General features: G+C 67.1%; 50 protein-coding genes and 1 pseudogene (1 of these 51 only partly in view). 35 read left to right on the plus strand and 16 right to left on the minus strand.

Annotated elements, in window-relative coordinates:
* Both AC1DNG_RS17270 and AC1DNG_RS17275 read right to left on the minus strand, forming a co-directional pair.
* Positions 1-496, minus strand: the start of a protein-coding gene (locus tag AC1DNG_RS17270) for a polyprenyl synthetase family protein (protein ID WP_028275891.1). The gene continues 599 nt to the left of window position 1, outside the view; 496 of the gene's 1,095 nt are visible here — the first part of the coding sequence; its start codon is at positions 494-496; its stop codon lies beyond the left edge, outside the window.
* Complete coding sequence (locus tag AC1DNG_RS17275) at positions 493-1,020, minus strand: RodZ family helix-turn-helix domain-containing protein (RefSeq protein ID WP_028275890.1); 528 nt, start codon at positions 1,018-1,020, stop codon at positions 493-495. The genes AC1DNG_RS17270 and AC1DNG_RS17275 overlap by 4 nt, the downstream gene beginning before the upstream one ends.
* Positions 1,021-1,135: 115 nt before the next feature.
* Between AC1DNG_RS17275 and dinB the strand changes: the two genes are divergently transcribed.
* The 23 genes from dinB to dnaE all read left to right on the plus strand — a co-directional run bounded on the left by dinB (position 1,136) and on the right by dnaE (position 29,372).
* Complete coding sequence (dinB, locus tag AC1DNG_RS17280) at positions 1,136-2,392, plus strand: DNA polymerase IV (RefSeq protein ID WP_476870569.1); 1,257 nt, start codon at positions 1,136-1,138, stop codon at positions 2,390-2,392.
* Positions 2,393-2,686: 294 nt separating this feature from the next.
* Complete coding sequence (locus tag AC1DNG_RS17285) at positions 2,687-3,058, plus strand: DUF3040 domain-containing protein (RefSeq protein WP_028275888.1); 372 nt, start codon at positions 2,687-2,689, stop codon at positions 3,056-3,058.
* 435 nt (positions 3,059-3,493) lie between these two features.
* Positions 3,494-3,922 carry a division/cell wall cluster transcriptional repressor MraZ gene (gene mraZ / locus AC1DNG_RS17290; RefSeq protein ID WP_028275887.1) on the plus strand — a complete coding sequence of 143 codons (429 nt, stop codon included), beginning with the start codon at positions 3,494-3,496 and terminating at the stop codon, positions 3,920-3,922.
* Between the two features lie 225 nt (positions 3,923-4,147).
* Positions 4,148-5,146, plus strand: a complete 999-nt coding sequence (rsmH, locus tag AC1DNG_RS17295; protein WP_018772338.1) for a 16S rRNA (cytosine(1402)-N(4))-methyltransferase RsmH — start codon at positions 4,148-4,150, stop codon at positions 5,144-5,146.
* On the plus strand, positions 5,143-5,829 hold the full coding sequence (gene ftsL / locus AC1DNG_RS17300) for a cell division protein FtsL (RefSeq protein ID WP_476850414.1): 687 nt from the start codon (positions 5,143-5,145) through the stop codon (positions 5,827-5,829). Before rsmH ends, ftsL begins: the two co-directional genes overlap by 4 nt.
* 41 nt (positions 5,830-5,870) lie before the next feature.
* Positions 5,871-7,673: a peptidoglycan D,D-transpeptidase FtsI family protein gene (locus AC1DNG_RS17305; protein ID WP_476887855.1), complete on the plus strand. Its 1,803-nt coding sequence runs from the start codon at positions 5,871-5,873 to the stop codon at positions 7,671-7,673.
* A gap of 196 nt (positions 7,674-7,869) precedes the next feature.
* Positions 7,870-9,543, plus strand: coding sequence for a UDP-N-acetylmuramoyl-L-alanyl-D-glutamate--2,6-diaminopimelate ligase (locus tag AC1DNG_RS17310; protein WP_476887856.1), 1,674 nt, complete (start codon positions 7,870-7,872; stop codon positions 9,541-9,543).
* A gap of 6 nt (positions 9,544-9,549) precedes the next feature.
* On the plus strand, positions 9,550-11,127 hold the full coding sequence (locus tag AC1DNG_RS17315) for a UDP-N-acetylmuramoyl-tripeptide--D-alanyl-D-alanine ligase (RefSeq protein ID WP_476887857.1): 1,578 nt from the start codon (positions 9,550-9,552) through the stop codon (positions 11,125-11,127).
* Positions 11,124-12,233, plus strand: coding sequence for a phospho-N-acetylmuramoyl-pentapeptide-transferase (gene mraY, locus AC1DNG_RS17320; protein WP_028275881.1), 1,110 nt, complete (start codon positions 11,124-11,126; stop codon positions 12,231-12,233). Before AC1DNG_RS17315 ends, mraY begins: the two co-directional genes overlap by 4 nt.
* The gene (gene murD / locus AC1DNG_RS17325; RefSeq protein ID WP_476887858.1) at positions 12,215-13,816 is read left to right on the plus strand and encodes a UDP-N-acetylmuramoyl-L-alanine--D-glutamate ligase; all 1,602 of its coding nucleotides are present in this window, start codon (positions 12,215-12,217) and stop codon (positions 13,814-13,816) included. Before mraY ends, murD begins: the two co-directional genes overlap by 19 nt.
* Before the next feature lie 2 nt (positions 13,817-13,818).
* Complete coding sequence (gene ftsW, locus AC1DNG_RS17330) at positions 13,819-15,363, plus strand: putative lipid II flippase FtsW (protein ID WP_476887859.1); 1,545 nt, start codon at positions 13,819-13,821, stop codon at positions 15,361-15,363.
* 10 nt (positions 15,364-15,373) lie between these two features.
* Positions 15,374-16,561: a UDP-N-acetylglucosamine--N-acetylmuramyl-(pentapeptide) pyrophosphoryl-undecaprenol N-acetylglucosamine transferase gene (locus tag AC1DNG_RS17335; protein WP_476887860.1), complete on the plus strand. Its 1,188-nt coding sequence runs from the start codon at positions 15,374-15,376 to the stop codon at positions 16,559-16,561.
* 4 nt (positions 16,562-16,565) lie between these two features.
* Complete coding sequence (gene murC / locus AC1DNG_RS17340; protein WP_476887861.1) at positions 16,566-17,966, plus strand: UDP-N-acetylmuramate--L-alanine ligase; 1,401 nt, start codon at positions 16,566-16,568, stop codon at positions 17,964-17,966.
* Positions 17,959-18,873, plus strand: a complete 915-nt coding sequence (locus AC1DNG_RS17345; RefSeq protein ID WP_476887862.1) for a cell division protein FtsQ/DivIB — start codon at positions 17,959-17,961, stop codon at positions 18,871-18,873. The genes murC and AC1DNG_RS17345 overlap by 8 nt, the downstream gene beginning before the upstream one ends.
* Positions 18,874-19,127: 254 nt before the next feature.
* Positions 19,128-20,345 (plus strand): cell division protein FtsZ, encoded by a 1,218-nt coding sequence (gene ftsZ / locus AC1DNG_RS17350; protein WP_476857734.1) that lies wholly within the window; start codon positions 19,128-19,130, stop codon positions 20,343-20,345.
* 114 nt (positions 20,346-20,459) lie between these two features.
* Complete coding sequence (locus AC1DNG_RS17355) at positions 20,460-21,236, plus strand: purine nucleoside phosphorylase YfiH/LACC1 family protein (RefSeq protein ID WP_230008812.1); 777 nt, start codon at positions 20,460-20,462, stop codon at positions 21,234-21,236.
* Positions 21,229-22,047 carry a YggS family pyridoxal phosphate-dependent enzyme gene (locus AC1DNG_RS17360; RefSeq protein WP_476887863.1) on the plus strand — a complete coding sequence of 273 codons (819 nt, stop codon included), beginning with the start codon at positions 21,229-21,231 and terminating at the stop codon, positions 22,045-22,047. Before AC1DNG_RS17355 ends, AC1DNG_RS17360 begins: the two co-directional genes overlap by 8 nt.
* 87 nt (positions 22,048-22,134) lie before the next feature.
* Positions 22,135-22,665 (plus strand): cell division protein SepF, encoded by a 531-nt coding sequence (locus tag AC1DNG_RS17365; protein ID WP_230008814.1) that lies wholly within the window; start codon positions 22,135-22,137, stop codon positions 22,663-22,665.
* 137 nt (positions 22,666-22,802) lie between these two features.
* On the plus strand, positions 22,803-23,111 hold the full coding sequence (locus AC1DNG_RS17370; RefSeq protein WP_230008815.1) for a YggT family protein: 309 nt from the start codon (positions 22,803-22,805) through the stop codon (positions 23,109-23,111).
* A 164-nt stretch (positions 23,112-23,275) separates the two neighbouring features.
* On the plus strand, positions 23,276-23,971 hold the full coding sequence (locus AC1DNG_RS17375; protein ID WP_028275874.1) for a DivIVA domain-containing protein: 696 nt from the start codon (positions 23,276-23,278) through the stop codon (positions 23,969-23,971).
* Between the two features lie 152 nt (positions 23,972-24,123).
* On the plus strand, positions 24,124-24,702 hold the full coding sequence (gene lspA / locus AC1DNG_RS17380; RefSeq protein ID WP_223916639.1) for a signal peptidase II: 579 nt from the start codon (positions 24,124-24,126) through the stop codon (positions 24,700-24,702).
* A 25-nt stretch (positions 24,703-24,727) separates the two neighbouring features.
* Positions 24,728-25,696 carry an RluA family pseudouridine synthase gene (locus AC1DNG_RS17385; protein ID WP_028275872.1) on the plus strand — a complete coding sequence of 323 codons (969 nt, stop codon included), beginning with the start codon at positions 24,728-24,730 and terminating at the stop codon, positions 25,694-25,696.
* 118 nt (positions 25,697-25,814) lie between these two features.
* Positions 25,815-29,372, plus strand: coding sequence for a DNA polymerase III subunit alpha (gene dnaE / locus AC1DNG_RS17390; RefSeq protein ID WP_476850425.1), 3,558 nt, complete (start codon positions 25,815-25,817; stop codon positions 29,370-29,372).
* 95 nt (positions 29,373-29,467) lie between these two features.
* Here dnaE and AC1DNG_RS17395 read toward each other — a convergent pair whose 3' ends face one another.
* The 4 genes from AC1DNG_RS17395 to AC1DNG_RS17410 form a co-directional block, all read right to left on the minus strand.
* Complete coding sequence (locus AC1DNG_RS17395; protein ID WP_476887864.1) at positions 29,468-30,325, minus strand: anti-sigma factor; 858 nt, start codon at positions 30,323-30,325, stop codon at positions 29,468-29,470.
* The gene (locus AC1DNG_RS17400) at positions 30,312-30,884 is read right to left on the minus strand and encodes an RNA polymerase sigma factor (RefSeq protein ID WP_476859848.1); all 573 of its coding nucleotides are present in this window, start codon (positions 30,882-30,884) and stop codon (positions 30,312-30,314) included. Before AC1DNG_RS17400 ends, AC1DNG_RS17395 begins: the two co-directional genes overlap by 14 nt.
* A 182-nt stretch (positions 30,885-31,066) precedes the next feature.
* The gene (locus tag AC1DNG_RS17405; protein ID WP_476859847.1) at positions 31,067-31,783 is read right to left on the minus strand and encodes a DUF4397 domain-containing protein; all 717 of its coding nucleotides are present in this window, start codon (positions 31,781-31,783) and stop codon (positions 31,067-31,069) included.
* Between the two features lie 140 nt (positions 31,784-31,923).
* Entirely contained in the window at positions 31,924-32,382 is a 459-nt protein-coding gene (locus AC1DNG_RS17410; protein ID WP_018772361.1) for a flavin reductase family protein, read from the minus strand.
* A gap of 195 nt (positions 32,383-32,577) precedes the next feature.
* Here AC1DNG_RS17410 and AC1DNG_RS17415 point away from each other — a divergent pair, with 195 nt between their 5' ends.
* The 3 genes from AC1DNG_RS17415 (at position 32,578) to nrdR (ending at position 35,145) form a co-directional block, all read left to right on the plus strand.
* Positions 32,578-33,156 (plus strand): hypothetical protein, encoded by a 579-nt coding sequence (locus AC1DNG_RS17415; protein WP_476887865.1) that lies wholly within the window; start codon positions 32,578-32,580, stop codon positions 33,154-33,156.
* Positions 33,157-33,185: 29 nt separating this feature from the next.
* Complete coding sequence (gene hisD, locus AC1DNG_RS17420) at positions 33,186-34,538, plus strand: histidinol dehydrogenase (protein ID WP_374208246.1); 1,353 nt, start codon at positions 33,186-33,188, stop codon at positions 34,536-34,538.
* A gap of 103 nt (positions 34,539-34,641) precedes the next feature.
* Positions 34,642-35,145, plus strand: a complete 504-nt coding sequence (nrdR, locus tag AC1DNG_RS17425) for a transcriptional regulator NrdR (RefSeq protein ID WP_028275865.1) — start codon at positions 34,642-34,644, stop codon at positions 35,143-35,145.
* Positions 35,146-35,341: 196 nt separating this feature from the next.
* Here nrdR and ppgK read toward each other — a convergent pair whose 3' ends face one another.
* Positions 35,342-36,145, minus strand: a complete 804-nt coding sequence (ppgK, locus tag AC1DNG_RS17430) for a polyphosphate--glucose phosphotransferase (protein WP_223916650.1) — start codon at positions 36,143-36,145, stop codon at positions 35,342-35,344.
* Positions 36,146-36,243: 98 nt separating this feature from the next.
* Positions 36,244-37,122: a type I methionyl aminopeptidase gene (gene map, locus AC1DNG_RS17435; RefSeq protein ID WP_028275863.1), complete on the minus strand. Its 879-nt coding sequence runs from the start codon at positions 37,120-37,122 to the stop codon at positions 36,244-36,246.
* Positions 37,123-37,239: 117 nt separating this feature from the next.
* On the opposite strand from map, the gene AC1DNG_RS17440 reads away from it, so the two are divergent.
* Together AC1DNG_RS17440 and AC1DNG_RS17445 are read left to right on the plus strand one after the other, a co-directional pair.
* Positions 37,240-37,404 (plus strand): SPOR domain-containing protein, encoded by a 165-nt coding sequence (locus AC1DNG_RS17440; protein ID WP_018772367.1) that lies wholly within the window; start codon positions 37,240-37,242, stop codon positions 37,402-37,404.
* A 145-nt stretch (positions 37,405-37,549) separates the two neighbouring features.
* Positions 37,550-39,595 carry a phage holin family protein gene (locus AC1DNG_RS17445; RefSeq protein WP_476873070.1) on the plus strand — a complete coding sequence of 682 codons (2,046 nt, stop codon included), beginning with the start codon at positions 37,550-37,552 and terminating at the stop codon, positions 39,593-39,595.
* Between the two features lie 51 nt (positions 39,596-39,646).
* Here the strand turns inward: AC1DNG_RS17445 and AC1DNG_RS17450 are convergent, their stop codons facing one another.
* The 3 genes from AC1DNG_RS17450 to panB form a co-directional block, all read right to left on the minus strand.
* Positions 39,647-40,405 (minus strand): MBL fold metallo-hydrolase, encoded by a 759-nt coding sequence (locus AC1DNG_RS17450; protein ID WP_476887866.1) that lies wholly within the window; start codon positions 40,403-40,405, stop codon positions 39,647-39,649.
* A gap of 23 nt (positions 40,406-40,428) precedes the next feature.
* Entirely contained in the window at positions 40,429-40,818 is a 390-nt protein-coding gene (locus AC1DNG_RS17455) for an SHOCT domain-containing protein (RefSeq protein WP_028275861.1), read from the minus strand.
* A gap of 205 nt (positions 40,819-41,023) precedes the next feature.
* On the minus strand, positions 41,024-41,989 hold the full coding sequence (gene panB / locus AC1DNG_RS17460) for a 3-methyl-2-oxobutanoate hydroxymethyltransferase (protein WP_476850432.1): 966 nt from the start codon (positions 41,987-41,989) through the stop codon (positions 41,024-41,026).
* Between the two features lie 262 nt (positions 41,990-42,251).
* On the opposite strand from panB, the gene glnA (AC1DNG_RS17465) reads away from it, so the two are divergent.
* The 6 genes from glnA (AC1DNG_RS17465) to AC1DNG_RS17490 all read left to right on the plus strand — a co-directional run bounded on the left by glnA (AC1DNG_RS17465) (position 42,252) and on the right by AC1DNG_RS17490 (position 48,628).
* Positions 42,252-43,592, plus strand: coding sequence for a type I glutamate--ammonia ligase (gene glnA / locus AC1DNG_RS17465; RefSeq protein WP_028275859.1), 1,341 nt, complete (start codon positions 42,252-42,254; stop codon positions 43,590-43,592).
* 9 nt (positions 43,593-43,601) lie between these two features.
* On the plus strand, positions 43,602-46,613 hold the full coding sequence (locus AC1DNG_RS17470) for a bifunctional [glutamine synthetase] adenylyltransferase/[glutamine synthetase]-adenylyl-L-tyrosine phosphorylase (RefSeq protein WP_476887867.1): 3,012 nt from the start codon (positions 43,602-43,604) through the stop codon (positions 46,611-46,613).
* A gap of 72 nt (positions 46,614-46,685) precedes the next feature.
* Positions 46,686-47,102, plus strand: a complete 417-nt coding sequence (locus AC1DNG_RS17475) for a VOC family protein (protein WP_026266248.1) — start codon at positions 46,686-46,688, stop codon at positions 47,100-47,102.
* Positions 47,103-47,150: 48 nt separating this feature from the next.
* On the plus strand, positions 47,151-47,666 hold the full coding sequence (locus AC1DNG_RS17480; protein WP_243179480.1) for a GNAT family N-acetyltransferase: 516 nt from the start codon (positions 47,151-47,153) through the stop codon (positions 47,664-47,666).
* Between the two features lie 25 nt (positions 47,667-47,691).
* The gene (locus AC1DNG_RS17485) at positions 47,692-48,384 is read left to right on the plus strand and encodes an MBL fold metallo-hydrolase (RefSeq protein WP_476887868.1); all 693 of its coding nucleotides are present in this window, start codon (positions 47,692-47,694) and stop codon (positions 48,382-48,384) included.
* 43 nt (positions 48,385-48,427) lie between these two features.
* On the plus strand, positions 48,428-48,628 hold the full coding sequence (locus AC1DNG_RS17490; RefSeq protein ID WP_079553982.1) for a transcriptional regulator: 201 nt from the start codon (positions 48,428-48,430) through the stop codon (positions 48,626-48,628).
* Positions 48,629-48,699: 71 nt separating this feature from the next.
* On the opposite strand, the gene AC1DNG_RS17495 is transcribed toward AC1DNG_RS17490, so the two are convergent.
* Together AC1DNG_RS17495 and glnA (AC1DNG_RS17500) are read right to left on the minus strand one after the other, a co-directional pair.
* On the minus strand, positions 48,700-50,316 hold the full coding sequence (locus AC1DNG_RS17495) for a hypothetical protein (protein ID WP_476887869.1): 1,617 nt from the start codon (positions 50,314-50,316) through the stop codon (positions 48,700-48,702).
* Between the two features lie 200 nt (positions 50,317-50,516).
* On the minus strand, positions 50,517-51,941 hold the full coding sequence (glnA, locus tag AC1DNG_RS17500; RefSeq protein ID WP_018772378.1) for a type I glutamate--ammonia ligase: 1,425 nt from the start codon (positions 51,939-51,941) through the stop codon (positions 50,517-50,519).
* A 283-nt stretch (positions 51,942-52,224) separates the two neighbouring features.
* Between glnA (AC1DNG_RS17500) and AC1DNG_RS17505 the strand changes: the two genes are divergently transcribed.
* Complete coding sequence (locus AC1DNG_RS17505; RefSeq protein WP_459384400.1) at positions 52,225-52,662, plus strand: RDD family protein; 438 nt, start codon at positions 52,225-52,227, stop codon at positions 52,660-52,662.
* Between the two features lie 217 nt (positions 52,663-52,879).
* Here the strand turns inward: AC1DNG_RS17505 and AC1DNG_RS17510 are convergent, their stop codons facing one another.
* From AC1DNG_RS17510 to AC1DNG_RS17520, 3 genes and pseudogenes are all read right to left on the minus strand, one after another.
* The gene (locus AC1DNG_RS17510) at positions 52,880-53,242 is read right to left on the minus strand and encodes a DUF3817 domain-containing protein (protein WP_476857752.1); all 363 of its coding nucleotides are present in this window, start codon (positions 53,240-53,242) and stop codon (positions 52,880-52,882) included.
* 230 nt (positions 53,243-53,472) lie between these two features.
* Positions 53,473-54,222: a DUF4191 domain-containing protein gene (locus AC1DNG_RS17515; RefSeq protein ID WP_243179470.1), complete on the minus strand. Its 750-nt coding sequence runs from the start codon at positions 54,220-54,222 to the stop codon at positions 53,473-53,475.
* A gap of 90 nt (positions 54,223-54,312) precedes the next feature.
* Positions 54,313-54,617, minus strand: a pseudogene (locus AC1DNG_RS17520) (lipoyl synthase); the annotation flags it as partial.

The raw sequence follows: 54,617 nt of genomic DNA on the forward strand, positions 1-54,617 counted from the left end.
GCCGTGCCGGGCTGCCGGAGGCGGCACGGTGTCCGATCTCCGTGAACGATTCCTCGCTGAAGGACAGGCAGAGATCCCCGGTCAGGATCGCTGCCGCGTGGCCGAACCGCTCGCTGTCCAGCGCCCAGCCCTGGGCCTCGTGCAGTTCAATGAACCTGCGGTGGACGCTGGGTCCGCCCCGGCGGGTGTCCGAGCGGTCAATGATGTCATCGTGGATCAGGGCCGCGGCCTGGAACAGCTCCAGGGCCGAGCCGGCGGTGACCACCTCGGCCGCGCCGGCTTCTCCGCCGGCGCCGCGCCACCCCCAATAGCACATGAGCGCCCGCAGGCGCTTTCCGCCCGTGACCAGGTTTGAGATCGAGCCCATGAGCGGATCGATGTCCTGGGAGATCGAGGCCATGATGGCCTGTCGGCTGGTCAGGAACTCGGTGAGCTTGCCGGCGACGGCGGCCACGTAATCCGCCTGCTCGAGCCGCAGCTGTTCGGCGAGACTCACTTGACGGACTCGGCAGCGACGTTCGCACCGATCGTGAACGTGGACACCCCTGTTGTCTGCATGACGGAGATGTTCACGGTTTCGTTGTCCCCGCGCAGGAAGTCCTTGGAAGGCAGGGCACCGACGGTTTCCCCGGGTACGGGCTTGAATCCCTGCGCCTGCAGCCCCTTGGCGTAGAAAGCCAGGACATCGGCGGCCGGGGCGGTGATGCTGCCGACCAGTGCCGCGGTTGCCGGCACCGTGGTTTTGTCGAAGCTGCTGGAGACGACCTGGGCTCCTGGCATCAGCGGCAGGAGTTTCTGCGGGAAGCCGGGTACGAGGGCGCCGACCGTGGCTGACGTGCCGGGCTCCGCGGAAGGGCTGGGGGGAGCCGTGGTGGAGGACTGCGCAGAGGCGTCCGGGGTCGACGCCGGCGACGCCGCCGGGCTCCCGGTGCCGGCAGGCGTGCATGCGGCCAAGGCCAATAGCGCGCCAGCCGCCGCGATGGCGGCTGCGGCACGTTTGCGCTGTCCAAATACCTTCACAGGGACTTTCCTCCTGGGGTTGAAGCGGAATCAGCCTCCAGTTTAGTCAGTCCCCGGGCATAGGATTGAAGACGTGGGGCCGGACGCAGAGAATCAGCAGGGAGCGCAGAGGAATATGCACCCCAACGGGCCCTCGAATGCGCAGCCCCAGATCCAGCCTGCCGGCAGCCTGGGCGGGGACTCACTGCTGGAACTGCGGCGCAGCAGCATCATGCACGTGGACATGGACGCCTTCTTTGTCTCCGTGGAGTTGCGCAGCCGGCCCGAGCTGAAGGGAAAGCCCGTGATTGTGGGCTACCCGGCGGACCGCTCCGTGGTGCTCTCCGCGTCCTATGAGGCCCGCGCCTTCGGCGTCAGATCGGCGATGCCCATGGTGGTGGCGGCGCGCATGTGCCCCTCGGCTGTCATCATCGAGCCCCGCCACAAGCTGTACTACGAAGTGTCCGGCCAGATCATGGCAATCTTTGGTTCCATCACCGACCTCGTCGAGCCGCTCAGCGTGGATGAGGCGTTCCTGGACGTCGGGGGAGCCATCCGGAGGCTCGGGCCGCCACGGGAGATTGGCGAACTCATCCGGGCCCGCGTGTTCCGGGAGCTGGGCATTACGGCATCAGTGGGCATCGCCGCCAGCAAGTTTGTGGCCAAAATCGCGTCCACCCGCTGCAAACCGGACGGGCTGCTGCTGATCCGGCCGGAGGAAACCGTCCCCTACCTGCACAGCCTTCCCGTCAGTGCGCTCTGGGGAGTCGGCGGCAAGACCGTGGAGGTGCTGGCCCGACGGGGCATCAGGACGGTGGCGGACGTCGCAGCGTCGCCGCTGCCCTCGCTGCGCAAGCTGCTGGGCGCATCGGGGGAGCATGTCTACCGGCTCTCCTGGGGCATCGATCCGCGGCCCGTGACGCCGGTCCGCCTGGAAAAGAGCATTGGTGCCGAGGAGACGTTCGCCACCGACACCGCGGATGACGCGCTGCTTCACAGGGAGCTGCTGCGCCTTTCGCACCGGACGGCGGAGCGCCTCCGCAGTGCCGGTATGCACGCCCGCACCGTGGCGCTCAAGCTGCGCTACGCCGACTTTTCCACTATTACCCGCAGCCGCACCGTGAGCACACCGATCGACAGCGCCCAACTCCTGTACGCGGTGGCAGTGCAGCTCCTGGAATCGGTGGGTCAGCGGCCCATGACGGTCCGGCTGGTCGGCATCCGCGCCGAGCAGCTGGAAGAGGCCGCCGATGCCCCGCTTCAGCTCAGTCTTGACCGACGGGACGACAACTGGCGGGCCGCCGAACAAGCCCTCGATGCTGTCACCCGGAAGTTCGGCAACAAGTCCGTCCTTCCGGCCCGGCTCCTGGATTCCGGGGGCGCCCTTGAGTGAACCCGGCCTGAACCCCGTCGGGCCGCCCGTTCCCAAGGGTTCCGGCGGCGAAAGGGCCTTAAGACTGTCTTTCAGAACAGGCCGCAACAATCTATCCTTATTAATACCTAGGTTTAGGACTACTGGATCGACCGTTCGGGCGACCTGGCCAGCTAAGACCGGCGCGGGAGAGCTGAATTGGCCCCCTTTTCACCAATGGCGGTGACGGGGGAACCACTTCGGAATCCCGGGCGTTAGGGAATTAGGGCAATGGCCACGTCATGCCCGGACGTTGGCAGACTTGAGGAGGTCGTGATGCCGCTCTCGGAACACGAACAGAAGTTGCTGGAGCAACTTGAGAAGCAGCTGCATGAGGACGACCCAAAGTTTGCAAGCTCAATGGGATCGGTCCCCGGACGCTCATGGTCCACCCGCCACCTTGTCATCGGCGTGCTCGCGACTCTCGCGGGCGTGCTGCTGTTATTGGTCGGGGTGTCGATGCAGAACATCTTTGTCGGGGTCCTCGGCTTTGTTGTGATGGGCGCCGGCGTCTATTTCGCCACGATGCGCAGTTCTGCGGTCGGCAAGGCCAGGGCAGCCGGCGGACGCAAGCAGGGCAAGCCCAGGAGTTCGTTCATGAGCAACCTCGAGCAGCGCTGGGACGAACGGCACGGGGGCGAGTCCTAAACCGCTCAGTGACGGCCCCGTAAAGTCCTCCACTTCCCGCCACCGGTCCGCCGGGGAGCGGCGCGAGACCCGCTTCGGCGGGTCTTTCGCCATTTAACGCGGTTATTTCCGGCGCCTTTGCTGCAGCCTTGCTGGAATTTGGCTTCGATGGCGCCGCAAAAGGGACAACCGCACCGAATTATTCGCTCCCGCGCCGGTGCGCCCCGTCAATCGGTGCGGGGTGGGAGGCAAGCAGGCAAAAATCGCTCCACTTTCCCCCACCAGTCCCGATTGCCTGCAAATGCTGGGAAGAAGGGGGATAAACATCCGCAGAATTGTCTAAACATCCCGGGCGTGTCGTTGACTGTGGAGCGATGTGGAGTAATGTGGAGGGCGTAAGAGGGTAGTGGCAGCACAGGGGACGTTGGACTTCCTAAAACAGACAGGCGGTGGGCCGTGTTTCTCGGCACACATTCGCCGCGTCTGGATGAAAAAGGTCGAATTATCCTCCCCGCGAAGTTCCGAGAGGAACTTGCCAGCGGGCTGGTTCTCACAAGGGGCCAGGAGCGTTGCATCTACGTCTTCAGTGAGGCGGAATTCGGCCGGGTTCACGAGCAGATGCGGGAGGCTCCAATTTCCTCCAAGCAGGCACGTGACTACATCCGTGTTTTCCTCTCTGGAGCCTCGGACGAGGTACCTGACAAGCAGGGGCGCGTGACGATTCCGCCGGCGCTCCGGGAGTATGCAGGTCTTGGCCGGGAACTCGCCGTCATTGGCGCAGGATCCCGGGCAGAGATCTGGGACGCCCAAGCCTGGAATGAGTACCTGGCCGAAAAGGAAACCGCCTTCTCGGAAACAGACGACGCCATCCCGGGGATTCTCTGAACCCCCACTGATCCACCAGCAAACAACGTTCCTTGATCGAGATCTCCAGCCGCCCATCCGGTTGCTGTCCTGGCTCACTTCCCCGGAGCCAGGCCGGCGCAGGATAGGCGCGGATGGGGATCTGGACCAAGGAACGTTGCGTAAGAGCAGTACCAAGCAACTCGCAACTAGCAAAGCGCAACTAGCAAAGCTCAAAACAAACAAGGCCAACGAAAGGACGAAGGCATGACGGATCCCGACCAGGCGAAGCCGACGTCCGAACGCCATGTACCGGTCCTCAAGGACCGGTGCATCAATTTGTTGGCCCCCGGCATCGAGGCCGCACGGAGCCGCGGCGAGACCCCCGTGGTGATCGACGCGACGCTCGGCATGGGCGGACACTCGGAGGCCCTCCTGCAGCGCTTCCCGGACCTTCACCTGATCGGCATCGACCGCGACGAGGAAGCCCTGGCACTGGCGGGGGCCAGGCTGGCGCCCTTCGAGAACCGGACCGACCTCGTTCACGCCGTCTACGACGAAATCCCGGACGTCCTCGAAGACCTGGGCTTCACCGAAGTCCACGGAGTGCTCATGGACCTCGGCGTATCGTCCCTCCAGCTGGACGAGCGGGAACGCGGCTTCGCCTACTCCTTCGATGCGCCCCTGGACATGCGGATGGACACCAGCCGGGGCCAGACGGCCGCCGACGTCGTCAATAACTACAGCGAAGAAGAACTCGTCCGGATCATCCGGAAGTGGGGCGAAGAGAAGTTCGCCGGCCGCATCGCGAACAGGATCGTGGCCGCGCGCGCCGAAAAGCCCTTCACCACCACCGGCGAACTGGTCGACCAGATCCGGGCCGTGGTGCCCGCCGGTGCCGCCAAATCCGGCGGCCACCCCGCGAAGCGCACATTCCAGGCGCTCCGGATCGAGGTCAACGAGGAATTGGACGTCCTCGAGCGCGCCATCCCGGCAGCGATCGAGGCCATCGCCCTCGGCGGCCGTGTGGTGGTCATGTCCTACCACTCCCTGGAAGACAAGATCGTCAAGGGCTTCTTCCAGGCCGGATCGAAGTCCTCGGCGCCGCTCGGCTTCCCGGTCGAGCTCGAAGAGCACAAAGCCGAACTCAAAACCCTGACAAAGGGCACCGAGGTACCCACCGCCGCTGAAATCGCCGAAAACCCCCGCGCAGCTTCCGCCCGGCTGCGCGCCGTCGAACGCATCAAAGCCAGGAGAGCCGCATGAGCACCGCCGCCGTCAACAGCTACCCCGTTGCCCAGGGCGCCACTGCCCGTGCCCTGCCCGGCCTCCGCCCCGGCCTTGACCAGCCCCGCAAGGCACGCACCCCGCTGTCGGTGGTCCGCTCCGTGCCGCGCAAGCGCCGCGCACCGTTCGTGGTGCTCTGCTTCGGGCTCCTGGCGATTGCCCTCATGGCCGTGCTGGTCCTGAACATCTCCGTCTCCTCAGCCCAGTACCAGCTGGTCCAGCTCCGCAGTGAACAGACCACACTGACGAAGCAGAACCAGGACCTCACCCAGCAGGTGCAGAACTTCGACGCCCCGCAGAACCTGGCGGCCAAGGCCACGGAGCTGGGCATGGTGGCTTCGGTCGCCAAGGGCCAGATCGACCTCTCCACCCTCAATGTCACCGGCAAGGCCAAGCCGGCCGTCAAGGGTGATGCCCCGGGCGCCGTCATCGCCGCACCGGCCGTCGCCGGGCAGCTCACGGTTGTCCCGCCGGCCACGGAGAACGAGCCTCTCGCCCAGCGCAAGGCGGCGGACACCAGGCCGGCCGACACCAAACCGGCGGACACAGACAAGGCGCCGGCAGCTGTGAAGCCCGCACCCGCACCGAAACCCGCCGCCCCCGCCGTGGAACTCCACGGCGGTTCGGTTCCCGCCCCCGCGCAGAAGACGCCGGGGCAGTAACGTTCACTGACCACCAGCAAGGCAAGCAGCAAGGACTCACCGTGGCGAAGAACTCCGGCAGGGCAAACAAGGCGAAAGCCCCAAACCCCACCCGGCGGCTCCGCGTGGGGCTTGGCATCATGCTGGCGCTCCTGCTGGTGGTCGGCGGCAAGCTGTTCATGGTCCAGGGCCTGGACATCGGGGGACTGGCTGAGGCCGCCCTCAACAACAGGCTCACGCCCACCGTGCTGCCCGCGGAGCGCGGCAGCATCCTCGATTCCTCCGGCGCGGTCCTGGCCAGCAGCGTCATCCGCTACAACGTCGTTGTGGACCAGACAGTCAACACCAAGACCGAAACCTTCCGCCGGTTCGAGACCATCAACGGCAAGGACGAGCTCGTCAAGGTCACCCGGGACCAGGGCATCTCCGAACTCGCCGCCGTGCTCGGCATGGACCGCGGCACCCTCCGCGATGCCCTGACCGGAACCCAGCGCTACTACATCGTGGCCAAGGACCTGAAACCGGACGTCGAGGACAAGGTCTCCAAGCTGCAGATTCCCGGCATCGTCACCGAAGGCACCAGCAAGCGGGTCTACCCCAACGGCTCCGTGGCCGGCGGAATTGTGGGTTTCCTCAAGGACGGCAGCACCGGACAGGCGGGCCTCGAGCAGACCCAGGACGAGGTACTCAAAGGCACACCGGGCAAGCGGCTCTTTGAAATCGGCGCCGACGGACTGCGCATCCCGGTCGGCGTGGACCAATTGACGCCGGCGGTGAACGGCAAGGACATCAAACTCACGCTGAATTCGGACCTGCAGTACTTCTCCCAACAGGCGATCCAAAGCCAGAAGGACAAGCTCAGCGCCGAGTGGGGCGTGATTGTTGTCCAGGACGTCAAGACCGGCAACATCGTGGCCATGGCCGATACCGACTCCCCGGATCCGAACGACCCCGGCAAGGTTGCCGCCGAGGACCGCGGGGTCCGGGCCGTCACCGCCGCCTACGAGCCCGGCTCGGTGGAGAAGATGATCACGGCCGCAGCTGCGATTCAGGAAGGGAAGTCCAGCCCGCTGGACAGGTTCACCATTCCACCGACCTACACAGTGGACGGCCAGACCTTCAGTGACGCGTTCGAACACGGCACCGAGCAGCGGACGCTGGCGGGCATTGTCGGCTATTCCATGAACACCGGCACAGTCATGGTGGGCCAGCGGCTGAGCAAGGAACAGCGCTATGACTGGCTGCGGAAGTTCGGCATCGGCGATGCCCCCGACATCGGTCTGCCGGCCGAATCCAAGGGCATCCTGACCCCGGCCGACCAGTGGGACGGGCGCCAGCAATACACAGTGCTCTTCGGCCAGGGCGTCGCCCAAACCACCCTCCAGACTGTCCGGGCCTACCAGAGCATCGCCAACGACGGCGTGATGCTCCAGCCCCGGCTGATCGACAGCTACATCAACCCGGACGGTGCCGAGGAAAAAGTCCCGGCCAAAGCCCCGCAGCAGGTCGTCTCCAAGGAAACCGCCAAACAGGTCCGCGACATCCTTGAGAGCGCCGTAACCGAGGGCGAGATCAAAGAGGCTGCGATCGACGGGTACCGGGTGGGCGCCAAGACCGGCACATCCGAATCGCCCTGCGACGACGGCAAATCAGGGTTCTGCGGCTATACAGCCTCCATCATCGGAATGGCGCCCATGGACGATCCGCGGTTTATTGTTGAGGTGGTCCTGCAACGGCCCAAGGGAAGCATCTTCGGAATCACCAACGGACCGGTGTTCCGTTCGGTGATGAGCCAGACGCTGCGCACATTCAACGTCCAGCCCTCCACCGGCGAACCCGCGCGGCTGCCGCAGTACGCCAAGTAGCGCCTGTTCCACCTGGCACCCGGAAGTCACCAGCCGACGCCACACCCATTGCCTGCGCGCCGGAGCATTTCCGCGTGCACAGGTCCCGATCTACCAGTGCCCGATTCATTCAGTGCCCGATTTTTTCAGTGCCCGATTTTTTTCAGTGCCCGATTAGTTCAGTGCCCGATCCACTAGCACCACAACGGAGATCCACTTGTCAGAGCTCACCGACCCCGATGCTTCCGCGCCGTCCGGCCATGACTCCACCCAGGGCTTCCGGCCCACTGCGGTTCCCGCAGTGCCGCTGGCAGACATTGGCGCGGCGATCGGCGTCGCCGTTCCCGGTGCATCCGGCTCCGTCCAGGTCACCGGGATCTCCCTGAACTCCCGGTCGGTCCGCCCGGGAGACCTGTACGTGGCCCTGCCGGGCGCCACACGGCACGGGGCCGACTTCGTGTCCCAGGCCGTCGACGCCGGCGCCGTGGCGGTCCTGACAGACGACGCCGGGGCGCGCCTGCTGGCCCTGGGCCATGACATCGCCGTCCCTGTCCTGCTGGCCCACGAGCCGCGCAGCGTGGTCGGCCGGCTGTCCGCGCTCATCTACCAGAGCAGGCCCGACGGCGCCGGGGCACCGGCCCTCTTCGGGGTGACAGGCACCAACGGCAAGACCACCACCACCTATTTCATCAATGCCCTGCTGCGGGCGCTGGGCAAGCGGACCGGGCTGATCGGGACGATTGAGATCCTGGCCGGCGGGGAGCCGATCCCGAGCCTGCTGACCACTCCCGAATCCACGGATGTGCACGCACTGCTGGCGCTCATGCGCGAACGCGGGCTCGATGCCGCCTCCATGGAGGTTTCCTCGCACGCCGTGTCCTTCCACCGTGTCGACGCCGTGGTGTTCGACGTCGCCGGCTTCACGAACCTCACCCAGGACCACCTGGACCTGCACGGGACCATGGAGGAATACTTCCAGACCAAAGCCCGGCTGTTTTCGCCGGAACGCGCCCGCGCCGCCGTCGTGACCATCGATGATGACTGGGGCCGCAAGCTTGCGGCCACCGCCGAAATCCCGGTCACGACCCTGGCCACGGCCGGGACCGACGGCGCCGGGCCGGCTGACGCCGACCGGACCACGGACCGAACCGCGGACTGGACTGTGGTCCGGACTGCTCCGCGGGGCCTCGGCTCCGACTTCGTCCTCCGGCACCGCGACGGCGCCGAGCTGCGCGTCCACACGGGCCTGCCGGGCGGCTTCAACGTCGCCAATGCCGCGCTGGCCACGGTGATGGTCCTCGCCGGCGGCCACGAGCCGGCCGCGGTGCAGGCCGCCCTCGACGCCGCGGATCCCTTCACCGTTGCCGTGCCGGGCCGGATGCAGCTCGTGTCCACGGCCCCGGCCGCCGTGGTGGACTTCGCGCACAACCCCGACGCACTGGCCCGTGCCCTCGAAGCCGTCCGGTCCCCGGAACCCGGATCCAGAGTGATCATCGTTTTCGGCGCCACCGGACAGCGGGACCAGGGCAAACGCCCCGCGATGGGTGCCATCGCGGCGCGGCTGGCGGACACCGTGATTGTCAGCGACGACGATCCCCACGACGAGGACGCGGCGGCCATCCGCGCGGACGTCCTTGCCGGGGCCCTCGCGGCCAAGGACGACGAAGGCCTGGACTGCACAGTCCTGGAGGTCTTCCCGCGCGACGCCGCCATCCTGAAGGCCGTAGAGCTCGCCGGAGCCGGGGACACCATCCTCGTGGCCGGGCGCGGTCACGAGGTCTGGCAGGAAGTCAAGGGAGTCAACCTGGCACTGGATGACCGGGTGGAGCTTCGGAACGCCTTGACAGCACGGGGATTCACCGTTCTCGAAGACCACCGGATAGAGTCCTAAACCGAGATGATTGCATTTACAGCGGCGGAAATCGCCGACATAACCGACGGCCGGCTCGCCGCGGAACCGGGAATTACCCCCGCCTCCGTGGTGACCGACTCCCGCGAGGCCACGGCGGGTTCCCTCTATGTGGCCAAACCGGGGGAGAACGCCGACGGACACGACTTCGTCGGCGCAGCCTTTGACCGGGGCGCCGTATTGGCGCTCGTGGAGCGCGAAGTGGCCGACGCCGCCGGAACGGACTATCCCGCCGTCGTCGTTGAGGACACTGTCCTCGCCATGGGCGCGCTGGCCGCCGAAGCCGTCCGCCGGATCCGCACCAGCCGCGCCGCGGCCGGCGCCGCTTTCACCGTGGTCGGCATCACCGGCTCCGCCGGCAAGACCACCACGAAGGACCTGCTCGCCGGAATCTTCGCGGCCGCCGGCGCCGAAGGTGCCACAGTTGCACCGCAAGGGTCCTACAACGGCGAGATCGGCGTGCCGCTCACAGTCTTCAAAGCCGACTTCGACACCCGCTACCTCGTCATCGAGATGGGTGCCACGGGCATCGGCCACATCCAATACCTCGCGGACATGGTCCGGCCGGAAATCGGCGTCGTCCTCGGCGTCGGCTCCGCCCACGCCGGGGAGTTCGGCGGCGTCGAGAACATCGCGGTGGCCAAGGGCGAACTCGTGGAGGCGCTCCCGGCCGGGGGCACCGCCGTGCTGAACATGGACGACTCCCGCGTCGCCGCGATGGCCACCCGGACCCGGGCCCGCGTGCTCGGCTACACCTCACGCGCGGCCGCCACAGGCCAGGACAACGCCATCCAGGCCGACGTGGCCCAGGCCGATGTGGTGGTGGCCGCGGATGTGGAACTGAACGCCGACGGCCACCCGGAATTTGAGCTCTACCTGCCCGCCGACGTGACGGACGGAAGAGCACCGCACGGACCAACCCGGCACCACGTCGCGGCCAAGCTGATCGGCGCCCATCACATGGCCAACCTCCTCGCGGCCGCGGCCGCGGCCCACGCGGCCGGCATCCCCGGGGCGCAGATCGCGGCCTCGCTCAGCGCGCAGACCGCCGCCAGCCGCTGGCGGATGGAGCGCACGGAGCGTCCCGACGGCGTGACCGTCATCAACGATGCGTACAACGCCAACCCGGAGTCCATGCGGGCAGCACTGCGGACGCTGGCCGAGCTGGGCCGCGGCCGCCGCACCTGGGCAGTCCTGGGCGCCATGCTGGAACTGGGCCCGGATTCCATCCGCGAGCACATGGCAGTCGGCACCCAGGTGGTGCGGCTGAACATCTCCCGGCTCGTCGTGGTGGGCCGGGAGGCGCGGTCGCTGTATGTCTCCGCCGTCAACGAAGGCTCCTGGGGCGACGAATGCGTTTTCGCCGAGACGGCGGACGAGGCCTACGTGCTTCTCCAAGCCGAGCTCCAGCCCGGCGACCTGGTCCTGTTCAAGTCATCGAACGGCATCGGGCTGCGCCACTTGGGGGATCGGATAGCATTACCCCCACATGCCACCCAAGACTCTCCCGAGCGACCTGCTGAGGGAACTGCCGCAACCGCCACAGAAGGGAGTGCACAGCTGTGATTGCACTGCTGATGGGCGCCGGAATGGCGCTGCTCCTCGCGTTTGTAGGCACCCCGCTGTTCATCCGGTTCCTGGTCCGCAAGGGCTACGGACAATTCATCCGGGACGACGGACCCACCTCCCACCACACCAAGCGGGGCACGCCCACAATGGGCGGCACCGTGGTGGTCGTGGCGGTCCTGGTCAGCTACGGGCTCACGCACCTGATCATGTGGATGATGAACCCGCACTCACCGGGGCCAAGCGCCTCCGGGCTTCTCCTGCTCTTCCTCATGGTGGGCATGGGGCTGGTCGGATTCCTGGATGACTTCATCAAGATCTCCAAGCAGCGCAGCCTGGGCCTGGACGCCAAGGCCAAGCTGATCCTTCAGGGCGCCGTTGGCATCATCTTTGCCGTGCTGGCGCTGAACTTCCCGAATGCGGCGGGCCTGACCCCGGCGTCCACCCAGATCTCGCTGGTGCGCGATATTCCGTGGCTTAACCTCGCGTTCGCCGGGACCGTGCTCGGCGCCATCTTGTTTGTGCTGTGGTCCAACCTGATCGTCACGGCCGCGACCAACGGCGTGAACCTCACCGACGGCCTCGACGGCCTGGCCGCCGGCGCTTCCGTCATGGTGTTCGGGGCCTACACGCTCATGGGCATCTGGCAAAGCAACCAGGCCTGCGGATCCCCGCGGCAGGCCGGCAGCGGCTGCTACTCGGTCCGCGACCCCCTGGACCTGGCCCTGCTGGCCGCCATCCTGAGCGCGGCGATGGTCGGGTTCCTGTGGTGGAACACCTCGCCCGCAAAGATCTTCATGGGCGACACCGGCTCCCTTGCCATCGGCGGCGCCGTCGCAGCCTTCGCGATCCTGTCCCGCACCGAACTGCTGCTGGCCTTCATCGGCGGGCTCTTCGTCCTCATCACGCTCTCGGTCATCATCCAGGTGGGCTACTTCAAAATCACCAAGGGCAAACGGTTCTTCAAGATGGCACCGCTCCAGCACCACTTCGAGCTCAAGGGCTGGGCCGAAGTCACGGTGGTGGTCCGGTTCTGGATCCTGTCCGGGTTGTTTGTCGCCGCCGGCCTGGGCATCTTCTACGCCGAATGGGTGGTGCTGCTGTGACCGGTCCCATCCCCGCCCCGCTCACCACCTCGCCCCGGCTGCAGGGACTCACCACCTGGGATTCCGAGTGGGCCGGACTGCGCGTCGTGGTCACCGGCATCGGCGTCTCCGGCTTCGCCGCCGCCGACACCCTCATTGAACTCGGCGCCCGGGTGGTGGTGGTGGATGCCGCCACCAGCGCCAAGGCGCTGGCCCAGGCCGACACACTCCGCATCGTCGGCGCCGCGGACGTCCTGCTGGGCGAGGAAGCGGTGGAGTCCGTTCCGAAGATCGACGGGCAAAAGCCGGACCTGGTGGTCACGTCCCCGGGCTGGCGCCCGGACCAGGCCCTGCTCGCCGCAGCGGCACGGGCGCACATTCCGGTGTGGGGCGACGTCGAGCTCGCCTGGCGGCTCCGCGAACGCGAGGGCCGTAAGACCGCCGACTGGCTGGCCATCACCGGCACCAACGGCAAGACCACCACGGTCGGCCTGACCGAATCCATGCTCCAGGCCGCCGGCCTGAAAGCGATCGCCGTAGGCAACGTCGGAACCCCGATCCTGGACGCCCTGCGCGATCCCGTGGACTACGACGCCTTCGCGGTGGAACTGTCCAGTTTCCAGCTGCACTGGAGCCACTCGGTGTCGCCGGTGGCCAGCGTGTGCCTCAACGTCGCTGAAGACCACGTGGACTGGCACGGCTCCTACGCCTCCTACCTGGCCGACAAGGCCAAGGTCTACGCCAACACGCAGAAGGCCTGCATCTACAACGCCGAGGAGATCGAGACCGAGCGCATGGTCGAGGACGCGGACGTGGTTGAAGGCTGCCGGGCCGTGGGATTCACCACACTGACCCCGGCCATCAGCATGCTCGGCGTCGTGGAAGGGCTGCTGGTTGACCGGGCGTTCATCGCCGAACGCAAGGACAGCGCGGCCGAACTCGCCTCGATCGCCGACCTGGGACCGGTGGCGCCGCGCCACATGGTGGCCAACGCGCTGGCAGCCGCTGCCCTGGTACGGGCCTACGGGGTGGAGCCATCGGCTGTGCGCCAGGGCCTGCTGAACTACCTTCCGGGAGACCACCGGATCCAGCTGGTGGCCCGGCATGAGGGTGTGCTGTGGATCAACGATTCCAAAGCCACCAACCCGCACGCCGCCGCCGCCTCGTTGTCCGCGTTCCAGAATGTGGTGTGGATCGCGGGAGGTTTGTCCAAGGGCGTGAATTACGACTCCCTGATCCAGGAACAGGGCAGCCGGCTCAAGGCCGTGGTCCTGATCGGCGCGGACTCCAGCGATCTGCAGGCCGCCCTGAAGCGACACGCGCCGGATGTCCCCGTGATCGGGCAGGGCAAGGGCGAGACTGAAGACGTGCAGACTGCCGGTACGGCCAAAGCCGACGCAGGCCCTTCGCCGATTTTCGGCGAGACTGTGATGGCCCAGGCCGTTGCCTCGGCGGCGCAGCTGGCCGCCTCCGGGGACACTGTGCTGCTGGCCCCGGCGGCTGCTTCCATGGACCAGTTCTCTTCCTATGCTCACCGTGGCGATGCCTTCATCGAAGCTGTCCGCGAGCTCGTGGAAGGGCAGGCTCAGACCAGCGAGGAGTAACAATGGTCAGCACGCCCACACGTACGACGGCGGCGCGACCCGCCGCAGGCGGGGCCAGTAGAGGCGGGGCCACCAGTGGCACGCCCGCCGGCCGTCCGGCCCCTTCGGCGGCACGGCCAACGGCCGGCGGCCCCGCCGTCACCCCCGCGGCCCGGGTGCGTGCCTGGAGCCGCGGATTCTGGTCCGCGCTGGAAGGCACCGGCAGGTCGCGCAACGGATCCACGTACTACCTGATCCTTGGCTCCACCCTGGCGCTGACGGCGATCGGGATCATGATGGTCCTCTCGGCCTCCAGCGTGGAAGCCATCGCCGCGGGGGAGTCGCCGTACTCCGCCGCCCTCAAACAGGGCGGATTCGCCGCGATTGGCGTCTTCGCGATGCTTGTCCTCTCCCGCGTGAACGTCGTCTGGCTCAGGCGCTTCGCCTGGCCGCTCATGTTCCTGGCCATTGCGCTGCTGGGCCTGGTGCTCCTCGTGGGACGCAGCGCGCTGGGCAACCAGAACTGGATCGACGTCGGTCCGTTCACGTTCCAGCCCTCCGAAGCCGCCAAGCTCGCCCTCGCGCTCTGGATGGCCACCGTGCTTGACCGCAAGGCCAAGCTCCTCCACGAATGGCGCCACGCGCTCATTCCGGTCGTGCTCCCGGGCGCCATTGCGGTCCTGGGCCTCATCCTGGCCGGAAACGACCTCGGGACGGCCATGATCGTGATGATCATCGTGGCCGCCGCGCTGTTCTTCGCCGGCGTGCGGCTGTACCTTTTCGGGTTCGCCGGGGCGGTCCTGGCCCTTGGCGCGACGATCCTCGCCGTCACGAGCCCGAACCGGATGTGCCGCATCCTGTCATGGACGGGCCAGACCTGCGCCGACGGTTCCGACCTGAACTACCAGTCCACCAACGGCCTGTACGGGCTCGCGTCCGGCGGCTGGTTCGGCGTCGGACTGGGCCAGAGCCGGCAGAAGTACAGCTGGATCCCGGAAGCGCACAACGACTTCATTTTCGCGATCATCGGCGAGGAACTCGGACTGGTCGGCACGATCGTCGTCCTGGTCCTGTTCGCCATCCTCGGCACCGCCATCTACCGGGTGGTCGTCGCCCAGCACGATGTCTTCCACCGCGTCCTGGCCGGCACGATCATGGTCTGGCTGCTGGGCCAGGCCAGCGTCAACATGGCCGTGGTCACCGGGCTGGCACCGGTGATCGGTGTCCCACTGCCCTTCATTTCCTATGGCGGCTCGGCCCTGCTGATGTCGCTGTGCGCAATCGGCGTCGTCCTGTCCCTGGCCCGGGCACAGATGGACCCCGGCATGCAGCCGAAGAAGATGCTCAGGTTCGGCCCGGCCGCCTTCGCCAATTCCGTGCGGAGGGCCCGCGCTGCCCGGGCTGCAAGGACTGCCGCCAGCCGGTCCGCCGCCAGCACGGCCTCCAGCCGGTCCGCCGCCCGCACGGCCGCCCGGCCCAAGGCCCCCGCAGGCAAGAGCCCCGCCACCAAGAACCCCACCAAGAACCCCGCCAAGAGCCCCGCCACCAAGAACCGTACGAAAGCGTAAACAGCCCTTCATGAACACCGAGTCGCCCTTGTCCGTGGTCCTTGCTGGCGGCGGAACCGCCGGCCATATCAGCCCGCTGCTGGCAATTGCCGGCGCCCTCCGGCAGTCCCGCCCCGGAGTGCAGCTCCTGGCTGTCGGGACCCCCGGGGGAATGGAAGCGCGGCTCGTCCCGGCGGCCGGCCTGGACCTTGCCACCATCAGCCGTGTCCCGCTCCCGCGCAGGCCTTCCGCGGATCTGCTCCGGCTGCCGGGCCGGATGGCCGGTGCGGTGAAGCAGGCGGGTTCCATCCTGGACGAGGCAGGCGCCGACGTCCTGGTGGGGGTCGGCGGGTACGTGTGCACACCGATGTACCTCGCTGCCCGGCGCCGGAAGATCCCGATCGTGGTCCACGAGGCCAACACCCGTCCCGGCCTGGCTAACCGCGTTGGCGCAGGCCTCGGCGCCCACGTGGCAGTGGCCTTCGCCGCGACCAAACTGGGCCGTGCCGCCCGGCACGTAGGCATGCCCATGCGCCCCGAAATTTCCGGCCTCGACCGCGCGGCCGCCCGGGCCGGTGCACGGCAGGCGCTCGGCCTGGACGCGGACCGGCCCACACTCATCGTCACGGGCGGGTCCTCGGGCGCCCAGAGCATCAACCGGTCCCTCGCCGCGGCCGTCGGGGCCCTCGCCGACGCCGGCGTGCAGACCCTGCACATCACCGGTCGCGGCAAGTCCGTCCACGACGCCGACGGCAAACCGCTCGCTGCGCCAGGCTACCGGCAGGTGGAGTACGTCGACGGGATGGAAACCGTCTACGCCGCGGCGGACCTGCTGCTGGCCCGTGCCGGAGCCGCCACGGTCTGCGAGGTGGCCGCCGTGGGCGTGCCTGCCGTTTTCGTGCCCCTGCCCATCGGCAACGGCGAGCAGGCGTTGAACGCCGCGGGCCTGGTCGCCGCGGGCGGCGCATTGATAATCGATGACAAGGCCTTCTCCGCCGACTGGATCAGCGGGAACATCATTCCCCTGCTGCTGGACACGGACAGGCTGGACCGGATGGCAGCCAGCTCCGAACAGCTCGGCATCCGCGACGCCGACCGGCGCATGGCCGATCTCATCCTCGGCGTGGCGTCTTCGAACGAGCGCAGCGGGAACCGGCAGAGTCCGAAACAGCAGCGTCCGAAACAGCAGGGCACGAACCAGCACGGCAGGAAGCAGTAGAGCAATGACCCAGCCCCAACACGGCACGCATGCCCTGGAATCCCTCGGCCGCGTCCACTTCATCGGCATCGGCGGCGTCGGCATGTCCGCCGTTGCCCGCATCATGGTGGCCCGCGGCATCCCGGTGAGCGGCTCCGACGCCAAGTCGCTGCCCGTCATGGCGGACCTCGCGGCCGCCGGGGCGCGGATCGCCGTCGGCTATGCTCCCGGCAACCTGGGAGACGCCCAGACGGTGGTCGCCGGCTCCGCGATCCGGCCCGACAACCCCGAGCTCGCGGCGGCCCGCGCCGCCGGACTCCCGGTGCTGCACCGCTCCGAGGCGCTGGCCGCCACGATGGCGGATGACACTGTGGTGGCAGTCGCCGGAACGCACGGCAAGTCCACCACGACCTCCATGATCACGGTGCTGCTGCAGGGCGCCGGACTGGACCCGTCCTTCGCGATCGGCGCCAACGTCCCGGCGCTCGGAGTCAATGCGGCACACGGCACGGCGGGGATCTTCGTCGCCGAGGCCGACGAATCGGACGGCTCCTTCCTGAACTACCGCCCCACGATCGCCGTGGTGACCAACGTCGAGCCGGACCACCTGGACTTCTACGGCACCGCCGAGGCCGTCTATGCCTCCTTCGACCGCTTCACGGCCCTGCTCCCGGCGGACGGCGTCCTGGTGGCGTGCGCTGACGACCCCGGGGCCAGGGCACTGGCCGAGCGCACCCTGGCCCGCGGCAACACCCGCGTGGTGCTTTACGGAACCGCCGACGACGCCGCCATTCGGCTGCACGACGCGGGACCCGGCCGGATGGGGATCTCGACGACGGCGGGCACGTTCGGCGTCGAACTGCAGGTTCCGGGCCGGCACAACGCACTCAACGCTGCCGCCGCCTTCGCCGTGGCGATCGAACTCGGCGTCGCGCCCGGCACCGCCGCGGCGGCACTGGCCCACTTCTCCGGCGCCTCACGCCGTTTCGAGTTCAAGGGGGAGGGCTGCGGCGTCCGCGTCTACGACGACTACGCCCACCACCCCACGGAAGTCCGCGCCGCCCTGTCCGCGGCACGTGCCGTCGCCGGGGAGCACAAGGTGCACGTGCTCTTCCAGCCGCACCTGTTTTCCCGGACCCGGGAATTTGCCCGCGAGTTCGCCGAAGCGCTCAACACCGCGGACACGGCCCTGGTCCTGGACATCTATCCTGCCCGCGAGGATCCTATTCCAGGGGTCACCAGCGGGCTGATCGCCGAGCACCTGGGCTCAGGCGGCCGCCTTGTCGGACCCGACGGGGAGGCTGTGCAGGCGCTGCTGGCGGCCGCCGGCCCCGGGGACATCGTGCTGACCGCCGGCGCCGGGGACGTCACGGCCTACGGGCCGCTGATTGTCGAGGCCCTGACGGCCGAGGCCGCCGGTGCCTAGCACCAGGCGCCCCACCTACCGTGGCGGATCCGGCACCGGCTCCCGGCCGCCGTCCGCCGGGACGGGCACGGATGTCATTTCTGCGTCCAAGACCGCCGCCGACACCGCCGAGGACACCGCCGTCGGTCGGTCCCGCAATCCGCAGAACCTGCAGAACCCGCAGGCCACCCCGGACAACGGGCCCGGAAAGGTGCTGTCCTTCCCCGAGCCCAAGGGCAAGCGCCGCCGGCGGATCCTGCTCAGCACCATCGGGATCGTGGCCGTGCTGATGGCGGGCATCGTCGCGGCCGCCGTCTACTCGCCCGTGCTGGCCCTGCGCACGGTCACGGTGGAGGGTACAAAGATGCTGCACCCGGATCAGGTCCAGGCCGCCCTCGCGCCCCTTCAGGGCAAGCCGCTGCCGCAGATCAGCGAGGAGGAGGTCACAGCCCTGCTCAAGCCGCTGGTCCAGGTCAAGGACGTCACCGCGAAGGCGCTGCCGCCCGCCACCTTGCAGGTGCACGTCACCGAGCGCATTCCCGTGGCCCTGGTCAAGCAGGGCAAGACATTCCAGCTGGTGGACGTCGACGGTGTCCAGCTCAGCACCACCGCCGATGCGGCCTCGGTATCGCTGCCGGTGATCGACGGCGGCAGCGGAACGCTGCCGAAGGACCTGTTCCAGGCCATCACGGCGGTGCTGGGGGCCCTGCCGGCGGACGTGCTGGCGCGGCTCTCCAACGCCTCTGCCGCGTCTGCCGACGCCGTCGAACTCAAACTCGTCGACGGGCAGACAATCGTCTGGGGCAACGCGGGGGAGAAGGAGCTGAAGGCGCGGGTCCTTTCTGCCCTCCTGAAGGTCCCGGCCGACCCCAAAAACCCGGTGAAGGTCTACGATGTCAGCGTGCCCCGGCACCCAGTCACGCGGTAGCCGGCAATCGGATCCGCCGCGTCACGGATGTCCAGCGGACGTCCAGCTGCCCGCGGGACTACTTACAGGGGCTATTTGCCCGGTAATCGCGCGACACGCGGCGCCGGTTATTGAATGTCCCCTGCATAGGAAATACCGTCACAGACATGAGTTACTTGACATAACTATAACCTTCAAGTCGAAGGTTAAGGTTCAAAGCTTCAAGCAGGACTCGATCAGTTTTCGCATTAGTACACGAACAAGGGACACGTAACGTGGCAGCTCCGCAGAATTACTTGGCCGTCATCAAGGTCGTCGGCATCGGCGGCGGTGGCGTGAACGCAGTCAACCGCATGATCGAGGTCGGTCTTCGCGGCGTCGAATTCATCGCCATCAACACCGATGCCCAGGCATTGTTGATGAGCGATGCCGACGTCAAGCTCGACGTCGGGCGTGAGCTGACCCGTGGACTCGGTGCTGGCGCGAACCCTGAAGTTGGCCGGCAGGCCGCGGAGGACCACGCCGATGAAATCGAAGAGGTCATCCGGGGCGCAGACATGGTCTTCGTCACCGCCGGCGAAGGCGGCGGAACCGGAACCGGCGGCGCCCCCGTCGTCGCCCGGATCGCACGGTCCCTTGGCGCCCTGACCATCGGCGTCGTGACGCGCCCCTTCACGTTTGAAGGCCGCCGCCGTGCCGGCTCCGCCGAGGCCGGCATCGACGCCCTGCGCGATGAAGTCGACACCCTGATCGTGATCCCGAACGACCGCCTGCTCTCCATCAGCGACCGCAACGTCTCCGTCCTGGACGCGTTCCGTTCCGCCGACCAGGTCCTGCTCTCCGGTGTCCAGGGCATCACGGACCTCATCACCACCCCCGGCCTGATCAACCTCGACTTCGCCGACGTCAAGTCCGTCATGCAGGGTGCCGGTTCCGCGCTGATGGGCATCGGTTCTGCCCGCGGCGAAGACCGCGCCGTGAAGGCCGCGGAGCTGGCCATCGCCTCCCCGCTGCTGGAAGCATCGATCGACGGCGCGCACGGCGTGCTGCTGTCCATCCAGGGCGGCTCGGACCTTGGCCTCTTCGAAATCAACGAGGCAGCCCGCCTGGTCCAGGAAGTCGCCCACCCGGAGGCCAACATCATCTTCGGCGCCGTGATCGACGACGCCCTCGGCGACGAGGCACGCGTCACCGTCATCGCCGCCGGCTTCGACGACGTCAAGGCCACCTCGCCGTCCATGGACCAGTCCCTGCCGGCCGCGCCGCAGCGTCCCGCGTCCCCCGCCCCCGCCCCGGCGCAGGCACCCGCCTCCGCCCCGGTTCAGCCGCTGCACGCCACCGTCGGCGCCTCCGGCTACGGCGGCTGGGGCCAGCAGCGTCCCTCTGCCGTACCGGCCGATTCGGGCTTCGACGTCGACCTTCCGGCCGTCGTGGAGCCGGACCTGTCCGGCCGGCACTCCGATGACCTGGATGTCCCGGACTTCCTGAAGTAAATAGTTCCGCTCCAGCATGGCACCGCCGTCCGGCGGTGCCATGCTGCTTTGCGGCGGGTTACGGTGGATTGTATGAACGCAGGTATTCCGGACATGTTGATGGCGGTGTTGTGATTGTTTTGCTGGCGGGCTGAAGTCCGGCCGGGCGTATGGGTGGCTTTCACCGACGCCGGAGCCGGGAACCTGGCACTGCATGTCGGTGATGACCCCGTGGCGGTGCGCCGCCGGCGCGCGGAGCTCGAAGCGGCCGCCGGGCTCGGCGGGCGCTCCTTCCGGTACATGAACCAGGTCCACGGCAGTGACGTCGCCACCATCGTTGGGTCCCCGGCCGCGGACTCCGCGGGTGAAGGTCCGGCCGCGCCCACGGCCGATGCCATGGTCTCCCTGACTGAGCCGCTGGCCGTCCTGGTGGCCGACTGCGTGCCGGTGGTGCTGGTCGGCGAGGATCCGGCCGGGGCGCCGGTGCTGGGCGTCGTCCACGCCGGACGGCCAGGCGTCGCCGCCGAGGTGGTGCCAGCCGCTGTGGCCCGCCTCCGGGAGCTCGGTGCGGACCGCATCAGCGCCTGGGTGGGCCCCTCGGTCTGCGGGCGCTGCTATGAAGTCCCCGGCAGTCTGCGCGCGGACGTTTCCGCGGCCGTGCCTGCCACCTGGTGCACCACCTCGACCGGCACCCCTGGTCTGGACCTGCCAGCCGGAGTGCGGAGCCAGCTGGAAGCTGCGGGCGTCGCGATCGAATACTCCGGGGGATGCACCCTCGAGGACGACACCCTCTTCTCCTACCGCCGCAACAGCCACACCGGCCGCTTCGCCGGGCTGGCGTGGACGGACGGCACCCACGGGACTGACGGCACTGACGGGACTGACGGGAAAAGGGAGTATGGCCATGACTGAACCGGCGCAGCGCCCGGACGCACACGCCGTCGAGCCCGTCACGGCGCCGGGGGAGAACCATGAGAACCGAACGGACGCGCTGGAAGGCCCCCGTCTGGCCCAGCTGGAGGCGAACCTCGCGGCCGTCCGCCGCCGGATCGACGCCGCCGTGGCCGCCGCGGGCCGGCAGGCGGCGCCGCCGCGCCTGATCGTCGTCACCAAGTTCCATTCTGCGCTGGACGTCCGGCGGCTGGCGTCGCTGGGGGTCACCGACGTCGGGGAGAACCGGGACCAGGAGGCCGCGGAAAAGGCGGCGCAGCTTCAGGACCTTGGCCTGAGCTGGCACTTCATCGGTCAACTCCAAAGCAAGAAGGCCAAATCCGTGGTGAAGTACGCCGCGTCCGTGCACTCCGTGGACCGGGAAGCCGTCGCCTCGGCCCTGGCCAAGGCGATGGCCGTCGAAGCCGACCGCACCGGCCGCCCGCCCCTGGACTGTTTCATCCAGGTCAGCCTGGCCGAGCAGGCCGGCGACGCAGCAGCGGCCCACCGCGGCGGCGCGGCGCCCGGCGAAGTCACCGCGCTGGCCGAACAGGTCGCCGGTGCCGGCGGACTGAGGCTCGCCGGCGTCATGGCCGTTGCCCCGCTCGGGGCGGACCCGGCGGCTGCCTTCGAAAAGCTGGCGGGCATTTCCGGGCGCCTGGCCGAACAATTTCCCTACGCCACGGGAATATCCGCCGGCATGAGCCAGGACCTCGAAGAGGCCGTCCGCTTCGGGGCGACACACCTGCGCATTGGCTCCGATATTCTGGGTCCGCGTCCGGCCCTGCGGTAAGTTCGACATATTGGAAGGTAATGGCGGGGATTCCAAGGCTGTCTAGTCACTAAGCGGCCCGCTTACGGACAAGATTAGGAGTCGACCATGGCTGGCGCTCTGCGCAAGACAATGATCTATCTTGGGCTCGCCGACGGCGACGAACACTACGAGTCTGAGCACCCCACACCGCACAAGGATGAGGACGAATCCATGGAGCAGGACCGCGAGGAACGACGTGCTCCGGCGCCCGTCCGCGAGGTCCCCCGGGAAGAGCCCCACGCCGCTGAAGAGGAATATCGCGCACCTGTGACACCCATCAAGCGTGCGGCATCGAGCCGCGAAGAGACCACCGGACTCCGGCAAATCACGACCATCCATCCGCGGTCGTACAACGACGCCAAGCTCATCGGCGAAAGCTTCCGCGACGGCATCCCCGTCATCATGAACGTCACCGACATGGGCGAGGCTGACGCCAAGCGCCTCGTGGACTTCTCCGCCGGTCTTGTTTTCGGCCTGCGCGGCAGCATCGAACGGGTGACGAACAAGGTCTTCCTGCTCTCGCCGTCGTACGTCGAAGTCATTGGCGACGACAAGAAGGTCAGCGAGACGCAGGCAAGTTTCTTCAACCAGAGCTAGGCCCGAATATTCGGTACTGATGCCAGGCGGGGACACCTGCCTGGCATCCGTGCGGAATTATCCGTGTTGAAATAGAAGTGACACTTTCCTTAGGACACTTCGGTATCCGGAATGAACATGGAGATATGAGTTAGCTCATGGGAATTGTTTTGGGGCTCGTCTATATCGTTCTGTTGCTTTTTTTCGTGGCATTGATCATCCGTCTGGTCTACGACTGGGTGCAGATGTTTGCCCGAAGCTGGCGGCCGCGCGGTTTGGCACTCGTGACCGCTCATGCTGTGTATTCGGTCACGGACAAGCCCCTCAAACTGCTCCGCCGGCTCATCCCGCCGCTGCGGTTGGGCGGAATGTCGCTGGACATAGGCTTCCTGCTGCTGTTCGTGGCCGTGAGCGTGGCGATGTGGATCGTCAAGGGCCTGGTGTACGCCCAGCCGATCGCGGCATAGGCCGCAGCCGCAGCCGGGCAGCGACCTGCCCGGCCCAGGCCCAAACCGAAAGTAAACTCCGGTTTGACACTGCGGTGTTGAATTAGAGGAACCAGACCATATTTAGGTACCGTAGTTTGACGGCCGGAAGGCCTACTGACTAACTAGACCAACGAGGTGACCAGATGGCTTTGACGCCAGAAGACGTTGTCAACAAGCGCTTTCAGCCGACCAAGTTCCGCGAAGGCTACGACCAGGACGAGGTTGACGACTTCCTGGACGAGATCGTCGTCGAACTTCGGCGCCTGAACCAGGAGAACGACGAGCTGCGCAAGAAGCTCGCCGAATCCGGCGCCGGCACGCCTGCCAGCTCCGCAGCCGCCGCACCCGTGGTGGAAAAGGTCCCGGCACCCGTCAAGGCCGAGAAGGAAGACACCGCCAAGGCCGAGGCCGAGGCCAAGGCAAAGGCGGCCGCAGAAGCCGCTAAGAAGAAGGAAGCCGAGCAGGCCGCCAAGGCCGCCCAGGTTGTCGAGCCGGCGCGCAGCGCCGCCACCCCGGCGTCGGAGTCCGCCGCCGGCCTGCTCGCCATGGCGCAGCAGATGCACGACAAGCACGTCGCCGACGGCGAGCAGCAGCGGGACAAAATCATCGCTGAAGCTCAGATCGAGGCCAGCAGCCTCGTCAACGATGCGCAGGAAAAGTCCCGCAAGATCCTCGGTGCCCTCGAGCAGCAGCGCTCCGTCCTGGAACGCAAGGTCGAACAGCTTCGCGGCTTCGAGCGCGACTACCGCTCACGCCTGAAGGCCTACATCGAAGGCCAGCTCCGCGACCTGGACGCCCGCGGCTCCGTCGCGGCCCCCGAGGTTGGCGAAGCCAGCTAGGGCAAAAAGCAAGTATTCTGAAAGCCGGTGGCTGAGGATTCCTCGGCCGCCGGCTTTTCCCTTTTCCCGCGACGTGCCGGCACCGGCCCAGGTGCCCGGCACTTGCCGGTACCTGAACCCGGTCCCCGCACTGGCTCCCGATCGAAAGCCCTATGACTGACGCACCATCACCAGACGCCATGCAGCCTGTCGAGGCGGCACAGCCCGTGCGCGCCCGGCCGCGGCGGGCAAAGCTGTTTGTCCTTTTCGCTGCCTTTGCGGTCTTCGCCTACGTGTTCGACCAGCTCACCAAGCTCTGGGTCACGACCACCATGACCGAGGGTGAGCGGATCCCCGTGCTTCCCCCGCTGCTGCACTGGTTCTACATCCGCAACTCGGGGGCGGCGTTCTCGATCGGCGAGAACGTCACCTGGGTGTTCACAATCATCATGGCGGCCGTGTCTGTCGCGATCCTGCTGCAGCTGCGCAAGCTCGGTTCGCTCTGGTGGGCCCTGGCGCTGGGACTGCTGCTCGGCGGCGCACTCGGGAACCTGACGGACCGGCTGTTCCGCGAGCCGTCCTTCGCGATGGGCCATGTGGTGGACTTCATCCAGCTGCCAAACTTCGCGATCTTCAACATCGCCGACTCCGCCGTCGTCTCCGCCGTCGTGATCATCTGCCTGCTCACGCTCCGCGGAATCTCCCTGGACGGCTCGCGCCATACGAAGGATACGGTGGCCAACGATGTCTGACACTGCCTCAGGAAACGCCGCTGATATGGCGGCCGATATGGCCGCCGAAGCCGGCACCGCACCCGCCGGGCACCACCGCTTCACCGTCACGGAGGACCTCGCCGGTTCCCGTGTGGACGCCGGACTGGCCCGGCTGATGGACATCTCCCGCTCGCAGGCTGCAGTCCTGATCGCCGAAGGCAACGTCACCAGCAACGCAGGGAAGGTCGGAAAGTCCCTCAAACTCACCCTGGGCACCGTGCTTGAGGTCGTGGTGCCGGACCGCAGGGACCCCCTGGAAATCGTGGAGGAAGTAGTGGACGACCTGTTGATCCTGCTGGACGATGACGAATTTGTGGTCATCGACAAACCGGTCGGTGTCGCCGCCCACCCTTCGCCCGGCTGGGTGGGACCCACGGTGGTGGGTGGCCTCGCCGGGCTCGGCTACCGGATTTCGACGTCGGGCGCCCCGGAGCGCGCCGGCATCGTCCATCGGCTCGATGTCGGCACTTCCGGTGTCATGGTGGTGGCCAAGACCGAAAATGCCTACACCGTGCTCAAGCGCGCATTCAAGGAGCGCACCGTGGACAAGGTCTACCACGCCGTCGTCCAGGGCCTTCCCGATCCGCTGGCGGGCACCATCGACGCGCCCATCGGCCGGCACCCGGGCCATGACTGGCGGTTTGCCGTGACCGAGGACGGCCGTGATTCGGTGACGCACTATGAGGTCCTGGAAGCTTTCGGGAAGGCCTCACTCGTGGAGGTGCACCTCGAAACGGGCCGCACCCACCAGATCCGCGTGCATTTCTCGGCCCTGCGCCACCCCTGCGCCGGTGACCTCACCTACGGCGCGGACCCGAGGCTGGCCGCCACCCTCGGCCTCACCCGGCAGTGGCTGCACGCCCGGGAACTGTCCTTCGACCACCCGCGGACAGGGGAGCGGGTTACCGTCGCCAGCGAGTACCCGCAGGACCTGCAGTACGCGCTGACGGTCCTGGAGTCCGGAAACGCCTGAGCCGCACGGCACGGGCGGTCTGAATCCACGGGGTTCTGCCGGGCCGCCCGTTGCCGCCGTTCGGTGCCCACCGCCGTGGCTGCACGCCGCCGTCGTGGCACGGCACTAGAATGGTGCGGTGACTTCCAGCAACGACTCGTTTGTCCATCTCCACAACCACACCGAGTACTCGATGCTGGACGGTGCCGCCCGGCTCGGTGAGCTGTTCGACGAAACCGAACGGCTCGGCATGCCGGCCCTCGCCACGACGGACCACGGCTACCTGTTCGGCGCCTTCGACTTCTGGAAGCGCGCAACAGACCAGGGCATCAGACCCATCATCGGCGTCGAAGCCTATGTGACTCCCGGGACCGCCCGCACGGACAAGACCCGTGTGCGCTGGGGCGAGGAGCACCAGCGCAAGGACGACATTTCCGGCGGCGGCTCGTACACGCACATGACCCTGCTCAGCTACAACAACGTGGGCATGCGGAACCTTTTCCGGGCCTCCTCGATCGCCTCGCTGGACTCGGTCTTCGGCAAATGGCCCCGGCTGGACCGTGAGCTGCTGAACACCTACTCGGAAGGGCTCATCGCCACCACCGGCTGCCCGTCCGGCGAGGTCCAGACCCGGCTGCGGCTCGGCCAGTACCGCGAAGCCCTGGAGGCCGCGGCGGAGTTCCGCGACATCTTCGGGGCGGAGAACTACTTCTGTGAGCTCATGGACCACGGCCTGGACATCGAGCGGCGCGTCACAGGTGACCTCCTGCGCCTGGCCAAGGACCTGAACCTGCCGCTGGTGGCCACCAACGACCTGCACTACACGCACGAGCATGACGCCAAGGCGCATGAGGCCCTGCTGGCCATCCAGTCCGGTTCCACCCTCCTGGAGCCGACCTACGACAACGGCGGCTCGCGCTTCGCCTTCTCCGGCAGTGGCTACTACCTGAAGTCACCGCAGGAAATGCGCGAACTGTTCCGCGACCACCCCGAGGCGTGCGACAACACGCTCCTGATCGCCGAACGCTGCGAAGTTTCCTTCAACACCGGCGCCAACTACATGCCCCGGTTCCCCTGCCCGGAGGGGGAGGACGAAACGTCGTGGCTGGTCAAGGAGGTCGACAAGGGACTCCGCTACCGCTATCCCCAAGGCATCCCGGACAAGGTCCGCAAGCAGGCCGACTATGAGCTCGAAGTCATCACCTCGATGGGCTTCCCGGGCTACTTCCTCGTCGTCGCCGACTTCATCAACTGGGCCAAGAACAACGGCATCCGGGTCGGTCCCGGGCGCGGCTCCGGCGCCGGCTCCATGGTGGCCTACGCGATGCGCATCACCGACCTGGACCCGCTGCACCACGGCCTGATCTTCGAGCGCTTCCTCAACCCGGACCGCGTCTCCATGCCTGACTTCGACGTCGACTTCGATGACCGGCGACGTTCCGAAGTGATCGACTACGTCACGCGCAAATACGGCGACGAGCGCGTGGCGATGATCGTCACCTACGGCACCATCAAGACCAAGCAGGCCCTCAAAGACTCCTCGCGCGTGCTGGGCTACCCGTTCAGCATGGGCGAGACGCTGACCAAGGCGCTCCCGCCGGCCGTGATGGCCAAGGACATCCCGCTGGCCGACATCCAGAACAAGGACTCCAAGCGTTACAGCGAGGCCGGCGACTTCCGCCAGCTCATCAGCACCGACCCGGAGGCCGCCAAGGTCTTCGAGACGGCGCTGGGCATCGAGGGCCTGAAGCGGCAATGGGGCGTGCACGCCGCCGGCGTCATCATGTCCTCGGACCCCATCATCGACGTGATCCCGATCATGCGCCGTTTCCAGGACGGCCAGGTCATCACCCAGTTCGACTACCCGACGTCCGAAGGCCTCGGCCTGATCAAGATGGACTTCCTCGGGCTGCGAAACCTGACGATCATTTCCGATGCCCTGGAAAACATCAAAATGAACCGCGGCATCGAGCTCGACCTCGAAACGCTCGAGTTGGATGACACGGCGTCCTACGAACTGCTGGCCCGCGGAGACACACTGGGCGTCTTCCAGCTCGACGGCGGTCCCATGCGGTCCTTGCTCAAGCTGATGAAGCCTGACAACTTCGAGGACATCTCCGCCGTGCTGGCCCTCTACCGGCCCGGACCCATGGGCGCCAACGCGCACACCGACTACGCGCTGCGCAAGAACAAGATCCAGGAAGTCATACCGATCCACCCGGAGCTCGAGGAACCGCTGTCCGAGATCCTCGGCGGGACCTACGGGCTGATCGTGTACCAGGAGCAGGTCATGGCCGTGGCGCAGAAGCTCGCCGGCTATACCCTGGGCCAGGCCGATATCCTGCGCCGCGCCATGGGCAAGAAGAAGAAATCCGAGCTGGACAAGCAGTTCGCCGGCTTCTCCCAGGGCATGCAGGACAACGGCTATTCCATGGCCGCGGTCAAGACCCTCTGGGACATCCTGCTGCCGTTCTCCGACTACGCCTTCAACAAGGCGCACTCGGCCGCCTACGGCGTGATCTCCTACTGGACCGCGTACCTGAAGGCGCACTACGCGCCGGAGTACATGGCTGCCCTGCTGACCTCAGTGGGCGACGACAAGGACAAGTCGGCGATCTACCTCAACGAATGCCGGCGCATGGGCATCACTGTGCTGCCGCCCGACGTCAACGAGTCAGCCCTCAACTTCACCCCTGTGGGCACCGACATCCGCTTCGGCATGGGCGCCATCCGCAACGTCGGCGTGAACGCCGTCGAAGCCATGGTGGCGGCGCGCGAAAAAGAAGGCGCCTACACCTCCTTCAAGGACTACCTCCTGAAGGTCCCGGCAGTGGTCTGCAACAAGCGCACCATCGAATCCCTGATCAAGGCCGGCGCCTTCGACTCGCTCGGCCACCCCCGGCGGGCCCTGGCCATGATCCATGAAGAAGCGATCGACTCCGTCATCACCCTCAAGCGCAACGAGGCGATCGGCCAGTTCGACCTCTTCGCCGGCTTTGAGGACCAGGAGCCCGAGGCGTCGCTCAGCACCGAGATCCCGGACCTGCCGGAATGGGAGAAGAAGGACAAACTGGCGTTCGAGCGCGACATGCTCGGCCTCTACGTCTCCGACCACCCGCTGCAAGGACTGGAAGGGCTCCTGAGCCAGCACGCCGACCGGTCGATCACCTCGATCATCGCCGAAGACGGGCCGCCGGACGGCTCGATCGTGACCATCGCCGGTATGATCACCTCGCTCAGCCGGCGGATCGCCAAGGCCAGCGGCAACGCCTACGCCCGGGCCGAAATCGAGGACCTCGCCGGTTCCATGGAGGTCATGTTCTTCGGCCAGGTCTACGGCCCCATCGCCTCGGTGCTCGCGGAGGACCTGATCGTGGTGGTCAAGGGCCGGCTGCAGCGGCGCGACGACGGCGCCGTCACCTTGAACTGCATGGAACTCTCCGTGCCGGACCTCAGTGACAGCCAGAACGGGCCTGTGGTGATCACCATGGCCACGCACAAGGCCACCGAGGCCGTGGTCACCGAGCTGGGCGACGTGCTGCGCACGCACCGCGGAAATTCGGAGGTCCGCCTGCACCTGCAGGGCGACACCCGGGTGGAGGTCATGGGCCTGCCGGTACACCTGCGCGTCAACCCGAGCCCGTCACTGTTCGGCGACTTGAAGGTGCTGCTCGGCCCGACCTGTTTGGATAACTGACATGCAGGGGGTTGCTGGCGGCCAGGCAAGGCTGAGCGATCCAGGGCACCCTGAGTATCGCCGCCCCGCGAGGGTTCACGCACAGCATCCGAGGATCATGTTTTCGGGTTGAGCGTTCCCCGGGCGATGCTGTCGGCGGAGTGGGCCGGGTTCCCGTTGTATGGCTGGTTGGAGACGTCCACGATGGGGTACTGGGCCAGATCAATGCCGTCCGGGATGGTGAAGATGCCGGATTCATTGTCGAGGACACCCAGGCTGACCATTCTGGACAGGTCGGCAGAGCCGACCCACACTCCCCGGAATCCGGTGATGTGGTCGTTGGAGAGCCGGATGATCAGGTGCCGGGTTCCATCGGGGAGTTGCTCCACCCGGGCGTCTCCGCTCCCGGTATGTGCGGGCAGCGGAGTCAGGGACGTTTGGGCGACGACTGTCGAAGCGGTACCCGACTGGGTGGAGGTGGGTGTGGGAGTGCCGGTGTGTCCGAGAACTCCGGCAGCGGTCCATCCGGCGGCCGTGCCAAGAACGATTCCGGCCGCAGCCGCGATAACCCACAGACCGGGACGGCCATGCCTGTCTTTGGCGCGGGGCCGCAGCGGTATCGGTGCCGGCTTTGTGCCGCCGCCGTGGTTCGGGCGCGCCTCCGCCGCGGCAGGTTTCTCCGGTGCGGCTGGTTTCTCCGGGGCAGGGTGCCCTGAGCTGGGCTGGCTCAAGGGATCCGTTGCGAGGGCCGGCGAGAGGCCGAGGGCCTGATGGATGGCGGCCCAGTTCTGGCTGCCGGGTTGCTCGAGTTCGATGCCTGCGGTGTCGAGGGTGGCAACGTGCACGGCATGTTGCAGGCCTCGGAGGGTTTCGCTGCACGTGGGGCAGCTGGCGAGGTGGTCGGCGTCGGCGTCCGTGCCCAGGGGCTCGCCAAGGGCCAGCAGACTAAGAAGTTCGGCGTCAAGGTGTTCCATGTTCCACCTCCAGGCGGGTGCGTAAGCGGGTGAGGCTGCGCCGGATGTGGCTTTTAACAGTACCGAGCGGCAGGTTGAGGCGCGACGAGATCTGGTCGTGAGTCAGGTCTTCATAGAACGCCAGCCGCATTATTACTTGCTGTGGATCCCCTAAATGCTCCAGTTCTTCGTCCAACGTCAGGCGGTCGGCGACCTCTTCTACGTCCCCGGCGTCCGGGCGGGAAACGGGGTCAACGACCAAGAGAGTGGCTGCTTGTTCGAGATGGCGCTGGCGGGAGCGAGCGGACAAGGCGTCGGAGATTGCATTGCGGGCGATCCCGATCAGCCATGCCGGCAGCCGCCCCGCCTCCGGGCGAAATGTGGTCCGTGATTTCCAGGCCCGAATGAAGACCTCCTGGGTGACGTCGTCGGCAGCGGCACGCTCTCCCAAGGATCTTAGCGCCAGCGTGTAGACGAGCGGACTGAACCGTCGGTACGCCTCCGCGAGGACGCGTTCGTCGCCGCCGGCAAATGCGTGGTCGAGACCGGAGTCCCAATCGTGCGATGCGGCAGCCTCCATCAGGTGCTCCTTTGAGCGGCAGTGGCCCCTGTTGCACCACATTATGCCGCTCGCGCGGGGACTCCGCCATGGTCGAACTGGGTCAGCCTTCCGGGCTGTCACTGTGTGCGTGCCGGTGGGGCCGCGGTTGATGCGACCCCACCGGGTGAGAAAACAGGATGCCTGCTGGAGCTCCGGTTGGCTTACTCGTGGTGGCCTTTGTGTCCGCGCGATGAGGAGTCCACTACCTGTACGGCGGCCCCAAGGTTGTTGTCGGCGAGGCTTCCCCAGGCGTAGACGATGGTGTTTTTCCCCGCAGTGACCTTGATGTCGGCCGGACCGATCAGCGGGGCAGTGGTTCCCTCGGCTGCGACCGAGGCCGGGACGGTTCCGGCCTTGAGAGTGAGGGTCTTTTGATGCCGGTTGGTGAGTCCCTCAATGACCGCGTTGCCACCGGCCAGGACATCGACGGCGGGCGCCGCAGCGACGTGCCGGACGGTCAGCTTGCCCTTTCCCTCCGGGCTGGCGGAGGTGTCATTGGTGAAAAGGGTGGCCGTGGGCGTCCCGTCAGCGGCCAGATGTGCGACCGCTGTGTAGTCCCGACCTTCTTCGAGGTCCACTGTGACCGGGCCTATCACGGGGTGGTCGGCGCTGGTGGCGTCGGCGCCGGTGATGGCGACCTTGTGGTCTCCGTCGGGGACGTTCAACGGCCCGGCCAATGTGCCCGGTTTGAAGTTGTCCAGGGCGAGTTTGCCGTCGACCCAGACATCGACGGTAAGGCCCGGAACGCCGTGGAGGACGGACAGTTTTGCCGTTCCCTCGTCGCGGTGATGCCAGGTCCCGGCCTGGGCCGGGGCGGCCAGGGCCAGTGCTGCCAGCAGCGTCATTGCTCCGGTGGCTGCAGAGAGTGTCTTGCGCATTTCCAACTCCTCATCGGGGCCCACATGGGGGCGGTGGTTGTGCTTACACCCTTATTACCGGCCGAAGGCCGTCGCCGGATGCACCACCGGGGAAGTTTTAATGTGCCGTGTTAATTTGCCGTGGCCCGTAGAGGCGTCTGTCAGATCTCGTAGTCGAGCGGAACGGGCTGGCTGTAGGCCCCGGAGTGGTAGAGCAGGGGAACACCGTCGTCGCCGACCTGGCCCTCCACCACCTCGACCACCACGACCGCGTTGTTCTCGAAGGAGAGCCGCATCTGGACCTTGCCGATCAGCCAGCCGCTGACTCCCTTGAGCACGGGCACCTCGTGGGGTCCGAGCTCCCAGTGGTCGCCGTCGAACCGGTTGCCGGCCCGGGCGAAACGGTCGGCGAGCTCCTGGTTTTCCAGCCCGAGCATGTGCACGCCAATGTAGGTCGTGTTCGCCACGGCCGGCCACGAGCTGGAGGTCCTGGCCATGTTGAACGTAAAGCGCGGCGGCTTGGCGGACAGAGAGGCCACGGAGGTCGCCGTGAATCCGAACGGGACGCCGTTGTGGTTGGCCGTGATGATGGCCACGCCCGCCGCGTGCCGGCGGAACATTTCCCTGAATGTTCCCTCGAAAATACCTTCATCTGTGGCCACTGCGATCCAACTCCCTGCTGCACGTGCGTGTCGTACTTCTACTCTGCCAGCGTATTGCGCAGGGGAATCGAGTGCGGCATTTTCTTTACGTCTCCCGTCATGTGCTGCCGGCCGGCGTCATGCGCCGCGGGAATCCTTGTTACGGTTTGTTGCATGACACAGTCCGCAGTCGACGGCCCCGTCCACCACGCCGGGGAGCCCGCACAGCCCGAGCGGCGTCCCGAGGGGCAGCCCGGTTCCGGGGGGACATGGCGGAAGGCCGCGGTCATCGCGGCCGCCGGCATCCCGGTGGGGCTGCTTTGGTGGCTTCTGGCGCCGTCGGGCCTGAATCTCCTGACCGGAAACCCTGACCTCGCCGCCGGCACCAACACCGCCACCTGGCTGCCCCGGGACCTTGTGCTGGCGGGGCTGTGCCTGCTCGCAGGGTGCATTGCCGGGTCGTTCGTCGCCGGCAACAAGCACCAGCAGCCCGGCCCCGGCGCTGTTGTCCTCGTGGTCCTCGCCGGCGCTGCCGGTGCGCTCATCGCGTGGGGAACCGGTGTGCTCAGCGCCCAATGGTGGGGAGCGCCGGCAGATACTTCGGCCAGCGCCAGCGTCGCTTTCTCCCTGCGCTCCTATGCGGTCCTCGCCATCTGGCCGGCAGCGATCGCCCTGGCCATCTTCCTGAACAGCCTCTTCCCGGGCAACGGCGGCAAACCCCGCCGCGGCGGGGCACGTAAAATGATCGGGTGAGCCTAACTCCTGACAGCCCCGTGACCCCGATGACCGCCGCCCTTAACTTCCGCACGGTGGACGTGCGCGGTGCGCACCTGTCTCTCGCCGGACTCCGCGCAGCCGTGCCCCGGGCACAGTCCGGGACGATGGCCGACGCCGAGGGCAAGGTCCTGGATATCATCTCCGCCGTCCGCGCGCGGGGTTTCGGCGCACTGCGGGAGCTGGCACTGGCTTTCGACGGCGTCGAGCAGACGCATCCCCGCGTCCCGGCCGAGGCGCTGCGTGCAGCCCTCGAGAACCTGGATCCCGCCGTCCGCGCGGCCCTGGAGGAGTCCATCAAGCGGGCCCGCGCCTTCGCCGACGCCCAGCGCCCGGCGAACATCGACGTCGAACTCGGCGAGGGTGCCGTCGTCAGCCAGAACTGGGTGCCGGTGGCGCGCGTGGGGCTCTATGTCCCCGGCGGCCTGGCGGTCTACCCGTCCTCGGTGATCATGAACGTGGTCCCGGCCCTGGCCGCCGGCGTCGAATCGATTGCCCTGGCCTCGCCGCCGCAAAAGAACTTCGGCGGCCTCCCGCACCCCACGATCCTGGCTGCGGCCTGCCTGCTGGGCATCGAGGAGGTCTACGCGATCGGCGGGGCGCAGGCCATTGCGGCCTTCGCCTACGGCATCCCGGCCGACGCGTCCGACGGCGGCCACCTCCCCGGGATCGACCCCGTGGATGTCGTCACCGGTCCGGGCAATATCTTCGTGGCCACCGCCAAGCGCCTGGTTAAAGGGGTTGTCGGGATCGATTCCGAGGCCGGCACCACGGAGATCGCGATCCTCGCGGACGCCACCGCCAGTCCTGCCCTCGTGGCCGCGGACCTCATCAGCCAGGCCGAGCACGACCCCAAGGCTGCATCGGTGCTGTTCACCGACTCCGAAGCCCTCGCCGCAGAGGTCCGCGTGGAGCTTGAGCGGCAGGCCGCTGCCACCAAGCACTCCAGCCGCGTCCGCGAGGCGCTCTCGGGCCCGCAGTCCGGGGTGGTGCTGGTCGAGGACCTGGAGCAGGGCATTGCCGCCTGCGACGCGTACGCCGCGGAACACCTTGAGATCATGACCGCCGACGCCGCCCGGGTGGCCGGCCGGATCCGCAGCGCCGGTGCGATCTTCGTGGGGGACTACAGCCCCGTGAGCCTGGGGGACTATTGCGCCGGCTCCAACCACGTGCTGCCCACCAGCGGCACCGCGGCCTTCTCCTCCGGACTGAATGTGACCACGTTCCTGCGCGCCATCCAGGTCATCAACTACAGCCGGGCCGCGTTGGAGCAGGTCAGCGGCCATATCGTCAGCCTCTCCGGCGCGGAGGACCTGCCGGCGCATGGCGAGGCCGTCACGGTGCGGTTCGCCGCCCGGTAGTTCAGGACCCAGACCACTACATGTAGTAATTACAGGCTTGTTATTCAGCTACATCTAGTCGTAAACTGAGGTCACAGCGGATTGCGACAGGGGAGGAACCGACATGTATTGCCCGTTCTGCCGGAACCCTGATTCGCGCGTCGTGGACAGTCGGATCGCCGACGACGGCTCCGCCATCCGGCGCCGCCGGCAGTGCCCCGAATGCGGCCGCCGGTTCACCACCGTGGAAACCACGAGCCTGACCGTCATCAAGCGCTCCGGGGTCGGCGAGCCGTTCAGCCGCAGCAAGGTCATCAACGGCGTGCGCAAGGCCTGCCAGGGCCGCCCGGTCACCGAAGACGATCTCGCCTTGCTGGCGCAGGAAGTCGAGGAGGCGATCCGGGGCTCCGGCGCCGCCGAAATCGAGGCCCACGAAGTCGGGCTGGCGATCCTGGAGCCGCTGCAGCGTCTCGACGAGGTTGCCTACCTGCGGTTCGCCAGCGTCTACCAGGCCTTCGAATCGCTCGAGGACTTCGAATCGGCGATTTCCCTGCTTCGCCATGAGGCAGAGACCAAGGGCCGGGACGGCAAGAGCCCGGACAAGCGGCCGCTGCAGGCGCCGTCGTAAATGTCCTGATTGTCCTGGCGACGGCGTCCCAGGATCCACCACAGACTCCGGTGGTGGCAGCGGAGGGGAAGCCGCAGCCACCACCGGCTCCACCTCACCGCTCCACAAAGAAATTGAGCTATCACTCCGGGTCGTTCCCAGCGTTCAGAACGACCCGGAGTGATAGCTCAAGTGGTTTTAATCCCGCGATGGGCCTTTATTTTGCCAGCTTGTGCTTGAGGGCAATCTCGATGGCCGCGCCCACGATCCCGGCGTCGTTCTTCAGCTCGGCCGGGACGATCGGCGTGCGCAGCTTCATGTGTGGCAGGTACTCGTCCGCACGCTTGGAGATGCCGCCGCCCACGATGAAGAGCTCGGGGGAAAACAGGAATTCCACGTGGGAGAAGTAGCGCTGCAGCAGGACGCTGTACTGTTCCCAGCTGAGGCCCTCGCGCTCACGGGCCACGGCTGAGGCCTTGGTCTCGGCGTCGAAGCCGTCAATCTCCAGGTGACCGAGTTCGGCGTTGGGAACCAGCTTGCCGTCGAAGATGAACGCCGAGCCGATGCCGGTGCCAAGGGTGATCACCAGCACCGTGCCGGCGACTCCCTCGCCGGCACCGAAGCGGGCCTCGGCGAGTCCCGCGGCGTCGGCGTCATTGATGACCTCCACCGGGCGGCCGAGACGCGCCGTGAGCATGGCGTCGATGTCGGCTTCCAGCCACGACTTGTCCACATTCGCGGCCGAATGGACCACGCCGTGCTGGATGATGCCGGGGAAGGTCACGCCCACGGGGCTGCTGGCGTCGGGGGCATCGGAGCGGGCCGAGAGCTCGGCGACAACCTGCGCGACGACTTCGGCCACCGATTCAGGAGTGGAGGGCTGCGGCGTCGGGAAGCGCACGCGGTCACCGATCAGCTTCCCCTTCTTCAGGTCCACGATCCCGCCCTTGATTCCGGTCCCACCGATGTCAATGCCGATCAGGGGGGCGTTCTTCTTCGACTTTTCGTCCTTCTTGGCCAATGTCGTTCCGTTCGTGGCAGGGGCGGGCTGTAGTGACCGGGCAGGGCCGGTGGTGAGAGAGCGGGGTGGTTACGGGAACTAGCGTGTGGAGCAGGCGGTCAGGGCAGCGTGAGGACCTCGGCACCGGACTCCGTCACGAGCAGGGTGTGCTCGAACTGGGCGGTGCGCTTGCGGTCGCGGGTCACGACGGTCCAGTCATCGGCCCACATGTCCCAGTCAACGGTGCCCAGGGTCAGCATTGGCTCGATCGTGAACACCATACCGGTTTCCATGGTGGTGTTGTATGCCGGGGCCGCGTCATAGTGCGGAATGATCAGCCCGGTGTGGAAGGCTTCGCCAACTCCGTGCCCGGTAAAGTCGCGGACCACGCCGTAGCCGAAGCGCTTTGCGTAGGACTCGATGGTCCGGCCGATCACGTTGATTTCGCGTCCGGGAGCCACGGCCCGGATGGCGCGGTTCAGCGATTCCCGGGTGCGCTCGACGAGGAGGCGGGATTCCTCGTCGACGTCGCCGACCAGGAAGGTGTAGTTGGTGTCGCCATGGACGCCGCCGATGAAGGCCGTGATGTCGATGTTGAGGATGTCGCCGTCCCGGACCACCGTGCTGTCCGGGATCCCGTGGCAGATGACCTCGTTGAGGGACGAACACAGGGACTTCGGAAAGCCCCGGTATCCGAGGGTGGAGGGGTACGCGTTGTGGTCCAGCAGGAACTCATGGCCCACCCGGTCCAGCTGGTCGGTGGTGACGCCGGGTTCGATGTGCCTGCCGACCTCCACGATGGCCTGGGCGGCGATCTTGGAGGCGATCCGGATCTTCTCGATGGTCTCCGCCGACTTGACCTCGGAGCCTGTGAACTTCGCAGGAGCCGGCTTGCCCACATATTCCGGACGCGGGATGGACGGCGGCACGGGAAGCTGCGGGCTCACTGTCCCCGGGACCAGCGTGCCGATGGGTGCAGTTGAGGCTAGAGAAGGCATAGATTGATCATATAAGCCCCCGGGCTCGCCCCGGAAAATACAGCCCGGAAAAGACACCCCGGAAAAGACACCCCGGTAAAGACACCCGGACACGCTCCGGGCCATGAAGGAGCCCCGATGCCCGAATACTGGTACAACGTCAACACCCACGAGATCGAGGAAGACGCGATGTCCGACTGGAGCCAGCTGATCGGACCGTACAAGACCCGTGAGGAAGCCGAACACGCCCTGGAAAAGGTCAAGGCGCGCAATGAGGCTTGGGACAAGGACGAGGACGACTAGCCCGTACGGGCCTGCTGCGCCCGCGGGAACGTCCCCCGGCGATCGCGGACCGGACACCGCGCGGGCTGACTGATTTTCTCCCGGCCCGTGATTCTCACCCTGTGAGGGTGGGTGCGAGCCGGTTTCCGACAGCCATACTGGGAAAATGCCGACGCGCGTTGCCCGCACCCGCGGCGCCCGAATATCAGACCTCGCCAGGCTGGCCCTTGCCTGGGCTGCCTCGACTGTAGCCCTCATTATCACCGGCGCCCTGCTGCCGGGGTTCTCTGCGGCCAGCTGGTGGTCATACGCCGCCGTGGCGGCGGCAGCCGGCCTCGTCGGCCTGGTCCTGCGCCCCGTGCTGGTGGAGATCTCGGCCAGGGTGGGCTGGGTGGCAGTACTTCTTACCGCCCTGGTGGGGCAGGCCCTGATCATGTACGTCGCCATCCGTCTGGTGCCCGGCATCGAGTCGACGCCGTTGACAGCCCTCGCCGCTACCTGGGTCAGCGCCGTGGTGGGCACGCTCATTTCGTGGGCCACCACAGCCGGAACCGATGACGGCCTCATCACGTCGCTGGCAGGACGGGCACGCCGGCAGGAAACGGTGACCGATCCGGAGGTGGACGGTGTCCTGTTCGTCCAGCTCGACGGGGTCCCCTTCCCGGTGCTGCAGTGGGCTATCCAGTCCGGGGGAGTGCCCCATCTCCGCCGCTGGCTGGCCTCGGGGGATTATCAGTTCCGTGAATGGACTCCCCAGCTGCCTTGCACGACGCCGGCGAGCCAGATGGGCATTCTGCACGGCACGGTCGCCGGGATCCCGGCCTTCCGGTGGTATGACCGTGAACTCCAACGCGTCCTGGTGGCCAACCGTCCGGCAGACGCCCGGGTGATCGAGGACAGGCACAGCACCGGCCAGGGACTGCTCTGCGACGACGGCGTCTCCATCTCGAACCTGTTCACCGGTGACGCGCCCCGCTCGTTTTTGACGATGAGCCGGGTAGAGGTCCGGCGCGGCTCGACCCAAACCCGCCGGGCGTTCGCCTGGTTTTTTGCCACCCCGAACGGCTTCATGCGCAGCTTCACGCGGACCGTCGCCGAGATCTTCAAGGAGCGTTGGCAGGCCCGGAGACAGGTCAAACGTGACCTCAATCCGCGGGTGCGGCGGGACTGGACCTTCGCCCTGCTGCGGGCAGTCACCAACGGTCTGCTGCGGGACCTGAACACGGCGCTGGTGGCAGAGGAGCTGCGTCGCGGCACGAAGTGCATCTATGTCGACTACGTTGACTACGACGAGATCGCCCACCACGCAGGCATGTTCCGCCCCGAGTCGCTTGCAGCCCTGGATGGCTTGGACCGCACGCTCGGTGCCTTGGCCGAACTCGCCGGGTCCGCTCCCCGCCGCTACCGGCTGGTGGTGCTCTCGGACCACGGCCAGTCCCAGGGCACGCCGTTCGCGGACCGGTATGGCCAGGCGCTTGGTGATCTGTGCGCGGAACTGATGCAGGAACACGTTCAGAACGTGGACGCGTCCGTCGAGGGGCTCGGGCGCGCGGACTCCCTCGCCGGCGACGTTGCCTCTGGCGGATTGTCCGGAAAGCTCGCCGGCCGTGCCGACGAGGTGCTGACGAAGGCACAAGAGACGCCGGCACAGCAGACTTCCGGCCCAGGCGGCGCGGAGGATCCGGTGGTCGTGTTGGGCTCGGGCAACCTGGGCCTGGTGTACCTGCGCGGTGACCGGCGCCTGAGTCTCCAGGCCCTCGAGCATCGGTGGCCTGCCCTGGTCCCTGGCCTGGCGGGCCATCCCGGCGTCGGGTTCGTGGCCGGCATCGATGAGGAGGGCGGGGCGTGGGCGATCGGAAGCGGCGGGCGCGTCAATATCACCAGCGGGGCAGTGGAGGGCACCGACCCGCTGGCCGGTTTCGGGCCGCATGCGGCGCGGGTGCTGAATCTCGCGCTGATGCACCCCGAGGCGCCGGATCTCTATGTCAACAGCGCGGTGGATCCCGTGACCGGCGACGTTGCAGCATTCGAAGGCCTCGTGGGATCCCACGGGGGTCTGGGGGGTTGGCAGGACCGCGCCGTGCTGATGGGCCCGGCCGATCTCATGGCGGGGCTGCCCGAGCGGATCGAGGGTGCCGGGGAACTCCACCGGGTGCTGGTGGCGATGCTTGAGTCGTGCGGCCAGCGCGCCACGACGGCGTCCCGCGGCTGAGCGACGAACTGGGGGATTTCCCGGGGGCGGGTCCAATCCGAGGCCCTGGGCTTACGAGGGCGCGACCCAGGTCTGGCCGGGAGCGAGGACGACTGCCGTGCAGCCGGGAGCCTGTTCCGCCACGGCAGTGGCGAACCGGTGGCCGGGCCGCTCGAGCCAGCTCCGGGCAAAGTAGGTGACGAACGGAGGGTGCAGCGTCCCCCAGTGCACCGGCAGGGCGAACCGTGCGCCGCTCATCGCGACAGCCCGGGCGGCGGTCTCCGGAGTCAGGTGCCCCGCCGAGAGCCTCGGTCCCCACCCCCAGACCGGCACCAGGGCGACATCGATCGGCCCTCCGGCCATGGCGGGGAGCGCGGCCATCTCCGGGAACAAGCCCGTGTCACCCGCGATCCACACGATGCCCGACTGGCCGCGGACGAGCTGGCCATTGGCGTCGTTGGGCCGGTGCGGCATTGGCCGGCTGCGATGCTCGGCCGGCACCTGGCGAATCTGGACGCCGCTGCCTACCGGGGTCCAGCCGTCGCCCAAGGAAACTGTGTGCGCCAGCTTTCGGCGACGCAGCCAGGCCACGTTCGCCGGCGCGCTCATCAGCGGTGCCCCGGGCAGCATGCGCAGGGAACGCAACTCGGCGTGGTCGTGGTGCAGGTGAGAGAGGAGCACCGCGTCCGGTCGGTCCCACGAGACCGGGTCCGGACGCGGTGCCAGGCGTCGGAGCAACCCGGCATGGGAACGGAGCAGCGGATCGGTGAGGATCCGAACCCCGTCGAGATCCAGAACCACCGTGGAGTGACCAAGCCAGGTGATTCTCATGTCGGGCGTAGCCCGTTTTCGTGTCAGGCCAAGGCCTTTGCCTTGAGGGAATCAAACTCGGTCTGGTTGATGGCTCCGGAATCAAGCAGCGCCCTGGCATCGGCGATCTGGCCGGCCGGGCTGGCCGTCGAGCCTGCGGCCTGCTTGATGTACTCCTGCTGGGCAGCCTGCTGCTGGGCCAGCATCTTCATCTGACGATCGGTCATGCTCCGGCCCCGGGCGATCAGGTAGATGAGGGCGCCGAGCCAGGGAACGAAGATCAGCAGGATAACCCAGCCGGCCTTGGCCCAGCCGCTGAGCTCGTGGTCGCTGAACAAGTCCATCAGGCAGCGGAACCACACCATCAGCGCAGCGATCCAGATGAAGAACCAGAAACTCCAGAGCAGAACGTCCCAGAAGCTATTCGTGTCCATCGATACTCCTCGAATCGTGTCCGCCGGAGCCTGACCTTACGCTTAGCGCATGAAACCGTCCGGGCCGGCGGAACATCTTGAGGTCCTAATGCAGACCTTATTGGTCAGCCTGCCCGCACCTGAGGCGCAACGCATCGCCCGTGAAGGATGAGGTCTTGCAAAAGAGTCTCCGGATCCGGAAGGTCAGGGGCCCGCTGGAGCGGAACTAGAAGGAGTGTTCCGGGCCGGGGAACTGGCCTGAGCGCACGTCGTCGCCGTAGGCTTTTGCGGCGTCACTGAGCGACGTGCGGAGGTCGGCGTACTGTTTGACGAATTTCGCCATCTTTCCGCCGCGCAAACCGGCCATGTCCTGCCACACCAGGACCTGTCCGGTGGTGGCGCTGCCGGCGCCGATGCCGACCGTGGGGACGTCGACGGCGGCATCCACGGCGGCTGCCGTGGCGGCCGGGACCATTTCCATGAGCACGCTGAACGCGCCGGCGTCGGCCAGCGCGACGGCGTCGTCGATCAACCGCTGGGCGTCATCGCCGCGGCCCTGGACGCGGTAGCCGCCGAGGGAGTGTTCGCTCTGCGGGGTGAAACCGATGTGCGCCATGACGGGGATGCCGGCCTGGACCATGGCGCGGACGGTCTCGGCGTAGAACTTTCCGCCTTCAATCTTGACGGCGTGGGCCAGGCCCTCTTTCAGGAACCGGACGCCGGTGGCAACCGCCTGCTGGGCCGAGACCTCGTAGCTGCCGAACGGCAGGTCAGCGACCACCAGGGCCCGCCGTGCGGAGCGGGCAACGGCGCGGCACAGCGGAAGGAGCTCGTCCACCGTCACGGGAAGGCTGGTTTCGTTGCCGAAGACGTTGTTGGAGGCCGAATCGCCGACCAGGAGCACCTCGATGCCCGCCTGGTCAAAGATTTCTGCGGTGTACTGGTCATACGCGGTGAGCATGGCGAAGCGCTCACCGTTGGCCTTGGCCGCCTGGAGATGATGCGTGCGGATCCTGGCCACCGGTTTCCGGGCCGCCTCCGCAGCCCCGCCGGTGCCGCCGTCGGCAGTCCCGCCTGTGCCACTGGCCGACGTGCCCGAAGAGGCGGCCGCTGAAGCCGCTGCCGGGCCGCTGCCGTAGGGGGCCGCAAGTTCTGCGGGCGTGCTGGAATCGGAGCTGTTACTTGAGGCCATGCCACGAGCGTAGTGCGAGACGAAGTGCCGCAGCTACCGCGGGTTGCCCCCGCCCGGCGTGAATCACGTCACACGGGCGGCCTGCGCGACGGCGCAATGCCCCCTCCCGCCGCGAATTCGTCCGGCTTTGTGTTAACGGTGTGTTACGCGGGGGTCCGGCTTCAGCAATCGGTGGCAATGCTTAGTAAAGTGAACCGTGAGCAGCCGCGGGGCCCATGAATGCCGGGCCCGGGGCGGATGGAAGAACCGGAAAGAGGCCAGTATGGACCGCCAGCAAGAGTTTGTCCTGCGGACGATCGAAGAGCGCGACGTGCGGTTTGTGCGCCTGTGGTTCACCGACGTCGTGGGATCGCTCAAGTCCGTGGCGCTGGCCCCGGCCGAGGTGGAAGGCGCCTTCGAGGAAGGACTCGGATTCGACGGTTCCTCAATCGAAGGCCTGGCCCGCGTCTTCGAATCCGACATGCTGGCCCAGCCGGATCCGGCCACGTTCCAGATCCTGCCGTGGCGCGGCGAGACCGAGGCCACATCGCGGATGTTCTGCGACATCCTGACGCCCGACGGCGAACCTTCCGCCGCGGACCCGCGCAACGTCCTCAAGCGCACCCTGGCCAAGGCCGCGGACATGGGCTTCACCTGCTACACCCACCCCGAGATCGAGTTCTACCTGCTCAAGTCCCAGGAGCCGGGCCCGGACGGATCACCCATCCCCGTGGACGAGGGCGGCTACTTCGACCACGTCCCGGGCGGCGTGGCCCAGGACTTCCGCCGGACCGCGGTGACCATGCTGGAATCGGTGGGCATCTCGGTGGAATTCAGCCACCACGAGGCGGGCCCGGGCCAGAACGAAATCGACCTGCGCTACGCCGACGCCCTGCAGACCGCGGATAACATCATGACGTTCCGCACGGTCATCAAGGAAGTCGCGCTGCAGCAGGGCACCTATGCCACCTTCATGCCCAAGCCCTTCACCGCCCACCCGGGTTCCGGCATGCACACCCACTTTTCCCTCTTCGAAGGGGACACCAACGCCTTCTACGAGGCCGGTTCCGAGTTCCAGCTTTCCGAGACGGCGCGCCAGTTCATCGCCGGCATCCTCAAGCACGCCCCCGAATTCACGGCCGTGACCAACCAGTTCGTCAACTCCTACAAGCGGCTCTGGGGCGGGGGAGAGGCACCGAGCTACCTGAGCTGGGGCCACAACAACCGCTCCGCCCTGGTCCGCGTCCCGCTGTACAAGCCCGGCAAGGGCCAGTCCGCGCGGATCGAATACCGTGGCATCGACTCCGCCGCCAACCCCTACCTGGCCTACGCCGTGCTGCTCGGTGCCGGCCTCAAGGGCATCGAGGAGGGCTACCAGCTCCCCGCGGCGGCCGAGGACGACATCTGGTCGCTGAGCTCGGCGGAACGCCGCGCCATGGGACACGACCCGCTGCCGGCCAGCCTGCACGACGCCATCCGGACCATGGAGGATTCCGAGCTCATGCCGCAGATCCTCGGCGAGCAGGTGTTCGAGCACTTCCTGCGCAACAAGCGTGCAGAATGGCAGGACTACCGCCTTCAGGTGACGCCCTACGAACTGCAGCGCAATCTCGGCATTCTGTAGGTTGCCCCGATGAGCCTGGCACGACGCCTCATTGCCGCCGGCTTCAGCGATCTCGACAAGGGCGAGCGGTTCCTGGCGGCCCGGGAACTGGAGGGACTCGACCAGGATGCCCTCTTTGCGGGGCTGCAGCTGGCGGCCAACCCCGACACGGCCCTGCAGTCCCTGGTCCGGCTGATCGAGAAGCACCCGGAGCTGCGCAAGCTTGCCGTCGCAGACCCGGAAAGCAGCGAGCCGCTGTACCGGGTCCTGGGGGCCTCCGAGGCGCTGGGCGAGTTCCTCATCCGCCACCCCGAACACCTCGATGCCTTCGACGTCCGGGTCAGTCCGGAACCGATGCCCGCGGACGCCGTGGCCCTGCGGACGCGGCTGCTGCAGTCGGTGCGGGCCGATCCCAAGTCTGCCCGGCCGGTGGCGGCCCTCAGCGGTCAGGAAGCCTACGCGGCCCTGCGCACCGCCTACCGGCGCGGGCTCGTGGAGCTCGCCATCAAGGACCTGTGCGCGGCCGATCCGCTGGACTTCATGCCGGCCGCGGGTGCGGAACTGGCGGATCTCGCCGGGGCTGCGCTCGAGGCGGCCCTCGCCGTGTCCCGGGCCGAGGCGGCGGAGAAGTTTGACGCCGCGGAGGTGGCCGACGTCGGCCTCGCCGTGATCGGCATGGGCAAGTGCGGTGCCCGCGAACTGAACTACATTTCCGACGTCGACGTCATCTACGTGATCGAGTCCGGCGCGCTGGAGGAGACCCGGGCCACGACCATCGGCACCGTCCTCGCCTCCGGGATCTCGCGCGCGATCATGTCCACGAGCCGCGAACCCGGGCTGTGGGAAGTCGATGCGAACCTCCGGCCCGAGGGCAAGTCGGGGCCGCTGGTCCGGACCCTCGCCTCGCACGAGAGCTATTACGCGCGCTGGGCCGAGAGCTGGGAATTCCAGGCCCTCCTGAAGGCCCGGACCATCGCCGGCGACACCGTCCTGGGGGCCCGCTACGAGGCAGCCCTGACGCCCCTGATCTGGTCTTCGGCCGGCCGGGAGGGCTTTGTCGAATCCGTCCGCGCCATGCGCCGCCGCGTCACCGAGCATATTCCGGCCGATGAGGAACAGCGGCAGATCAAGCTGGGCCGCGGCGGGCTGCGCGACGTCGAATTCACCGTCCAGCTGCTGCAGCTCGTGCACGGCAAGTCGGATGAATCCTTGCGCTGCCGGGACACCACCTCGGCCATCGCGGCGCTCTCCGCCGGCGGGTATATCGGCCGCTCCGACGCCGCGGAGTTCGACCGCGACTACCGCTACCTGCGGCTGCTCGAACACCGGATCCAGCTGTTCCAGCTGCGCCGGACGCACCTCATGCCGGTGAATGAAGCGTCTTTGCGTTCCCTCGCCAAGGCGGTCCTGGGACCGTTCTCCGCCGAGCGGCCCAAGCCGGACGCCCTGGTCGCCGCATGGCGAAAAACCAAGCGCTCCGTGCGGGAACTCCACGAACGCATCTTCTACCGCCCCCTGCTCAACACAGTCGCCACCCTGAGCAGCGAAGAGGCCCGCCTGACCCCGGAAGCGGCCCAGGGCCGCCTCGCCGCCCTCGGCTACCTCGATCCCCCCGGCGCCATGCGGCACATCGAGGCCCTCACCGCCGGCGTGAGCCGGCGCGCGGCACTCCAGCGCCAGCTCCTGCCCATCCTGCTGGACTGGCTCGCCGACGGCGTGGACCCCGACGCCGGGCTGCTCGCGTTCCGGCGGGTCAGCGAGGCCCTCGGCACAACACACTGGTACCTGGGCATGCTCCGGGATTCGACGGCCGCGGCCGAGCGGCTCTGCCACGTGCTCGCCAACTCCCGGCTGATCGCGGACCTGCTGGAGGTTTCGCCCGAATCAGTGGCGTGGCTGGGCACGGACAAGGAACTGGTGCCGCTCAGCTTCGAATCCCAATGGCTTGAAATCACCTCGAAGATGTCCCGGCACGCGGACCCGGAGAGCGCCATGCGGCTGATCCGGCTGATCCGGCGCCGGGAAATCCTCCGGGTCGCCATCGCGGACAGCGCCGGGCTGCTGGACCAGGACCAGGTGGGGGAAGCCCTCGCCGACACGGACCGGGCCGCCGTGCTGGGGGCCCTGCGCGTGGCGGAGACGATCATCACCGCCGAGGAACCGCTGAAGACCCATGTGCTGGTGGTTGCGATGGGCCGTCAGGGCGGCCGGGAGATCGGCTACGGCTCGGACGCCGACGTCATGTACGTCCACCGCGGACTCCCCGGCGTGCCGGAAGAGGAGGCACAGGCTCAGGCCCTGCAGATCGTGGGCAAGCTCTCGAGCCTGCTGACCCAGCCGCTTAAACCGGCGATCCTGGCCGAGCGGGTGCTCGCCGTGGACGCGGACCTGCGCCCCGAGGGCAAGAGCGGGCCCATGGTGCGGTCCCTGGAGTCCTACGCCGAGTACTACCGCCGGTGGTCCCTGGTCTGGGAGGCCCAGGCGTTGCTGCGGGCGCGCCCCATGGCCGGCGACGATGCCCTGGCCGAGGATTTCGTGGCGCTGATCGACACCATCCGGTACCCGGAGTCTTTGTCTGACCAGGACGTGCGGGAGGTGCGGCGGGTCAAGGCTAGGGTCGAGGCGGAGCGCCTGCCGCGCGGCGCCGATCCCGCCCGTCACCTGAAGCTTGGCCGGGGCGGGCTGAGCGACGTCGAGTGGCTGGCCCAGCTGCTCCAGCTCCGGCATGCCGGCCGGCACCCGGAGCTGCGGACCACGTCCACGGTGGACGCGCTCGAGGCGGCCGCGGCCCTGGACCTGATGGACGCGGGGGACACCGTCATCCTCCTCCGGGCCTGGCGGCTGGCGAGCCGGATCCGTTCGGCCAACGTCATCTGGACCGGCCGGCCCTCGGACCTGCTGCCCTCCTCCCGCCGCGACCTTGAGGCGGTGGCCCGCTGGTGCGGCTACGGACAAGGCAACGCCGCGGCGCTGGAGGAGGACTACCTGCGGTTGAGCCGGCGCGCCCGGGCGGTCTTCGAGCGGGTCTTCTACGGCCAATAGCGCCCGGCGGCGGCCTGCCGGTTGCTGACAGGGCCTACTGACACATGCTGCGGGCGGTGCTACCTTGGGCCAATGGCCAGGCAACTTTTTGTGAACCTTCCCGTCCGGAATCTGGATAAGACCGTTGAATTCTTCACGGCGCTGGGATTTTCCTTCAACCCCGACTTCACCGATGAGAACGCCACCTGCATGATCGTCAACGACGGCGCGTACGTGATGCTGCTCGTCGAGTCCTACTTCAAGACCTTCACCTCGAAGTCCGTCGCCGCTACGGCCGGCACCGCCGAGGTGATCATGTCCTTCTCGCTGGAGAGCCGCGAAGCCGTGGACGAGGTCATCCGCACCGCCCTGACCTCCGGGGGCACGGCATCGGAGGAGGCCCAGGACTACGGCTTTATGTACACGCACAGCTTCCAGGACCCGGACGGGCACCTCTGGGAAGTCTTCTGGATGGATCCGGCCGGACCGCCCAAAGACGCTGCGCTGTAGCCCCTTTCCGCTAGGGGCGGGCGCCGCCGGCGCGGGTACGCTGTCTACATGTCTGGACATGTATGGCTGCTGCCTTTGAAGAATCTCGACGACGACGCCCGGGCCATCAAGCTTGGGGAGATCGCGCTGCTGGAGCTCGGCGCAGGGCAGCAGAAGTTCGTGGGGGACCCGCTGCGGATGATGCTGATCGGGCTCGAGGAAGAGTCCCGGCACCCGTTCGCCGTGGATGAGAACGGGGCCGCCGTGGGAGTCCTGACGCTCCAGGCTGGGGCGGCGACCCTCGCGGGCTGGCCAGAGGACCACACGGCCTGGCTCCTGCGCGGCTTCCTGATCGACCGGCGGCAGCAGGGCAAGGGCCTCGGCACCCTCGCCGCGGAGGCCGCCGTGCGGGAGGCCGCCAAACTGACGGCGGACCTCGGCAGCGGCCAGGCCGGCGTCGTACTCTCCGTCAACGAACTGAACCCCGGCGGCCAAGCCGCATACCGCAAGGCCGGATTCGAGGACCGCGGCCGCTACGAAGGCGGCGACGCCGGCCCGCAACGCATCATGTACCGGGCATTCTGACCGAAAGCGCATCTTGACTGGGACGATGCGTGCCGCAGTATTGAACCAAGACCAGCCGCTGGAAAGGTGCATGATGGGTCACTCACAGATGCAGGTAGAACCGGTCATCCAGGAGCTCCACATCCCCGCCGGGCTGGCAGGGCCCGTTGAGTTGACGATGGACGTACGCTGTTTCCTTGTGCCGCACACCGGGGGATTGCTGTTAATCGATACGGGCCTCAAGGGCAGCGAGCATGCGATTGCGGCGGCCTTGGACCGTGTCGGAGCAGCATGGAGTGACATCACCGACGTCGTCCTCACCCATTGGCATCCGGACCATGTCGGCGGCCTCGGCGAAGTAGTGGAACGGAGCCCGTTGGCAGCGATCTGGGCGGGCGCGGCGGACGTTTCCCAGATTCCTTCCGCGGTGCCGCTGCGCCCGCTCGTGGAACGTGACAGGGTCCGCGATGTCCAGATCGTGCAGACGCCTGGCCATACCGCAGGACATATCAGCTTGCTGCATGACGACGGAATGCTGTTCGTAGGGGACGCTGTGGGGACAGCCGGAGGTGTGATGAGACGGGCGCCGGAGCAGTTTACAGCGGACTCTGCGCGGGCCGAAGAGTCGCTTCTAAAACTGAGTTTGCTGGAGCCGGACAGGATGCTCTTTTCCCACGGACCGGAGATCCCCGATCCCGTAGGGGAATTGCGCCGGCTTCTCGCCGTCAACGAGGGTTGACGCCTCTCCCGGTGTCAACTAACGTTGACGCCGGAGGTGCTTCGTGCAGACATTGATAGGTTCCATGGACGGCAAAGGGCCGGCCGAGGCGCTCTACGCCGTGGCGGAACTCCACAAAGAACTGGCGCGCACGGAAACCGAAGTGGTGCTGCGTGCCCGGCAGGCCGGACTGTCGTGGGAGGCCATTGCGGTGTGCCTTGGCGTCAGCAAGCAGGCCGTGCACAAGAAGTACGGAAAGCGCTGAGGTGCTGGAAAGCGCTGAACCAGAAGGCCGGCCCCAGGCCGCGGCCGGATGCCCGAGGTAACTCGCGGGTCCTAACTTCCCTTTCGGCCCACGAATCGGATCACCGAGGCACGCAGCGGTCGGATCACCCAGACCAGGCCCGCAACGATCAGCACACCGGCGATCGAGAAAAATAGCGGCAGCGGGTTTGAGCGGTCGGTACCGGCCACTTGCGCCGTGGCAACGGGAGGTCGGGGCGTGGATGGCGCTGCCGGGCTGGCCGTGGCAACCGGTGCCGGCTTCGCGGACGCGTCGTCGGCCGGGGCCGCTGCCTTGACCGGGCCGGCAGCATCGGCGACGTGCGACTCAGTTTGCAAGGCTGCCTGCGGCTGGACGAAACCAACGCTGGCACGCGCAGGAACGACGGTGTTTGCGGGGGCAATCCGGGTTGTTGGCTGGACTGCCTTGACCTGACGGATGGTCTGTTTCCCGGGCCGCGCCGGAGCGGGAGCTTGTCCGGCGGGAGCTTGTCCGGCTGGGGCGGGGGCGTGTTCTGCGGGGGCCTGTTCTGCGGGGGCCGGGCCGGGAGCGGGCTGATCGCCGCCGACCTCGCCGTTTCCTCCCGTGTCGCCGTCGATCTCGCCGTTTCCGCCCGTGTCGCCGTCGATCTCGCCGTTTCCGCCCGTGTCGCCGTCGATCTCGCCGCCCTCAACGATGTCGACGTATAGCGACGATTGGGTATTCGGCCCGTGTCCCTGAGCCGTTGCGGTAACCTGGGCCCGGATCCGATGGCCCTGGTCCGCGGCCACGACAGTGTAGGTGGGTGCGGTGGCCCCGGTGATCGGCTGGCCGTCCCGCTCCCACTGATAGAGGAGGGAAATCGGCTCACCGTCGGCGTACCAGCCGCCGCTGCCCTCCACACTGAGAGTATCGCCGACAGTGGAGCCCCCAGAAAGCCACATTTCATCTGTGGGCTCGATGTACCCGCGGGTAACGACCGTGGACGTGTTTGACTTCGATACGCTGCCTTGGCTTGGGCCGCCGCCGGTCACCTTGAGGGTAACCACTTTGCCCAGGTCGGCAGTCCTGATCTTGTAGCTGTCGGTGGTGGCTCCCTCGATGTCCACCCCATCGGCTTGCCACTGTAACGCCACAACGTCTGTGGACCAGGTGCCCAAATCGTCGACGTCCAACGAGAATCCGACCCTCGTCGAACCCGACACAGATGGAGCCTCGCCGGTAATGATGATGGCTGGCCGGGCCGTATACGCTGCGGTGTTGGTTGCACTGACCTTCGGGGACGGCAGGGTAGTCTCCACCCCATCCTTGAGCCCAGGGGCGGACCCAGTCACGCGCAGCGTTAGGGACCGGCCGTCGTCGGGCGCCGTGATCTCGTAAGTTTCGCCCTGGGCGCCGGGGATGTTGACCCCGTCGCGCAGCCACTGATACTTCAGCGTTTGCGCCCGTTCCCATTCGCCGGGATACGACGTGAGTGTCTGTCCTGCCTTGAGGATGCCAGTGAAGGTCGGGCGCTCCAACGCCCGGACCATGGTGCGGCCCGTGGCACCCTCGCCGAAGTCCCGGCACCTATGCCCGGCTGCGGAGTCCCAGCAGACGACGGCCGCCTGGGCCGGGCCGGCGAAGCCGATAGTGGACAAGATAATGGCGGCGCCGACGGCTGAAGCCGCACGCGACAGAGTGCTTTTCAAATTTTCCCCCAATATAGTGCCCTTCGCCGTGACCGGGAAGGGACAAAGGGAAATGCTACAAGAAAGATAGCGCTCTATCGATGAATCAAGACCGACTTATGACGGATATTTCCGGCCAAGCAAAAGAGCCCGTCCGGGCTGCCGCGTGTGGCAGACCGGACGGACTCTCCTGGCACTGTGCGGTGCGAGGCCCCTTGGGACTAGACGCCGTAGTAGAGCTCGAACTCGTACGGGTTCGGGCGCAGCGAAAGCGGACGGATCTCGTTCTCGTACTTGTACTCGATCCAGGTGTCGATCAGGTCCTGGGTGAAGACGCCGCCGGCCTGCAGGAACTCGTTGTCCTCGGCCAGTGCATCCAGGGCCTCCTCGAGGGTGCCCGGAGCCTTGGGGATGTCCTTGGCTTCTTCGGCCGGGAGCTCGTAGAGGTCCTTGTCGATCGGAGCCGGGGGTTCGATCCGGTTACGGATGCCGTCGATGCCGGCCATCAGCTGGGCAGCGAACGCCAGGTACGGGTTGGAGGAGGGGTCCGGCGCGCGGAACTCGATGCGCTTGGCCTTCGGGTTGGACCCCGTGATCGGGATACGGATACCGGCGGAGCGGTTGCCCTGCGAGTAAACCATGTTGACCGGGGCTTCGAAACCCTTGACCAGGCGGCGGTAGGAGTTCACCGTCGGGTTGGTGAAGGCCAGGACAGCGGAGGAGTGCTTCAGCAGGCCACCGATGTACCAGCGGGCGGTGTCGGACAGGCCGGCGTAGCCCTTCTCGTCGTAGAACAGCGGCTCGCCGCCGGTCCACAGCGACTGGTGGCAGTGCATGCCCGAGCCGTTGTCACCGAAGACAGGCTTCGGCATGAAGGTCACGGACTTGCCCCAGGCATCGGCGGTGTTCTTGATGACGTACTTGAACTTCTGCAGGTCATCAGCCGCGTGGGTCAGGGTGGTGAACTTGTAGTTGATTTCAGCCTGTCCGGCGGAGCCGACTTCGTGGTGGCTGCGCTCGACCTCAAGGCCGGCCTCGTCCAGGGCAACGCACATGGCGTCGCGCAGGTCGGCCTGCTTGTCGGTGGGGGAGACCGGGAAGTATCCGCCCTTGACCGGGGTCTTGTAGCCGAGGTTTCCGCCCTCTTCCTCACGGCCCGAGTTCCAGTGTGCTTCCTCGGAGTCGATCTTGTAGAAGCTGCCCTGCGGGGAGGACTGGTACTGGACGTTGTCGAAGACGAAGAACTCGGCCTCGGGAGCGAAGAAAGCGGTGTCGGCAATGCCGGTCGAAGCCAGGTAGGCCTCCGCCTTCTCGGCCACGCCGCGGGGATCGCGGTGGTACGGGTCACCGGTACGCGGGTTCACGATCGAGAAGTTCAGTGCAAGGGTCTTCTCCATGCGGAACGTGTCGATGAACGCCGTCGTGACGTCCGGGATGAGCTGCATGTCAGACTCGGCGATGCCCTGGAAGCCGCGGATTGAAGATCCGTCGAAAAGCTGGCCGTTGACGAAGAAGTCGGCGTCAACGCTCTTGGCAGGCACGTTGAAGTGCTGCTGAACGCCCGGGAGATCGGTGAAGCGGATATCGACGAATTTGATGTCTTCGTCCTTGATGAACTTGAGGACTTCGTCCGCAGTCTTGAACATCTATGCTCCTTACGCATATGAAAGATCTGGCCGTCAGGCACATTTGTCCAGCGCAGTCCAACAGCGGAGAAGGCAAAAAGCTTCCCCGCTTCGCAGTCGCTAGCAACTGTTACCACCCTAAGGACAAGGGATTTCCCCGCAGTGTCCGCATTGTTTCGGGGAGGTTACAGAATGTCCTGACACGTAAACGCTAGTCGCCAGTCCACACTGTGGCCTATCTGGTCCACAATGTGACACCCTACCTCCCACACTATGGACAGGCCAGAGCCGATAAGCTTGGAGGGTGGTTGATCGCAAAGACATCGGTTCATGGCTCACCGGGCCGGACACATCCGGCATCTCCAGGTACCCGGGGGAGCGGCTCGGGCTGCCCGAGTCCGGGGCAGGGTCGATCGCCCGTGCCGGCCGGCGCATCCTGGCGATCTGCATTGACTGGGGCATCGCGCTGTTGATCAGCAATTTCGCCTTCGGCGGCGACTCCTGGGCCACGCTTGCCGTGTTTGCCATCGAGCAGATCCTGCTGATCGGCACCCTCGGCTACGGCATCGGCCACCGGATCGTGGGAATCCACGTGGTCCGGCTGGGCGGCGGCCCGGCGGGTCCGCTCGCGGCCCTGGTGCGCACTCTGCTGCTGTGCCTCGTTATCCCTGCCGTCATCTTCGACCCGGACCAGCGCGGCCTCCACGACAAGGCCATGAATACGGTGCTCGTCCGGATGTAGCAACCCGCGGCCGGATGCGCGACGGCGGTGCCAGGCAACCGGGCGCGGCGGGCCCTCGTCCGTTTGCCACGAACGGCCGCTACCCGCCCCGCGTTGCGCGGCGGGCCCTCGTCCGTTTGCCACGAATGGCCGCTACCCGCCCCGCATAGCGGCCATGTGCGTCAGATGGGCACAGCGATGGTGCCGGGGCGCACAGAAACCCGAGGTCCTCGGCGGACTAGACCCCCGCCGTCTCCTGGGCCGGCGTCGGCGCAGCCTCTCCCGACCGTTCCGTCAGGTATCCGTGGCGGCCGGCCCAGCGCTCAAACCACACCGTCGCGAAGGGGAAGACGGCGGAGAGCCCTGAGAGCAAGGCAATCCGGAACGGCCAGCGCAGCATTGCCCACAGGCTCAGTGCCGCAATCGCGTAGCCGATGAAGAAGGCCCCGTGGATCGGACCGGCAATCTCCACGCCGAGTTCCGTCGTCCGGGTGATCCATTTGAGCACCATGCCGAGCAACAGCGCGGCCCAGCTGAACGCTTCGGCGATCGCCAGCCCCCGGAAGATGCGGATCATCGTGGCGGTCGAGGGAAGTTTCATGCGTATCTCCTGAGTTCTTGCGTCCGTTTTCGCGGTGTCCGGTGTCGCTTTGTCCTGCACCCCGCGTCCGTTGTCCCGCGTCCGTTGTCCCGGGTCCGCTGGCCCGGCGCCGGGCGGGCCGACGTCGGGCAGTAAGAGAAACGCCCAGGCTGGCGGCCTGAGGCGGCCGTGAACCGGGGCGATTCTATACTGCGGGCAATTCCATCATGCGGTGCGTTACTGCCGCCCGACTAGCGTCCGCGGGTGGGACGGGCCTTGTAGGGATCGATGCCCTTCGGGATGGGCAGGCGGCCGCCAAGCGAGGAAATGCGCTTCGACACGGCGCTGACCTCGGTCTTGGTCAGTTCGCCCTTGAGCTTGTTCATCTTCCTGGCGATCTGGCTGAGCGGCACCTGGCCCTCGCCGCGGCCGCTTTCGATCACGTGGATGGTGACGTTGGGGAGGATGCGCGCAAGGCGCTTGCGCTCGGCGTCGACCAGCGGCTTGACCCGGTTGCTGGGGCCTTCGCTGACGAGCACGACGCCGGGACGGCCGATGGCGCGGAAGACGGCATCCTGCGTGCGGGGGTTCACGGCGACGGGCTGGTCCTCGGTGATCCAGCCGCGCTTGAGCGTGCCCAGCGCGGCACCTGACGCGCCGGGCTGGTTCTCGATCTGCGCGAACGCGGCGCGCTCGGCACGGCGGGACAGGATCAGCGTGGCCGCAAGGGCGCCCAGGGCGATGCCGATGATCAGGCCGGTGATCCAGTTGTCGAGCAGGAAACCGACCAGCAGGCTGAGGGCAACAACACCCAGGAACGCCAGCAACATGAGCCACGGAACCATGGGATCGTGGCGGCGGGTCATCTGGAAGACCTCGCCGATCTGCTTCAGCCGGCTCGGCTTCTTGGCCTTTGCTTCCTTGGGCTTACGGGAGAAAAGGCCGCGCTTCGGAGCTTCGGAAGCCGGGCTGGAGTTGCTGGGATCAGGGGAATTCGCCATAGTTCCTTAATTCTACGTGATGGACGGCCAAGGGCCGGCACCGGAGTCATCCGGTGCCGGCCCTTAAGTGGAAGGGTGTCAGAGCAGGGTTCAGGAATGTGCCGCGAGCAGCGAGCTGGCTTCCTGGCGGGTGCTTCCGGAGCTTTCGATGTGCGCGAGTTCGGCCGGGATTTCCCAGCCCTTCTTGCGCATCGCGGTGGCCCAGAGCCGGCCGGCGCGGTAGGAGGAACGCACCAGGGGCCCGGACATGACGCCGAGGAAGCCGATCTCGTCCGCCTCATTTTGCAGGTCGACGAATTCCTGCGGCTTGACCCAGCGGTCCACCGGCAGGTGCCGTTCGGAGGGGCGCAGGTACTGGGTGATGGTGATCAGGTCGCAGCCGGCCTCGTGCAGGT

It is taken from the genome of Arthrobacter sp. 01T425, assembly GCF_056398725.1.

Bases quoted from the DNA above. Each gene is read 5' to 3' on its own strand.
- map (WP_028275863.1), bottom strand. From the start codon at position 37,122: ATGCCTTCTCTAGCCTCAACTGCACCCATCGGCACGCTGGTCCCGGGG.
- AC1DNG_RS17375 (WP_028275874.1), top strand. From the start codon at position 23,276: ATGGCTTTGACGCCAGAAGACGTTGTCAACAAGCGCTTTCAGCCGACC.
- AC1DNG_RS17415 (WP_476887865.1), top strand. From the start codon at position 32,578: ATGACACAGTCCGCAGTCGACGGCCCCGTCCACCACGCCGGGGAGCCC.
- glnA (WP_028275859.1), top strand. From the start codon at position 42,252: ATGGACCGCCAGCAAGAGTTTGTCCTGCGGACGATCGAAGAGCGCGAC.
- AC1DNG_RS17445 (WP_476873070.1), top strand. From the start codon at position 37,550: ATGCCGACGCGCGTTGCCCGCACCCGCGGCGCCCGAATATCAGACCTC.
- dinB (WP_476870569.1), top strand. From the start codon at position 1,136: ATGCACCCCAACGGGCCCTCGAATGCGCAGCCCCAGATCCAGCCTGCC.
- AC1DNG_RS17360 (WP_476887863.1), top strand. From the start codon at position 21,229: ATGACTGAACCGGCGCAGCGCCCGGACGCACACGCCGTCGAGCCCGTC.
- murC (WP_476887861.1), top strand. From the start codon at position 16,566: ATGACCCAGCCCCAACACGGCACGCATGCCCTGGAATCCCTCGGCCGC.
- AC1DNG_RS17455 (WP_028275861.1), bottom strand. From the start codon at position 40,818: ATGGACACGAATAGCTTCTGGGACGTTCTGCTCTGGAGTTTCTGGTTC.
- AC1DNG_RS17450 (WP_476887866.1), bottom strand. From the start codon at position 40,405: ATGAGAATCACCTGGCTTGGTCACTCCACGGTGGTTCTGGATCTCGAC.
- AC1DNG_RS17315 (WP_476887857.1), top strand. From the start codon at position 9,550: ATGATTGCATTTACAGCGGCGGAAATCGCCGACATAACCGACGGCCGG.
- rsmH (WP_018772338.1), top strand. From the start codon at position 4,148: ATGACGGATCCCGACCAGGCGAAGCCGACGTCCGAACGCCATGTACCG.
- AC1DNG_RS17515 (WP_243179470.1), bottom strand. From the start codon at position 54,222: ATGGCGAATTCCCCTGATCCCAGCAACTCCAGCCCGGCTTCCGAAGCT.
- glnA (WP_018772378.1), bottom strand. From the start codon at position 51,941: ATGTTCAAGACTGCGGACGAAGTCCTCAAGTTCATCAAGGACGAAGAC.
- AC1DNG_RS17405 (WP_476859847.1), bottom strand. From the start codon at position 31,783: ATGCGCAAGACACTCTCTGCAGCCACCGGAGCAATGACGCTGCTGGCA.
- AC1DNG_RS17385 (WP_028275872.1), top strand. From the start codon at position 24,728: ATGGCGGCCGATATGGCCGCCGAAGCCGGCACCGCACCCGCCGGGCAC.
- AC1DNG_RS17395 (WP_476887864.1), bottom strand. From the start codon at position 30,325: ATGGAACACCTTGACGCCGAACTTCTTAGTCTGCTGGCCCTTGGCGAG.
- panB (WP_476850432.1), bottom strand. From the start codon at position 41,989: ATGGCCTCAAGTAACAGCTCCGATTCCAGCACGCCCGCAGAACTTGCG.
- AC1DNG_RS17400 (WP_476859848.1), bottom strand. From the start codon at position 30,884: ATGGAGGCTGCCGCATCGCACGATTGGGACTCCGGTCTCGACCACGCA.
- AC1DNG_RS17370 (WP_230008815.1), top strand. From the start codon at position 22,803: ATGGGAATTGTTTTGGGGCTCGTCTATATCGTTCTGTTGCTTTTTTTC.
- AC1DNG_RS17335 (WP_476887860.1), top strand. From the start codon at position 15,374: ATGAACACCGAGTCGCCCTTGTCCGTGGTCCTTGCTGGCGGCGGAACC.
- AC1DNG_RS17285 (WP_028275888.1), top strand. From the start codon at position 2,687: ATGCCGCTCTCGGAACACGAACAGAAGTTGCTGGAGCAACTTGAGAAG.
- AC1DNG_RS17510 (WP_476857752.1), bottom strand. From the start codon at position 53,242: ATGAAACTTCCCTCGACCGCCACGATGATCCGCATCTTCCGGGGGCTG.
- AC1DNG_RS17410 (WP_018772361.1), bottom strand. From the start codon at position 32,382: ATGTTCCGCCGGCACGCGGCGGGCGTGGCCATCATCACGGCCAACCAC.
- ftsL (WP_476850414.1), top strand. From the start codon at position 5,143: ATGAGCACCGCCGCCGTCAACAGCTACCCCGTTGCCCAGGGCGCCACT.
- AC1DNG_RS17365 (WP_230008814.1), top strand. From the start codon at position 22,135: ATGGCTGGCGCTCTGCGCAAGACAATGATCTATCTTGGGCTCGCCGAC.
- AC1DNG_RS17470 (WP_476887867.1), top strand. From the start codon at position 43,602: ATGAGCCTGGCACGACGCCTCATTGCCGCCGGCTTCAGCGATCTCGAC.
- ftsW (WP_476887859.1), top strand. From the start codon at position 13,819: ATGGTCAGCACGCCCACACGTACGACGGCGGCGCGACCCGCCGCAGGC.
- nrdR (WP_028275865.1), top strand. From the start codon at position 34,642: ATGTATTGCCCGTTCTGCCGGAACCCTGATTCGCGCGTCGTGGACAGT.
- lspA (WP_223916639.1), top strand. From the start codon at position 24,124: ATGACTGACGCACCATCACCAGACGCCATGCAGCCTGTCGAGGCGGCA.
- AC1DNG_RS17475 (WP_026266248.1), top strand. From the start codon at position 46,686: ATGGCCAGGCAACTTTTTGTGAACCTTCCCGTCCGGAATCTGGATAAG.
- hisD (WP_374208246.1), top strand. From the start codon at position 33,186: ATGACCGCCGCCCTTAACTTCCGCACGGTGGACGTGCGCGGTGCGCAC.
- murD (WP_476887858.1), top strand. From the start codon at position 12,215: ATGGGTGGTGCTGCTGTGACCGGTCCCATCCCCGCCCCGCTCACCACC.
- AC1DNG_RS17440 (WP_018772367.1), top strand. From the start codon at position 37,240: ATGCCCGAATACTGGTACAACGTCAACACCCACGAGATCGAGGAAGAC.
- AC1DNG_RS17485 (WP_476887868.1), top strand. From the start codon at position 47,692: ATGCGTGCCGCAGTATTGAACCAAGACCAGCCGCTGGAAAGGTGCATG.
- AC1DNG_RS17480 (WP_243179480.1), top strand. From the start codon at position 47,151: ATGTCTGGACATGTATGGCTGCTGCCTTTGAAGAATCTCGACGACGAC.